Annotated in this window: 63 protein-coding genes, 1 tRNA gene and 1 pseudogene (1 of these 65 running past the window's edge); 31 read left to right on the top strand and 34 right to left on the bottom strand. The window is 61.9% G+C overall.

The features are described from left to right. The 4 genes from ACI3KQ_RS06275 to ACI3KQ_RS06290 all read left to right on the top strand — a co-directional run. On the top strand, window positions 1-251 hold a 251-nt coding region (locus ACI3KQ_RS06275), incomplete at its 5' end, for an acetyl-CoA carboxylase biotin carboxyl carrier protein subunit (protein ID WP_404955851.1). Then, entirely contained in the window at window positions 251-703 is a 453-nt protein-coding gene (locus ACI3KQ_RS06280) for a MaoC family dehydratase (RefSeq protein ID WP_404955853.1), read from the top strand. The genes ACI3KQ_RS06275 and ACI3KQ_RS06280, both read left to right, overlap by 1 nt. Then, complete coding sequence (locus ACI3KQ_RS06285; protein WP_404955854.1) at window positions 700-1533, top strand: HpcH/HpaI aldolase/citrate lyase family protein; 834 nt, start codon at window positions 700-702, stop codon at window positions 1531-1533. Before ACI3KQ_RS06280 ends, ACI3KQ_RS06285 begins: the two co-directional genes overlap by 4 nt. A gap of 42 nt (window positions 1534-1575) precedes the next feature. Further along, window positions 1576-2340 (top strand): SDR family NAD(P)-dependent oxidoreductase, encoded by a 765-nt coding sequence (locus ACI3KQ_RS06290; RefSeq protein WP_404955856.1) that lies wholly within the window; start codon window positions 1576-1578, stop codon window positions 2338-2340. Window positions 2341-2346: 6 nt separating this feature from the next. Here ACI3KQ_RS06290 and ACI3KQ_RS06295 read toward each other — a convergent pair whose 3' ends face one another. Together ACI3KQ_RS06295 and ACI3KQ_RS06300 are read right to left on the bottom strand one after the other, a co-directional pair. Beyond that, window positions 2347-3648, bottom strand: a complete 1302-nt coding sequence (locus ACI3KQ_RS06295) for a replication-associated recombination protein A (RefSeq protein ID WP_404955858.1) — start codon at window positions 3646-3648, stop codon at window positions 2347-2349. Between the two features lie 83 nt (window positions 3649-3731). Continuing rightward, window positions 3732-4910: a glycosyltransferase family 4 protein gene (locus tag ACI3KQ_RS06300; RefSeq protein WP_404955860.1), complete on the bottom strand. Its 1179-nt coding sequence runs from the start codon at window positions 4908-4910 to the stop codon at window positions 3732-3734. Between the two features lie 124 nt (window positions 4911-5034). Here ACI3KQ_RS06300 and ACI3KQ_RS06305 point away from each other — a divergent pair, with 124 nt between their 5' ends. From ACI3KQ_RS06305 to rnr, 3 genes are all read left to right on the top strand, one after another. Then, window positions 5035-5253 carry a DUF2945 domain-containing protein gene (locus ACI3KQ_RS06305; protein ID WP_404955862.1) on the top strand — a complete coding sequence of 73 codons (219 nt, stop codon included), beginning with the start codon at window positions 5035-5037 and terminating at the stop codon, window positions 5251-5253. A gap of 45 nt (window positions 5254-5298) precedes the next feature. Then, window positions 5299-5949, top strand: a complete 651-nt coding sequence (locus ACI3KQ_RS06310; protein ID WP_404955864.1) for an MOSC domain-containing protein — start codon at window positions 5299-5301, stop codon at window positions 5947-5949. Between the two features lie 79 nt (window positions 5950-6028). Continuing rightward, a complete protein-coding gene (gene rnr, locus ACI3KQ_RS06315) occupies window positions 6029-8323 on the top strand; it encodes a ribonuclease R (protein ID WP_404955865.1) in 2295 nt (764 codons plus the stop codon). 18 nt (window positions 8324-8341) lie between these two features. Here rnr and ACI3KQ_RS06320 read toward each other — a convergent pair whose 3' ends face one another. Then, window positions 8342-8797, bottom strand: coding sequence for a universal stress protein (locus ACI3KQ_RS06320; protein ID WP_404955867.1), 456 nt, complete (start codon window positions 8795-8797; stop codon window positions 8342-8344). Between the two features lie 202 nt (window positions 8798-8999). Here ACI3KQ_RS06320 and ACI3KQ_RS06325 point away from each other — a divergent pair, with 202 nt between their 5' ends. The 4 genes and pseudogenes from ACI3KQ_RS06325 to ACI3KQ_RS06340 all read left to right on the top strand — a co-directional run. Continuing rightward, the gene (locus ACI3KQ_RS06325) at window positions 9000-10289 is read left to right on the top strand and encodes a pyruvate dehydrogenase complex dihydrolipoamide acetyltransferase (protein WP_404955869.1); all 1290 of its coding nucleotides are present in this window, start codon (window positions 9000-9002) and stop codon (window positions 10287-10289) included. Then, entirely contained in the window at window positions 10289-10699 is a 411-nt protein-coding gene (locus ACI3KQ_RS06330; RefSeq protein WP_404955871.1) for an acyl-CoA thioesterase, read from the top strand. The genes ACI3KQ_RS06325 and ACI3KQ_RS06330 overlap by 1 nt, the downstream gene beginning before the upstream one ends. A 27-nt stretch (window positions 10700-10726) precedes the next feature. After that, window positions 10727-12124, top strand: a complete 1398-nt coding sequence (lpdA, locus tag ACI3KQ_RS06335) for a dihydrolipoyl dehydrogenase (protein WP_404955873.1) — start codon at window positions 10727-10729, stop codon at window positions 12122-12124. 286 nt (window positions 12125-12410) lie between these two features. Next, window positions 12411-12668 (top strand): annotated as a pseudogene (locus tag ACI3KQ_RS06340) (phosphatase PAP2 family protein); the annotation flags it as partial. Between the two features lie 45 nt (window positions 12669-12713). Here ACI3KQ_RS06340 and ACI3KQ_RS06345 read toward each other — a convergent pair. Beyond that, a complete protein-coding gene (locus tag ACI3KQ_RS06345) occupies window positions 12714-14201 on the bottom strand; it encodes a DUF2142 domain-containing protein (RefSeq protein ID WP_404955874.1) in 1488 nt (495 codons plus the stop codon). A gap of 89 nt (window positions 14202-14290) precedes the next feature. After that, window positions 14291-15022: a YgfZ/GcvT domain-containing protein gene (locus tag ACI3KQ_RS06350; protein WP_404955876.1), complete on the bottom strand. Its 732-nt coding sequence runs from the start codon at window positions 15020-15022 to the stop codon at window positions 14291-14293. A 49-nt stretch (window positions 15023-15071) separates the two neighbouring features. Between ACI3KQ_RS06350 and ACI3KQ_RS06355 the strand changes: the two genes are divergently transcribed. Next, complete coding sequence (locus tag ACI3KQ_RS06355) at window positions 15072-16403, top strand: dihydroorotase (RefSeq protein ID WP_404955878.1); 1332 nt, start codon at window positions 15072-15074, stop codon at window positions 16401-16403. Here ACI3KQ_RS06355 and rarD read toward each other — a convergent pair. Further along, window positions 16400-17269, bottom strand: a complete 870-nt coding sequence (gene rarD / locus ACI3KQ_RS06360) for an EamA family transporter RarD (RefSeq protein WP_404955879.1) — start codon at window positions 17267-17269, stop codon at window positions 16400-16402. The genes ACI3KQ_RS06355 and rarD overlap by 4 nt on opposite strands. 29 nt (window positions 17270-17298) lie before the next feature. After that, entirely contained in the window at window positions 17299-17520 is a 222-nt protein-coding gene (locus ACI3KQ_RS06365) for a hypothetical protein (RefSeq protein ID WP_404955881.1), read from the bottom strand. Window positions 17521-17674: 154 nt separating this feature from the next. Here ACI3KQ_RS06365 and ACI3KQ_RS06370 point away from each other — a divergent pair, with 154 nt between their 5' ends. The 6 genes from ACI3KQ_RS06370 to ACI3KQ_RS06395 all read left to right on the top strand — a co-directional run bounded on the left by ACI3KQ_RS06370 (window position 17675) and on the right by ACI3KQ_RS06395 (window position 21836). Next, window positions 17675-18421, top strand: a complete 747-nt coding sequence (locus tag ACI3KQ_RS06370) for a hypothetical protein (protein WP_404955882.1) — start codon at window positions 17675-17677, stop codon at window positions 18419-18421. 62 nt (window positions 18422-18483) lie between these two features. Then, entirely contained in the window at window positions 18484-18867 is a 384-nt protein-coding gene (gene crcB, locus ACI3KQ_RS06375) for a fluoride efflux transporter CrcB (RefSeq protein WP_404955884.1), read from the top strand. Continuing rightward, on the top strand, window positions 18864-20213 hold the full coding sequence (locus ACI3KQ_RS06380) for an RluA family pseudouridine synthase (RefSeq protein ID WP_404955885.1): 1350 nt from the start codon (window positions 18864-18866) through the stop codon (window positions 20211-20213). Before crcB ends, ACI3KQ_RS06380 begins: the two co-directional genes overlap by 4 nt. Beyond that, window positions 20210-20869 (top strand): HAD-IA family hydrolase, encoded by a 660-nt coding sequence (locus tag ACI3KQ_RS06385; protein WP_404955887.1) that lies wholly within the window; start codon window positions 20210-20212, stop codon window positions 20867-20869. The genes ACI3KQ_RS06380 and ACI3KQ_RS06385 overlap by 4 nt, the downstream gene beginning before the upstream one ends. Next, complete coding sequence (locus ACI3KQ_RS06390; RefSeq protein ID WP_404955888.1) at window positions 20866-21144, top strand: hypothetical protein; 279 nt, start codon at window positions 20866-20868, stop codon at window positions 21142-21144. The genes ACI3KQ_RS06385 and ACI3KQ_RS06390 overlap by 4 nt, the downstream gene beginning before the upstream one ends. Beyond that, the gene (locus ACI3KQ_RS06395) at window positions 21141-21836 is read left to right on the top strand and encodes an ATP12 family chaperone protein (protein WP_404955890.1); all 696 of its coding nucleotides are present in this window, start codon (window positions 21141-21143) and stop codon (window positions 21834-21836) included. Before ACI3KQ_RS06390 ends, ACI3KQ_RS06395 begins: the two co-directional genes overlap by 4 nt. A 66-nt stretch (window positions 21837-21902) precedes the next feature. On the opposite strand, the gene ACI3KQ_RS06400 is transcribed toward ACI3KQ_RS06395, so the two are convergent. The 9 genes from ACI3KQ_RS06400 to hisB form a co-directional block, all read right to left on the bottom strand. Continuing rightward, a complete protein-coding gene (locus tag ACI3KQ_RS06400) occupies window positions 21903-22580 on the bottom strand; it encodes a murein L,D-transpeptidase catalytic domain-containing protein (RefSeq protein ID WP_404955892.1) in 678 nt (225 codons plus the stop codon). Between the two features lie 89 nt (window positions 22581-22669). Beyond that, window positions 22670-22960, bottom strand: coding sequence for a hypothetical protein (locus ACI3KQ_RS06405; protein WP_404955893.1), 291 nt, complete (start codon window positions 22958-22960; stop codon window positions 22670-22672). Window positions 22961-22966: 6 nt separating this feature from the next. Further along, a complete protein-coding gene (locus ACI3KQ_RS06410; protein ID WP_404955895.1) occupies window positions 22967-24418 on the bottom strand; it encodes a L,D-transpeptidase family protein in 1452 nt (483 codons plus the stop codon). 111 nt (window positions 24419-24529) lie between these two features. Further along, window positions 24530-25102, bottom strand: coding sequence for a hypothetical protein (locus ACI3KQ_RS06415; RefSeq protein WP_404955897.1), 573 nt, complete (start codon window positions 25100-25102; stop codon window positions 24530-24532). Window positions 25103-25175: 73 nt separating this feature from the next. Continuing rightward, complete coding sequence (locus ACI3KQ_RS06420; RefSeq protein WP_404955899.1) at window positions 25176-25496, bottom strand: phosphoribosyl-ATP diphosphatase; 321 nt, start codon at window positions 25494-25496, stop codon at window positions 25176-25178. A 48-nt stretch (window positions 25497-25544) separates the two neighbouring features. Further along, entirely contained in the window at window positions 25545-26309 is a 765-nt protein-coding gene (gene hisF, locus ACI3KQ_RS06425; RefSeq protein WP_404955900.1) for an imidazole glycerol phosphate synthase subunit HisF, read from the bottom strand. 13 nt (window positions 26310-26322) lie between these two features. Then, window positions 26323-27060 carry a 1-(5-phosphoribosyl)-5-[(5-phosphoribosylamino)methylideneamino]imidazole-4-carboxamide isomerase gene (gene hisA / locus ACI3KQ_RS06430; RefSeq protein WP_404955902.1) on the bottom strand — a complete coding sequence of 246 codons (738 nt, stop codon included), beginning with the start codon at window positions 27058-27060 and terminating at the stop codon, window positions 26323-26325. A 145-nt stretch (window positions 27061-27205) separates the two neighbouring features. Beyond that, window positions 27206-27823, bottom strand: a complete 618-nt coding sequence (gene hisH / locus ACI3KQ_RS06435) for an imidazole glycerol phosphate synthase subunit HisH (RefSeq protein ID WP_404955904.1) — start codon at window positions 27821-27823, stop codon at window positions 27206-27208. Then, window positions 27820-28407, bottom strand: a complete 588-nt coding sequence (gene hisB, locus ACI3KQ_RS06440) for an imidazoleglycerol-phosphate dehydratase HisB (RefSeq protein WP_167303351.1) — start codon at window positions 28405-28407, stop codon at window positions 27820-27822. The genes hisH and hisB overlap by 4 nt, the downstream gene beginning before the upstream one ends. Window positions 28408-28492: 85 nt before the next feature. On the opposite strand from hisB, the gene ACI3KQ_RS06445 reads away from it, so the two are divergent. The 3 genes from ACI3KQ_RS06445 to ACI3KQ_RS06455 all read left to right on the top strand — a co-directional run bounded on the left by ACI3KQ_RS06445 (window position 28493) and on the right by ACI3KQ_RS06455 (window position 30809). After that, window positions 28493-28969, top strand: a complete 477-nt coding sequence (locus ACI3KQ_RS06445) for an SspB family protein (RefSeq protein ID WP_404955906.1) — start codon at window positions 28493-28495, stop codon at window positions 28967-28969. Between the two features lie 66 nt (window positions 28970-29035). Beyond that, window positions 29036-30421: a class II fumarate hydratase gene (gene fumC, locus ACI3KQ_RS06450; protein ID WP_404955908.1), complete on the top strand. Its 1386-nt coding sequence runs from the start codon at window positions 29036-29038 to the stop codon at window positions 30419-30421. A gap of 40 nt (window positions 30422-30461) precedes the next feature. Then, entirely contained in the window at window positions 30462-30809 is a 348-nt protein-coding gene (locus ACI3KQ_RS06455; RefSeq protein ID WP_404955909.1) for a hypothetical protein, read from the top strand. Here ACI3KQ_RS06455 and ACI3KQ_RS06460 read toward each other — a convergent pair. Next, a complete protein-coding gene (locus ACI3KQ_RS06460; RefSeq protein ID WP_404955911.1) occupies window positions 30806-31378 on the bottom strand; it encodes a DUF2585 domain-containing protein in 573 nt (190 codons plus the stop codon). The genes ACI3KQ_RS06455 and ACI3KQ_RS06460 overlap by 4 nt on opposite strands. Before the next feature lie 55 nt (window positions 31379-31433). Here ACI3KQ_RS06460 and gmk point away from each other — a divergent pair, with 55 nt between their 5' ends. Continuing rightward, the gene (gmk, locus tag ACI3KQ_RS06465) at window positions 31434-32099 is read left to right on the top strand and encodes a guanylate kinase (protein ID WP_404955912.1); all 666 of its coding nucleotides are present in this window, start codon (window positions 31434-31436) and stop codon (window positions 32097-32099) included. 28 nt (window positions 32100-32127) lie between these two features. Here gmk and ACI3KQ_RS06470 read toward each other — a convergent pair whose 3' ends face one another. The 11 genes from ACI3KQ_RS06470 to ACI3KQ_RS06520 form a co-directional block, all read right to left on the bottom strand. Further along, on the bottom strand, window positions 32128-33183 hold the full coding sequence (locus ACI3KQ_RS06470; RefSeq protein WP_404955914.1) for a class I SAM-dependent methyltransferase: 1056 nt from the start codon (window positions 33181-33183) through the stop codon (window positions 32128-32130). Between the two features lie 4 nt (window positions 33184-33187). Then, window positions 33188-34054: a prolipoprotein diacylglyceryl transferase gene (lgt, locus tag ACI3KQ_RS06475; protein ID WP_404955916.1), complete on the bottom strand. Its 867-nt coding sequence runs from the start codon at window positions 34052-34054 to the stop codon at window positions 33188-33190. A 183-nt stretch (window positions 34055-34237) separates the two neighbouring features. Beyond that, entirely contained in the window at window positions 34238-34648 is a 411-nt protein-coding gene (locus ACI3KQ_RS06480; protein WP_404955918.1) for a hypothetical protein, read from the bottom strand. Window positions 34649-34992: 344 nt separating this feature from the next. Next, window positions 34993-35589, bottom strand: a complete 597-nt coding sequence (rplI, locus tag ACI3KQ_RS06485) for a 50S ribosomal protein L9 (RefSeq protein ID WP_404955919.1) — start codon at window positions 35587-35589, stop codon at window positions 34993-34995. 13 nt (window positions 35590-35602) lie between these two features. After that, window positions 35603-35827, bottom strand: a complete 225-nt coding sequence (gene rpsR / locus ACI3KQ_RS06490; protein WP_167303342.1) for a 30S ribosomal protein S18 — start codon at window positions 35825-35827, stop codon at window positions 35603-35605. Between the two features lie 13 nt (window positions 35828-35840). Then, entirely contained in the window at window positions 35841-36278 is a 438-nt protein-coding gene (gene rpsF / locus ACI3KQ_RS06495; protein WP_404955921.1) for a 30S ribosomal protein S6, read from the bottom strand. 260 nt (window positions 36279-36538) lie between these two features. Beyond that, a complete protein-coding gene (locus ACI3KQ_RS06500) occupies window positions 36539-36916 on the bottom strand; it encodes an RcnB family protein (RefSeq protein ID WP_404955923.1) in 378 nt (125 codons plus the stop codon). Between the two features lie 118 nt (window positions 36917-37034). Then, window positions 37035-38240, bottom strand: a complete 1206-nt coding sequence (locus tag ACI3KQ_RS06505) for an ABC transporter permease (RefSeq protein WP_404955925.1) — start codon at window positions 38238-38240, stop codon at window positions 37035-37037. Window positions 38241-38289: 49 nt separating this feature from the next. After that, the gene (locus tag ACI3KQ_RS06510) at window positions 38290-38991 is read right to left on the bottom strand and encodes an ABC transporter ATP-binding protein (RefSeq protein ID WP_404955927.1); all 702 of its coding nucleotides are present in this window, start codon (window positions 38989-38991) and stop codon (window positions 38290-38292) included. Between the two features lie 3 nt (window positions 38992-38994). Then, the gene (locus ACI3KQ_RS06515; protein ID WP_404955929.1) at window positions 38995-40521 is read right to left on the bottom strand and encodes an efflux RND transporter periplasmic adaptor subunit; all 1527 of its coding nucleotides are present in this window, start codon (window positions 40519-40521) and stop codon (window positions 38995-38997) included. After that, window positions 40518-41963: an efflux transporter outer membrane subunit gene (locus ACI3KQ_RS06520; RefSeq protein WP_404955930.1), complete on the bottom strand. Its 1446-nt coding sequence runs from the start codon at window positions 41961-41963 to the stop codon at window positions 40518-40520. The genes ACI3KQ_RS06515 and ACI3KQ_RS06520 overlap by 4 nt, the downstream gene beginning before the upstream one ends. A 177-nt stretch (window positions 41964-42140) precedes the next feature. Between ACI3KQ_RS06520 and fabD the strand changes: the two genes are divergently transcribed. The 5 genes from fabD to mltG all read left to right on the top strand — a co-directional run bounded on the left by fabD (window position 42141) and on the right by mltG (window position 46698). Continuing rightward, entirely contained in the window at window positions 42141-43076 is a 936-nt protein-coding gene (fabD, locus tag ACI3KQ_RS06525; RefSeq protein WP_404955932.1) for an ACP S-malonyltransferase, read from the top strand. A gap of 22 nt (window positions 43077-43098) precedes the next feature. Further along, window positions 43099-43839, top strand: a complete 741-nt coding sequence (gene fabG, locus ACI3KQ_RS06530) for a 3-oxoacyl-[acyl-carrier-protein] reductase (RefSeq protein WP_404955934.1) — start codon at window positions 43099-43101, stop codon at window positions 43837-43839. A 208-nt stretch (window positions 43840-44047) separates the two neighbouring features. Then, window positions 44048-44281 (top strand): acyl carrier protein, encoded by a 234-nt coding sequence (locus ACI3KQ_RS06535; RefSeq protein WP_007689016.1) that lies wholly within the window; start codon window positions 44048-44050, stop codon window positions 44279-44281. Between the two features lie 175 nt (window positions 44282-44456). Beyond that, a complete protein-coding gene (gene fabF, locus ACI3KQ_RS06540; protein ID WP_404955937.1) occupies window positions 44457-45716 on the top strand; it encodes a beta-ketoacyl-ACP synthase II in 1260 nt (419 codons plus the stop codon). A gap of 10 nt (window positions 45717-45726) precedes the next feature. Beyond that, window positions 45727-46698, top strand: a complete 972-nt coding sequence (mltG, locus tag ACI3KQ_RS06545; protein WP_404955939.1) for an endolytic transglycosylase MltG — start codon at window positions 45727-45729, stop codon at window positions 46696-46698. Between the two features lie 53 nt (window positions 46699-46751). Here the strand turns inward: mltG and ACI3KQ_RS06550 are convergent, their stop codons facing one another. Genes ACI3KQ_RS06550 through ACI3KQ_RS06560 form a run of 3 tightly spaced genes read right to left on the bottom strand, consistent with a single transcriptional unit; the run spans window position 46752 to window position 47385 of the window. Then, the gene (locus ACI3KQ_RS06550) at window positions 46752-46931 is read right to left on the bottom strand and encodes a hypothetical protein (RefSeq protein WP_404955941.1); all 180 of its coding nucleotides are present in this window, start codon (window positions 46929-46931) and stop codon (window positions 46752-46754) included. Next, window positions 46931-47173 carry a hypothetical protein gene (locus ACI3KQ_RS06555; RefSeq protein ID WP_404955943.1) on the bottom strand — a complete coding sequence of 81 codons (243 nt, stop codon included), beginning with the start codon at window positions 47171-47173 and terminating at the stop codon, window positions 46931-46933. The genes ACI3KQ_RS06550 and ACI3KQ_RS06555 overlap by 1 nt, the downstream gene beginning before the upstream one ends. Then, window positions 47170-47385: a hypothetical protein gene (locus ACI3KQ_RS06560; RefSeq protein ID WP_404955945.1), complete on the bottom strand. Its 216-nt coding sequence runs from the start codon at window positions 47383-47385 to the stop codon at window positions 47170-47172. Before ACI3KQ_RS06560 ends, ACI3KQ_RS06555 begins: the two co-directional genes overlap by 4 nt. A gap of 225 nt (window positions 47386-47610) precedes the next feature. On the opposite strand from ACI3KQ_RS06560, the gene ACI3KQ_RS06565 reads away from it, so the two are divergent. Both ACI3KQ_RS06565 and ACI3KQ_RS06570 read left to right on the top strand, forming a co-directional pair. After that, the gene (locus ACI3KQ_RS06565; RefSeq protein ID WP_404956181.1) at window positions 47611-48150 is read left to right on the top strand and encodes a peroxiredoxin; all 540 of its coding nucleotides are present in this window, start codon (window positions 47611-47613) and stop codon (window positions 48148-48150) included. 37 nt (window positions 48151-48187) lie between these two features. Then, window positions 48188-48661, top strand: a complete 474-nt coding sequence (locus ACI3KQ_RS06570) for a 2'-5' RNA ligase family protein (protein WP_404956183.1) — start codon at window positions 48188-48190, stop codon at window positions 48659-48661. 24 nt (window positions 48662-48685) lie between these two features. Here the strand turns inward: ACI3KQ_RS06570 and ACI3KQ_RS06575 are convergent, their stop codons facing one another. Continuing rightward, window positions 48686-49912, bottom strand: coding sequence for an NAD(P)/FAD-dependent oxidoreductase (locus ACI3KQ_RS06575; RefSeq protein ID WP_404956184.1), 1227 nt, complete (start codon window positions 49910-49912; stop codon window positions 48686-48688). A 167-nt stretch (window positions 49913-50079) separates the two neighbouring features. On the opposite strand from ACI3KQ_RS06575, the gene ACI3KQ_RS06580 reads away from it, so the two are divergent. Beyond that, a complete protein-coding gene (locus ACI3KQ_RS06580; protein WP_404955946.1) occupies window positions 50080-51978 on the top strand; it encodes a potassium transporter Kup in 1899 nt (632 codons plus the stop codon). A 150-nt stretch (window positions 51979-52128) separates the two neighbouring features. After that, the gene (locus tag ACI3KQ_RS06585; RefSeq protein WP_404955948.1) at window positions 52129-52332 is read left to right on the top strand and encodes a hypothetical protein; all 204 of its coding nucleotides are present in this window, start codon (window positions 52129-52131) and stop codon (window positions 52330-52332) included. Window positions 52333-52495: 163 nt separating this feature from the next. Here the strand turns inward: ACI3KQ_RS06585 and ACI3KQ_RS06590 are convergent, their stop codons facing one another. Together ACI3KQ_RS06590 and ACI3KQ_RS06595 are read right to left on the bottom strand one after the other, a co-directional pair. Next, a complete protein-coding gene (locus ACI3KQ_RS06590) occupies window positions 52496-52828 on the bottom strand; it encodes a lysozyme inhibitor LprI family protein (RefSeq protein WP_404955950.1) in 333 nt (110 codons plus the stop codon). An 822-nt stretch (window positions 52829-53650) separates the two neighbouring features. Then, a tRNA-Met gene (locus ACI3KQ_RS06595) sits at window positions 53651-53654 on the bottom strand (it continues 73 nt past the right edge of the window).

Consider the following 53654-nt stretch of genomic DNA (forward strand, 5'->3'; position numbering starts at 1 on the left):
GGCTGGGCGGGGGTGAGGCGTCGGATGGCGCGATCCTCTCGCCGATGCCGGGGCGGATCATTTCCGTTTCGGTGGCTGTGGGAGACAAGGTGGCGAAGGGGCAGAAGCTGGTGACGCTGGAGGCCATGAAGATGGAACATAGCCTGGTTGCGCCTTTCGATGGCGTGGTCGCTGAACTAAACGGTGCCGAAGGCGGGCAGGTGAGCGAAGGCGCGCTGCTGGTGCAGGTCAAGAAGGCGGAGGACAGTTGATGGGGGGCAGGTTTTTCGATCAGTGGGCGGTTGGCCAGACGATCGTCCATGAAATTCGGCGCACGGTGACGGAGACGGACAATCTTCTTTTTTCCACGATGACGCATAATCCGCAGCCGCTGCATATCGATGCGGAAGCTGCGAAGGCGAGCGAATTTGGCCAGATACTGGTCAACGGCACCTTCACCTTTGCATTGATGATTGGCCTGTCCGTTGGCGATACGACGCTGGGAACGCTGATCGCCAATCTGGGATATGACAAGCTGGTCATGCCAAAGCCCGTATTCCTGGGCGACACTTTGCGCACGGAGACCGAGGTGGTGGAATTGCGGGCCAGCAAATCACGACCGGGCGCGGGCATCGTCACATTTTCGCACCGTATGTTCAATCAACGCGATGAGATTGTGTGCCAATGCTTGCGCATGACATTGATCAAAGGCAGCGGTGCATGAGGCTGCGGTCGCTGCTGTTCGTACCGGGCGACAGGCGCGACCGCTTTGCGAAGGCCGAAGCGAGTGGTGCGGACGCGATCATTCTGGACCTTGAGGATTCAGTTTCTACTCAGGCGAAGGAGCGCGCGAGAGAGGCTGTTGCAAGCCATCTGGCGAACACTGCCCCTGTGCACAGGTTGGTGAGGATCAACCCAGTCGATGGCCCCGATTGGCAGCAGGACCTGGCCTGCGCCGTGCGGGCCGACGGGATCGTCTTGCCGAAGGCACAGGGGGCGGCGACGGTGGAAATGCTGATTGCGCATATGGCGCCGCATCTGCGTGTGTTGCCCATAGCGACCGAAACGCCGCAAGCGATTTTCGAACTGGGAAGCTATGGCAGGGTTGCAGAGCGGTTATGTGGTCTCAGTTGGGGCGCGGAAGACTTGCCAGCGGCAGTCGGTGCGGTTTCCAGCCGCCACCCTGACGGGTCCTTCACTGCCCCCTATGAGAAGGTGCGTTCGCTCACCCTGTTCGGCGCTCATGCAGCGGGCGTCGCGGCGATCGAGACGGTGTATCCGGCGATTGACGATATGGAGGGGCTGAAAAGCTACGCCCTGCGCGGGGCCTATGATGGATTTACCGGCATGCTGGCCATTCATCCGGCGCAGGTGCCGGTGATAAATGCAGCCTTTACGCCCAGCGAGGCGCAAGTCGAGGCCGCGCGCCGCATCGTGGACGCCTTTGCAGCCGCGCCGGATGCAGGTGTTTTGAGGATCGACGGAAAAATGGTCGATGCACCGCACCTTGCCCAGGCGCGGAAGATATTGAGGCGCGTGGAGCAGGATGGTTGAGGCAGCGCCCGGCCTCCTTTCAAAACTTCAAGAGGATGAGTGATGAACATCGATAATGTCGTGGCGGCTATCGTCACGGGCGGGGCATCGGGCCTGGGACTGGCGACGGCGCGCAAGCTGGCTGGGGAAGGCGCCAAAGTTGCGATTTTTGACCTAAATGAAGAAGCTGGTCGGCAGGTGGCTGAGGACATTGGCGGCATTTTCGTGAGGGTCGATGTGGCGGATGACGCCAGCGTGGATGCCGGATTGGAGGCCGCTGAAAAACAGCATGGCGTGGCCCGCATCCTGGTCAACTGCGCGGGCGTCGCACCGGCGGTCAAGACGGTGGGCAAGGGTGACATGGCGCACCCGCTCGACATTTTTGCCCGGACGATATCAGTCAACCTGATCGGCACGTTCAACATGATATCGAAATTCGCGGCTCGGCTGGCCGCTGCTGACGAGATGGGTGGCGAGCGCGGGATCATAGTCAACACAGCGTCAATCGCGGCCTATGACGGGCAGATCGGGCAGGCGGCCTATAGCGCGTCAAAAGGGGGCGTGGTTGGCATGACCCTGCCCATCGCTCGCGATCTGGCCCAGCACAAGATCCGCGTGATGACCATTGCACCGGGCCTTTTCCTCACGCCGATGCTCGAATCCTTTCCACAGTCGGTGCAGGATGCCTTGGGAGCTACGGTGCCGCACCCGGCCCGGCTGGGGAAGCCCGCGGAATATGCGCAGCTCGTTGAAGCGATCGTACGCAATCCCATGCTGAATGGTGAGGTTATCCGGCTTGACGGTGCGCTGCGCATGGCTCCGCGCTAACGATGACTAGCGGCCCGATTTCCGCTTGCCCGACCAATAGGCCAGACGCTTCCTAATATCCCGTTCAAAGCCCCGTTCATTGGGGGCGTAGAGGGGGTCGGGATGAGAAGCGGCGATCTGGTCAGGGTAGAATTCCTGGCCTGAAAAAGCATCGGGCTGATCATGATCATATTGGTAGCCGACATGGTAGCCCAGTTCCTTCATCAGGGCGGTCGGCGCGTTCAATATGTGCTTGGGCGGTGGCAGCGATCCTGTCTGGCGCGCCAATGCCATTGCGCGGTCGAGCGCCTGATAGGAGGCATTTGATTTGGGAGCGGTCGCGACATAATTGATGGCCTGCGCCAGAAACAGCCTGCCTTCGGGAAGGCCGACCCGTTCGAACGCCTGCCATGCGGTGATGACTTGCACCATCGCCTGCGGATCGGCCATGCCAACATCTTCCGATGCAGCGCAGGACAGCCGCCTGAAGATGACCGCTGGATCTTCGCCGCCCACCAGCATTCGCGCAGCCCAGTATAGGGCCGCGTCCACGTCGCTGCCGCGCAGGCTTTTGTGGAAGCAACTGAGCAGGTTGAAATGCTCTTCCTTGCCCTTGTCGTAAAGTGGCGCGCGGGATTGGATGATCGATGCGAGCTGGTCGGTATCGAGCGGCGCGTCGGCCGTCAGGGTCATCAATTCCTCGCACAGGCCCAGCAGATAGCGGGCGTCACCATCGGCCATGGCGATGAGCGCATCCCGCGCGCCGGGGATGAGTGGCAGGGGCCTGGCGGAGTGCCGCTCCGCGCGCTCGATCACCCTGGACAGATCATCCGTTCCCAGGCGATTGAGCGTGAAGACTTTCGCTCTGGACAGCAGAGCCGATACCAGGCTGAAGCTGGGGTTTTCGGTGGTGGCGCCGATCAGGACAAACGTGCCGTCTTCGATCGCCGGGAGCATGGCATCCTGCACCGGGCGGGAAAAGCGATGAAGTTCATCGATGAACACGGCGGTGGGGCGTCCGCCGCTGTCGCGCAGCGCTGATGCAGCGGCGATAGCCTTGCGAAGGTCAGCGATGCCGGTGGATACCGCCGATAGCTGGGTGAATTCATATCCTGCCTCCGCCGCGATCAGCCGGGCGATGGTGGTTTTGCCAACGCCGGGCGGGCCCCACAGGACGAAGGACGACAGTCGCTTGTTCGTCAGCATCCGGCCTAAAGGACCGTCGGGAGACAGGAGATGTTCCTGCCCGATGACCTCAGCTATCGACGACGGGCGCAGGGTTTCGGCGAGCGGCTTCGACGCGCTATGGGTGAACAAAGTGCCGGTCATCGGCGCGCCGTGGCCTTTATCGGCGCTTTGACGAGATGAATGAAAAGGTCAGCCATCATGCCGATATAGGATAGCATGGTCGGTCATGGAACCGGGCTGGATCGTGGCGGCGCGCCCTGACTGCGTTGGCGGATTACGCGGAGGTAGGTGTCCACCAGTGCCTGATTCACTTGGTCCCAGCCATAATGTTCCGCCTCCGCAATGGCGGCGGCTCCTGCTTTTTCGCGGCTGTCGGCGTCGTTGCAATAGGTTGCGAGCGCGTCGGCAAAGGCGCCGATCGCGCCCGGACGTATGAGGCGGCCCGTCCTGCCTTCGCTGACCAGGCTTTCGCTGCCGGTGGCGCGGGCGGCAACGGTTGGTAGGCCGCAAGCCATCGCTTCCAGCGTCACATTGCCGAAGGTTTCGGTGATCGAAGGATTGAACAGCATGTCCATGCTGGCAACGGCTCGCCCAAGGTCCGCGCCCTGCTGAAACCCGGTGAAGATCGCATTGGGAAGCCGGTTCTGGAACCATTCGCGCGCGGGGCCGTCGCCCACGACCAGCACCTTGTGCCGGACCTGACGCTGCGCGAGCTGATCAATGGTGTCGGAAAAGACGTCCAGCCCCTTTTCCATCACCAGCCGCCCAATGAAGCCGATGGCGGGTTCGTCGTCGGCAATCCCCAGTGAATGCCGCCAGTCAGGATCGCGGCGAGCGGGGTGGAAAATGTCCCGGTCTATCCCGCGCGTCCAGATGCCGACGTCATAGCTCATCCGCTGTTCGCGTAGCAGTTGCGCCATGGATTCCGATGGCGCGACAATCGCGTCGCAGCGCCTGTAGAAGCGGCGAAGCATGGATTCGATCGTCGATTCCAGAAATGCGAGGCCATAATAGCGTGGGTAGGTTTCGAAACGGGTATGCACCGATGCGATAGCGGGCAGTCCTGCGTTTCGGGCCCAGCTGACAGCGCGATGTCCCAACGGGTCGGGGCTGGAAACGTGAACAAGATTTGGGCGGAATGACCGCAGGTCCCGGCGGACGTGGCGGGACATGCGATAGGACACGCGATATTCCCGCCGACCCGGCACGGGAAAGGATGGCGCGCTGACCAGTTCACCGGTCGGTTCGAAAGCCGGCGTATCCGTCGTGGGCGAATAGATGCGCACCGCAGCGCCCTGACGCAGCAGATATTCCACGAAGCGATTGAGCGCCTGGTTCGCGCCGTCCCGCACATAATTATAATTGCCGCTGAACAGCGCGACGCGAAGGCCGGTTACATCCATCTGTCGCCCCTTAACCCAGCCGAATGCAAAACCCAAGGGAACCCCGTGCGCGATTGGGATTTTTGCAGCCATCAATGGAGATTTGAGCGGACGGCGCGGCTGCGCCGCGAAGGAGAGAATGGGAATGACCGGAGGTTTTCGAAAAGGCATGCGGGTCAGGTGGAATTGGGGACAGGGCGTTGGTTGGGGACATGTGGCTGAACGGTTCGACCGGCCAGTTGAAAGGACGATCGAAGGGGCGCTCATCCGGCGCAACGGTTCAGCCAGGAACCCCGCCTATCTCGTCAGCACCGACAATGACGGCGAAGTGCTGAAACTGGGGTCGGAGCTTAGCCGCGCCTGATCCTTGGCCATCGCCAATCGATCAGGCGCATGCCATAGGGCCGCTATGGCGGATTTCCTGACGATCGAGGCGCTGTTGACTGGTGCGCCGGTTCCATTTCGCGATGGGGACTATAGTGCCATTGCCAAGCAGCCTGTCACCGGCCCCGTTCGGATCGGCTGGATGGGATTGGACGGGGACAATGTTGCTGACCTGATCCACCATGGCGGGTGGGACAAGGCCATACATCTTTATCCGCAGGACCATTATAGCTGGTGGCAGGATCGCAAGCCGGGCCACCCTCTGCTGAACGCGCCCGGCGCCTTTGGCGAGAATATAGCCTCACGCGGTATGACGGAGGAGGAAATCTGCCTGGGCGATCGATTTTCGCTAGGGAGCGCTATCGTTGAAGTGAGCCACGGGCGTCAGCCATGCTGGAAGTTGGATCATCGCTTTGGCGAACGCAATGTGATGGCTGCGATGGTGAAGACGGCACGTTCCGGCCTGTATTTTCGGGTTCTGCGCGAAGGGGAGGCGGAAGCCGGGACCCGGATGCAGCTGTTGGATCGGGTGCTGCCGGAATGGCCCATCGCGCGCGTCTTTCGATTGCTGATCGGCGGTGGGCATAAGGCAGAGCCTGCGGCGGTGCGCGCGCTGGCGGGCATGACTGTCCTCGCCGAAGTATGGCGGGAGCGTGCCCGCAAACTGTCGGGGTAGGACGCCAAAGCGGATATCTGCCTGCGTCCCGACATACTGGCATCTGGTAAGGGACGAAGCGGCTCCCTATAGCTGCGTCATGGCATCAACCGAAAAGAAGAAATCAATCAAGGTGCGGCGCACAGGCCTGCCGACCCGCGATCAAGTGATGGAGTTCATTGCTTCGTCCGACCAGCCTGCGGGCAAGCGGGAGATTGCGAAGGCCTTTGGCCTTCACGCGCAGGACAAGATTGCGCTGAAGGCGCTCCTTAAGGACATGGCGGATGAGGGGCTGATCGACGTTGGGCCTGCGCGCGCCTTTCACAAAATGGGCGGATTGCCGAAGGTGACGGTGCTTCGCATCGTGGATGTCGATGGCGCAACTTTGATCGGCACGCCGGAACGGTGGGAAGCCGAAGGTCAGCCCGCGCCACGGCTGCGCGTGGTGGAGCGCGGCAAGCGCGGTGCGTTGACCATCGGCGATCGTATCCTGGCCCGGACGGAAGAGGCGGGACGCGGCTTCGTCGCTCACCCGATGAAGAAGCTGGCCAAGGCCAGCGAGGAATTGCTGGGCGTGGTGGAAGAAGGCGATGGCGGGAAATTGTGGCTGCGCCCGGTCGACAAGCGCATTCGCAAGGACACGCCTATCAGCGATGTCGGCAGCGCCAAGCCCGGCGACCTCGTGCTGGCCGAGCCGGTCGGCAGGCCACCGCGGATCAGCGCCCGCATCACTGACATATTGGGCGATCCCTTCGCTCCGCGCAGTTTCAGCCTGATCGCTATCCACAAACACGGCATTCCCCATGTCTTCCCCGAACGGGCGGAGGAAGAAGCGGTCGTTGCGTCTGACCTGCCGCTTCATGAGGACAAGCGCGAGGACCTGCGTCACTTGCCTATCGTCGCGATCGACCCGGCCGACGCGCGCGATCATGACGATGCGGTCTGGGCCGCGCCCGATGATGATCCAGCCAATCCGGGGGGCTATCGCGCGATCGTCGCCATCGCCGACGTCAGCTATTATGTCCGGCCCGGCAGCGCACTCGACAAGGAAGCCCGCAAGCGGGGGAACAGCGTTTATTTTCCTGACCTGGTGGTTCCGATGCTGCCGCATCAGCTGTCGTCGGACATGTGTTCGCTGCGGGCGGAGAAAGACAGGGCGGCCATGGCCTGCCATCTGGTCGTCAATGCTTCGGGCAATGTCACCAGTTGGCGCTTTTCACGGGCGGTCATCCGCGTCGCCGCGGTCATGGCCTATGAGGATGCGCAGGCGGCGATCGACGGCGGGCAGGATAATGCACTGCTCGAACCCGCGCTGAAGCCCTTGTGGGAATGCTGGAAACTGCTGCGCAAGGCGCGGGACAAGCGCGAGCCGCTGGCGCTGGATTTGCCCGAAAGGCGCGTGGTGCTGGACGACAATGGAAAGATCGTCAGCGTCGCGGTGCGCGAACGGCTCGACGCTCACATGCTGATCGAAGATTATATGATCGCCGCCAACGTCGCGGCGGCCAAGGCGCTGGAGGCGAAGAAAGCACCGGTCATGTACCGGGTGCATGAGCCGCCCAGCCGCGAGAAGCTGGTTGCGCTCAAGGATTTTCTGGCAACATTCGACATGGAATTTGCGCTGGGCCAGGTCATCAAGCCCGCCACCTTCAATCGGTTGATCGACCGGGTGAAGGACACGGAAGAAAAGCCGCAGATCATGGAACAGATACTGCGCAGCCAGACGCAGGCCTATTACAGCCCGCAGAATATGGGGCATTTTGGCCTGTCTCTGGGATCATACGGCCATTTCACGTCCCCCATCAGGCGTTATGCGGACTTGCTGGTTCATCGCGCGTTGGTCGGTGCTTATGGGTTGGAACTGCCCGCTCCCAAGGGCAGCGTCATTCCAGAGAGGACGGCGCTTAGCGGCGAAGATTTCGAGAATATGGGCCGCATTGGCGAGATGATCAGCCAATATGAGCGGCGCGCGATGGAGGCGGAGCGTGAGACCATCGACCGCTATGTCGCCGCATTCCTGGCCGCCCATGTAGGCGAGGTGGTGGACGCGCGCATCACCGGCGTCCAGAGCTTCGGCTTTTTCGCCACGGTCGAAGGGCTGGGCGGCGATGGGCTGGTGCCGGTGTCGACGTTGGGAGACGAGCGCTTTTTCTATGATGAAGCCGCCCGCGCGCTGGAGGGAGTGGAAAGCGGCGATCGTTACACGTCGGGGCAGCGGCTGCCGCTCCGGCTGGTGGAAGCCGACCCGATCAACGCAGTGTTGCGCTTTGAACTGCCGGACGCGCCGCCGCAGCGGCCGAGTTTCAAGAGGGACAGGATGCGTCCGGGGATCAAGCGGGGCCGTCCGGCCAACATCCGGCATGCAGGGTCAAAGCGGGGCAAGCATCGGCGGTAGCCGTGGGGCGCGTGCCTTTCAGCTCAGGCGGTCGATGGCTTCAGCATCCAGGCCGCCGGGGATGATCATGATTGGGCAGGGCAGCTTGCCTGCATCCGCGCCGGCAAAGTGCGATACGAGCGCACCGGGCGGGCCGCTGGCCGCTGCGCCCAGGACCAGCGCGGCGACATCGGTCATTTCATTCAGCGTTTCCCGCACGATGGCGACCGGTTCGCCTTGCCGCACGGTGATGCTGGGGCGGATGCCCGATTCCTCGGTCAGGGTGCCAGCCGCGCTCGTCACCAGCGCTTCGGCGCGTTGGACCGCTTCATCCTCCATCGTGGCCTGCACGCCGCCCCACTGGACGAACTCAGCGGGCGGGATCAGCGCGAGGATGCGAATGGCGCCCGCCGTCTTGGCCGCGCGACGGGCGGCGAAGCGCAACGCAGTCTCCGCTTCGGGTGATTCGTCTACGACGACCAGATAAGTCCGCATGGAATGAAACCCCGGATCGGGAGCAGGCCGACCAGCGCCGCTCTTGCTTCTTGAACCGATTTGGAAAATCTTGAACCGGTCTGGTGAGATGTGACTCATTATCGCCCGCTATGCAAGGCATGGCCTTGACCGTTCCGGCCAAAGGGTGAAAACGGCTGACAACGCCGCCCCACGGTTCGGAAAAGAAGAGAGGCCATCGCTCATGAGCAAAAAAGTCCAGATGCCCGCCCTGTCGCCCACGATGGAAGAAGGAACGTTGGCGAAGTGGCTGGTGAAGGAGGGCGACACCGTTTCATCGGGCGACCTGCTGGCGGAGATTGAGACCGACAAGGCGACGATGGAATTCGAAGCCGTGGATGAAGGCAAGATCGCCAAGATTCTGATCAGCGAAGGATCTGAAGGTGTGAAGGTGGGAACGGTCATCGCGATCATCGCCGAGGAAGGTGAGGATCTGGCGGAGGCAGCGCAGAATGATGCAGCCGCGCCCAAGGCGGATGCCAAGCCCAAGGCCGAAGCGGCTGCGTCTGCAGCGCCTGCTGCTGATCCGGCTCCCGCTGCCAAGGCGGATGCCGCGCCTGCACAGCAGGACGGAAAGCGTGTCAAGGCAAGCCCGCTGGCGCGTCGGATCGCGGAGCGGTCGGGCATCGACCTTGCCAGCCTTAAAGGCAGCGGACCTAATGGACGCGTTGTGAAGGCCGATCTGGAAGGGGCGGAGAAGGGCGCGCCGAGGGCTGCCCAGGCTACTGCGCCTGCTGCCGCTGCGCCCACCCCCGTCGCTCCGGCGACAGCTCAGGACTTTGGCATTCCGCATGAGGTCGTGAAGTTGAGCGGCATGCGCAAGACGATTGCGCGGCGGCTGACGGAATCGAAGCAGCAGGTGCCCCACATCTACCTGACCGTGGACGTTCAGCTCGACAAGCTGCTGAAGCTCCGGTCGGAACTCAATGCCGGACTGGCGGGCCGTGGCGTCAAGCTGTCGGTCAATGATCTGTTGATCAAGGCGCTGGGCGTCGCGCTGGTGCAGGTGCCCGAATGCAATGTGCAGTTCGCGGGCGACCAGATGCTGCAGTTCAAGCGCGCGGACATTTCCGTCGCGGTGTCCATTCCCGGCGGCCTGATCACGCCAATCGTCACCGAGGCCGACAGCAAGAGCGTGTCGGCAATCTCAACCGCCATGAAGGACCTGGCCAGCCGGGCCAAGGACGGCAAGCTGGCGCCGCAGGAATATCAGGGGGGCACCGCGTCCCTGTCCAACATGGGCATGTTCGGCATCAAGCAGTTCGAAGCCGTCATCAACCCGCCACAGGGCATGATCATGGCAATCGGCGCGGGCGAGAAACGGCCCTTCGTCGTGGATGACGCGCTTCAGATCGCAACGGTCATGTCGGCTACCGGCAGCTTCGACCACCGCGCCATCGACGGAGCGGACGGTGCCCGCCTGATGCAGGCATTCCGCGAACTGGTTGAAAACCCGCTCGGTATGCTGGCCTGATGGCGCGGCCGGACGAAACGCCGCCTGACCAAAGTCCGGCGGTGCGAGTAATAGCCATGCCCGCCGACACCAATCCTTATGGGGATATTTTCGGCGGCTGGTTGATGAGCCTGATGGATTCCGCCGCTGGATCGGTGGCGGCCAGGCACAGTCATGGGCGCGCCGTCACCATCGCGGTGGAGGGCATGGCCTTCCTGCGTCCGGTGGTGGTTGGCGATGAAGTTTCTGTGTTTGCCGCGCTGAAGTCCGTTGGGCGCACGTCGATGAAGATCGACGTCGAAGCGTGGCGTCGCACGCGCCATGACGACCGGTCCTACCGGGTCACCCAGGCGACCTTCACATTTGTGGCGATCGGTGAGGATCGCCAACCCCGTTCCGTGCCGCCTTTGACGCCATCGGCGGCGGCTTGATCTTCCTGCGCAAAAGGAAAGTTTACCATGGCTGAGAATTACGATCTCATCGTTTTGGGTTCCGGCCCCGGCGGCTATGTAGCCGCGATCCGCGCTGCCCAGCTGGGGTTGAAGACCGCCATCGTGGAGCGCGAAAATCTGGGCGGCATCTGCCTCAACTGGGGCTGCATCCCGACCAAGGCGCTGCTGCGTTCGGCTGAAATCTATCATTATATGCAGCATGCCGGGGACTATGGACTGGCGGCTGAAAAGATCAGCGCTGACATCGAGGCCGTGGTGAAGCGGTCGCGTGGTGTCGCCAAGCAGCTTAATCAGGGCGTCACGCACCTGATGAAGAAGAACAAGATCACCGTTCACATGGGTGAGGGCAAGCTGACCGGCAAGGGCAAGCTGTCCGTGACCAGGGACGGAAAGACCGAAGAGCTGACGGCGAAGAATATCATCGTCGCTACCGGCGCGCGGGCGCGCGACCTGCCCGGCACGCCTGCCGACGGCAAGCGGGTGTGGACCTATCGCCATGCCATGACCCCGCCGGAAATGCCGACCAAGCTGCTGGTCATCGGTTCCGGCGCGATCGGGATCGAATTCGCCAGCTTCTATAACGACATGGGCGCGGACGTGACCGTGGTCGAGATGATGGATCGGGTCGTGCCGGTGGAAGATGCGGACGTGTCTGCCTTCCTGGAAAAGGCGCTTAAGAAGCAGGGCATGACCATCCTGACCGGCGCTGGCGTCAGCGACATTCAGGTCGGTGCGAATGGGATCAAGGCGAAGCTGAAGGACAAGGCTGGCAAGGAAAGCGCCGCCGAATTCAGCCATATGATCGTCGCTATCGGCATCGTTCCGAACACTGCCGACATCGGCCTTAAGGAACTGGGCGTCGCCATGGACGATCGCGGATTTTTGAAAACCGACGAGATGTGCCGGACCAATGTCGACGGGCTGTGGGCGATTGGCGACATCACCGCGCCGCCATGGCTGGCACATAAGGCGAGCCATGAAGGCGTGATCGCCGCCGAAGCCATTGCCGGGAAGCATCCCCATGCGATGGATGTGCGCAACATTCCGGGCTGCACCTATTGCCACCCGCAGATTGCCAGCGTCGGCCTGACCGAAGCCAAGGCCAAGGAGGCAGGGTATGAGGTCAAGGTCGGCATGTTCCCGTTCATTGGCAATGGCAAGGCAATCGCGCTGGGCGAGTCGGAAGGCTTTACGAAGACGGTCTTCGACGCCAAGACCGGCGAGCTGCTGGGCGCGCACATGGTCGGGGCGGAAGTGACGGAGATGATCCAGGGCTTCACCGTCGGCAAGACGCTGGAAACGACCGAGGCCGATCTGATGCACACGGTCTTTCCGCACCCCACCATTTCGGAATCGATGCATGAAAGCGTGCTCGCAGCCTATGGCAGAGCTCTCCATATCTGATCGATGCGCATGGCGAAGGGGGGGGATGGCTTTCGCCGTTTCACTCCTTTGCGTTTTCCTGATCGCGCTGCTCCAGCAATCGGGCGCGACCGATGCGCTCAACCTTGCCGGGATGGGTGCAGCTGGAGCGGCGCGGGATACGCAAGTTGGCGTGGTCGTGACGATAGTGATGCAGGCCGCGTCGATGGCGGGGGGAAGCGGAGGCCGCCTGCTATTGTTCAACGTCGCCCTTGCCGGATTGCTGTGGCAGGGCAGGCGGATCGCCGCGCTATGGCTGACCTTCACCATGGCAGGCGGCACCTTGCTGAATCTGGGCCTGAAACAGATTTTCGCCGCGCCACGCCCCGATTTGCTGCCCCATCTGGACATCGTTAACAGCTACAGTTTCCCCAGCGGGCATGCGGCGGGAAACATGATCCTGTTCGGCGCGATCGCGTTACTGATCAGCCGACCGATGGCCTACATGGTGAGCGGCATGATCATTCTGCTGATCGGAGTCAGCCGCATTTGGCTGGGCGTCCATTGGCCCACCGACGTTCTGGCGGGCTGGGTCGTCGGGTTGGGCTGGCTCGCTTTCTGCCGGTGCTGGCTACCAGCGCGGGGAAGGGAGCAGCAGCGCGTCGCTCAGGCGGTCAAAGGGGGGCATGCCGTCGGCGGTGACGAAACCGTGTACCCAGAAGCTGTCGAAGGCGCTGGCCATCGCCACGGCGAGCAGCAGTAGCGCCGCGCCCGCAAATATCGGGCGCGCACCCCGCACGGCGGTTTCGGGCATGATCGCCAATAATAGGAGCGGCAGGATGGGCAGGAAATAACGACCCTGCGTTCCCTGGATATAGTCAGCGCCGAGCGGGGTTCCCGTCAGGTACATCGCCGTTTCGATGAGCAGCGCGCTGCCCGCCGCCACCGCGATCCACCAGAGGCGCTGCCCGATACCGATCTGCACACCCGATCCGCTAAGCACCCCGGCACCGATCATCAGTGCGGCAAGAGGATAGGCGGCGAGCGGCAGCAATATGGCGTTCCAGCCGAAACGACCGACGATCTGAAGCGCGTAAACGGGCGCACGGTCGACCACGCTGGAACAGAGGATACGCACATAGGCGACCGGGTCTGCCAGGATCACGCCAAGCTGATCGGCCAGCGGCGCGGTCATGGCATGTTCGCCGGTTTTGCGCGAAGCGATATGGTATAGCGCCTGGCTTCCGCCCGACATTTTCATCCATGCGATGAATGCAATTGCGCCAACCGCCATCGCCGCGACCAGCAACCAGGGACGCAGGTCGCGCCGCATTTCAGGGCGGGTCAAACCGGCGGCCATCAGCGGCAGATAGACACCCTTTGCAAGCGCCAGCAGCGGGGCCGCAGCCAACAGGCCGATGGATCGTGCCGGGGTGACACCCATGAATGCGATGCGCAGCGCAAGGGCGAGGCCCAGGAAGCCCATGCCATTGATTACCGCATCGGGTGATAAAGACCCTGTTTGGTAGCTGAACATCGGCAGCAATGCCGTTGCGAGCATCGCGCTCCGTCCGAAGGGCAATAGGGAAAGCGCCAAAGTCAGGAGGCCCAGTCCGGCCAACGCATTCACGATACGTCCGGTATAAAAGCTGCCCAGTCGGGGCAGGCCCGCCGCGTCCCCCAGCATCAGCCCGACTGCGCCCGGCGCATACAGGCTGGGCGCATAGCTGGCGACGTTGGGGAAGTCGGCGAAATCCGTTCCTGGCCGCGCGTCATCTGCGGCCCACGCTTTTGCCAGCATGTCGGGGTCGAAGCGGCGGAGCGTCGCAGGCACATCTGTCGCAAAATCTGCGCCATGCAGGTCCACTGCCGCACGGGGCAGTTCCGCGCCGATCATCGTCCCCCGCGTCTGCGTGAAAACGCGCCCTTCGGCGAGGAGGAGCGCTTTCATATAATGCTGGTTTTCGTCGGGAGCCTGAAAAGGTGGCGTGATCAGGGCGAAGAACAGGGTCGAAAGGCAAATGGCGGCCAAGAGCCATTGCTGCACAGGCGTGGCGGGCGCTGAAACAGGTAGATATGCGCGGCGCGTTTCAGCCGTCGATAATCGTTCGTTCCGCAAGGATTGCGCCCCCCTGATCGCATGCCGGACCGGGATGTTAACGCCCAGACCTTAATATTTCCGTCGCGTTGCTTGTGGCGGGCAAAAGATTACAGGGTCGAAGCAATTTCCTTGGCAAGCCAGGTTGGCAGGGTGGCGGGATCGATGGTTTCGACGCGCCGAAGCTCGATGGAAATACCCATGTCGGGAAGGGCGGCCCGTTGCCGCTTTTCATCGGCCTCAGCTATCGGAACAGCGACGAGCCGCCGGTTGATCTTGCTGCGATAATGCATCCGCGCAGTGTTTTCCTGCCCCACATAGCAACCCTTGTCATAGTCGACACCGCCCAGTTCTTCGGCGTTGGTTTCCAGCCAGAGCAGCTGATCCTGCCCAAGTTCGCCGACGCCTTCGAAAATGCCGAGCGACAGGCGGTGCGCGCGGAATGCGGCGGCGGCGTCGCCCGGACTTGCCGGAGCGAGCCAGCGATGGCCGAGCGCAGGGAGGCGTGGGTCGAGGGGCTTTTCGCTTTGGTCGAGGGACCAATGAACGGCCAGATTCTCTTCGCGAGCGACCATGACTTTGCGGCGCAGGCGGTAGAGGGTCAGGCGCCGCGTGAGCGCGCCCGCCTGCGCAGCTTCGCAATCTATCAGCACGTCATCGCCATCGGCCCAAAGGATGAAGTCGAAAAGCGCCTTGCCCTGCGGCGTCAGCAGCCCGCCCCAGCGCGGCGCGTCCGCTGTCAGGGTAAGGACATCGCGCGTCAGAAGTCCCTGGAGGAAGCTTTTTGCCTCTTCACCCGAAATTCTGAGGAGGGCGCGGTCGGTTAAGGTGGTGCCGGTCATCGGCTTTAGGTAGGACAGGCAATCAACTTATCCAAGCGGCGAGCATCCCATGTCCGAGACTTTCGACCTGATCCTGAAGAACGGCACCGTCCACACCCCCGGCGGCGCGGACAATGCGGACATAGGCGTCCGCGCGGGCAAGATCGTGGCGATCGGGACCAGCCTGGGCGATGCGGGCGAGGTGATCGACTGTTCGGGCCTCGACGTGCTGCCGGGGTGCATCGACAGTCAGGTGCATTTCCGTGAGCCTGGGCTGGAGCACAAGGAAGACCTGGAATCAGGCAGCCGGGCGGCTGTGCTGGGCGGGATCACCGCGGTCTTTGAAATGCCCAACACCAACCCCAACACCGACAGTGCAGAGCGGGTGAGGGAAAAGCTGGATCGCGCGCATCATCGCATGTGGTGCGACCATGCCTTTTATGTCGGTGCGACGGCGGACAATGCCGAGGCGCTGAAGGAACTGGAGCGCATACCCGGCACGGCGGGGGTCAAGATATTCATGGGCGCGTCGACAGGCAGCCTGCTGGTGGACGATGACGACGCGCTGTCGCGGGTCTTGGCCAGCGGGACGCGCCGCGTCGCCATCCATGCCGAGGATGAGGCGCGGATGAATGCGCGCAAGGACCTCCGGGTCGAGGGGGATTCGTCTTCGCACCCGATCTGGCGCGACGATGAAAGCGCCATGATCGCGACGAAGCGGATCATCGGCCTTGCCCGGAAAGCGCGGCGGCGAATCCATATCCTGCATGTGACCACCCCTGCGGAACTGGCGTATATTGCCGGGCACAAGGATATCGCGACATGCGAAGTGACGCCGCAGCACCTGACGCTGGCGGCGGAGGACGCCTATCCACGGCTGGGCAGCTATGCGCAGATGAATCCCCCGATCCGGTCCGCTGCGCATCGGGACGGCCTGTGGCATTGGTTGGCGCAGGGCGTGCCGGATGTCCTGGGCAGCGACCATGCCCCGCATACGATAGAGGAAAAGGCAAAGCCCTATCCCGCCAGCCCCAGCGGCATGCCCGGCGTGCAGACGCTGGTGCCGTTGCTGCTCAACCATGTGGCGGAAGGCAGGCTGTCGCTGCGTCGTTTTATCGAGCTTACGTCTTCGGGGCCGCAGCGGGTGTTCGGGCTGGTGGGCAAGGGGCGCATCGCTCTGGGCTATGATGCCGACTTCACCGTGGTCGACCTTAAGAAGCGGTGGACCGTGGGCAGCGAATGGCTGGCTTCACGCTGTAACTGGTCGCCCTTTGAAGGGATGGACCTTACCGGAAAGGCCGTTGGCACCATCGTGCGCGGCCATCGGGTGATGTGGGAAGACACGCTGGCTAATGAGGCGGTCGGTGAGCCGGTCCGGTTTGAAGCGACCGAATTTTACTAAGCGGGGGAAAGTCTGTTCCGGCGGGCGACGGTCACGCTGTCGCCCGCGAAGAGAATGAGGCCAAGCCATATCAGCGCGAAGCTGGCCATCTGACCGTGCGACAGTTTTTCACCGTAGAGGAAGACGCCGCACAGGAATTGCAGCGACGGCGCCAGATATTGCATCAGGCCCAGCGTGGCCATCGGCAAACGATGTGCCGCCATGGCGAAAAGAACCAGCGGTATGGTGGTCAGCGCGCCCGAAGCGATCAGCAACCATGTGACATAGGCATTGGTGCCCAGGCTGATCCCGCCATGCGCGGATAGCCACAGCAGATAGGCCAGCGCGAAAGGCGTCAGGATCAATGTTTCCACGCCCAGACCGGCCATCGGCGGCACCGGCGTCATCTTGCGAATCAATCCGTAGAAGGCAAAGCTCAGCGCCAGGAGAACGCTGATCCAAAGGGTGGTGAGTGCTGCGGCGGCCATGATGGCGACGCCCAGCGTTGCGATGGCGATTGCCAGCACCTGTGCACGTCGCAGCTTTTCCTTGAGCACCAGGACGCCCAGCGCGACATTCACCAGTGGATTGAGGAAATAGCCAAGGCTGGCGGCGATCACATGATCGTTGTTGACCGACCAGACATAGGTCACCCAGTTAATGCCGATGAACAGCGCGGATCCCGCCAGCGGCAACAGCAGTTTCGAGTCCCGAAAGGCGCTTAATAGCGGGCCGAGGCCGCGCCGTGCCGTCAGTACGCCAAGGATCAGCAGCAGCGACCAGATGACACGTTGGGACACGACTTCGACCGGGGCCACTTCGTGAAGCAGCTTGAAGAAAATGGGGAGCAGTCCCCAAAGCCCATAGGCACCCAGAGCCGCGAGCATACCTGCCCGCAGTTCAGGATTATGTTCGTTCAGAAAATCCCTCCCCCGGCGAACAGCCGCAGCGCGCCAAAGGCCGCGACGATCAGGCAGAAGTTGCGTCCGCCATTCCGGCTGGACGCCATGCCGATCAGCGCACCGACCAGGGCAAGCGGCACGAGCAGCCAGTTGAGGATCGCCACGAACGGCAGGATCGCGGGGATCATCAGGACAAGGGCGACAAGTCCGATCAGGACTGAAACTATATTAAGCATTATCAACACATGGCCATTCCGGCGCCGAAGGGCAAGGTGGCGATAATGCCGACATGCAAAGAATGGCATGGCGGAAATATTTGGCGATTCACCAAAAAGCCTAACGGAAAATTAACCTGCGCTCTTCATCTCCTGTTTACGAAGGAGTGAAGCTATGGTGCGTTTCCCGACTGCCTGCGTGGCGGCGTTTTTGTTGATCCTGCCTTTGGGAGGGTGCGGCAAGGATGACAAGGATGCCGATCTCAACGCCTTGGACGCCCAGCTCACCAATGACGCCGTCGATCCCGCTCTTAAAGGCGCGCTTGCCGGTCAGATCGTTGTCGATCCCAATCTGACCAGCCAGTCGAACCGCAATGCCGTTCGTCCAGCTGACCGTCCCGCCAATGCCGCGCTGCCCGTATTGAAGGGTGATGCCGCCCAGGCGCTGGCCCAGTCGGTGAAGCTGGCTGGCGGCAAACTGCTTGCTACGCCTGCTCCTGCAAAGGGTGAGGCGATGGAATCGACTACGACTCTGGCGGCGCTGGCCCGTGAACAGTCGCAGCCCGGCGGCAACGTCTATTGCCGCAAGAATCTGGTCTACGGAATGCAGTGGGCCAGCCGCTTGCCCGACCCGTTTACTGTGTATCCCGGCGCGCAATTGATGGAAGCTGCCGGCGCGGATAAGGATGGCTGCACGCTGCGCGCTGCGACCTTTGTGACGCCAGTGCCGCGCCAGAGCGTCATGGATTTCTATTATACGCAGGCGCGCAGATCAGGCTTTGAGGCCGAGCACCGGATATTGGGCGGCGACCATGTGCTGGGCGGCACGCGCAAGGATGATGGTGGCGCGTTCATGTTGCTGTTCACCGACGCGCCGGGCGGTAAGACCAGTGTTGATATCATCGCCGACAACGGGCGCTGATAACGCCGATAGCTGAAGATCGCCCCATTTCCTTTGTCGCGATTTCCCTCTAGGGCGGCGGCATGAATAATATCCTCCTCGTCATGGGTGGCGGCGCTGTGGGCGCGCTCGGGCGCTATCAGCTTGGCCGCTTGTCGGGCCATTTGTTTCCCACTGCCCTCTGGCCATGGGGAACCTTTGCGGTCAACCTGCTGGGCGGGTTCGCGATGGGGATAGTCGTCGGATGGCTCGCACGGTTTCACGCCGCACCCGGCGAATCCCTTCGCCTGTTGCTGGCAGTGGGGCTGCTGGGCGGTTTCACGACCTTTTCTTCCTTCAGTCTGGAAATGGTGCTGATGATCGAACGGGGCCAGTTCGGCATGGCTATTGGCTATGCGACCTTTTCCGTCGTCGGCGCGGTCGCCGCGCTGTTCGGCGGGCTTAGCCTGATGAGGACTATCGCATGAAGGGGCGTCCGCCAGGCAAACCGCAGGGACCCGCGCGTGGCGGGCGGAAACCGGGTGGCGGAGGTGCTCCTGACAGGGCGCGGGGTGGAGCCAAGGCCGCACGGGCGCGAAAATCCGAAACGCCCAGATCCAGCTCGAAGCCGCCAGCCAAGTCCTTGGGCACAAAGGTGGCGGCAGTGAAGGCTCCCGCGGCGAAGGCTCCGGTTGCGAAATCCTCTGCCGCAAAGGGCGTGTCGCTGGATGTCCGCCAGTTTCGCGTGGGCGTGGACGATGACGGCATCCGCCTCGATCGCTGGTTCCAGCGGCACTTGCCGGACATCGGCTTCAACACCGTGTCACGTTGGGCGCGTACGGGGCAGTTGCGGGTCGATGGCGCGCGCGCGGCGCCGGGTGACCGGGTTGCTGCCGGGCAGAGCATACGTGTTCCTCCTGCAGAACCCAAGGCCGCCGAGACCGCCAAACCAAAGCGTGCAAAGCCAGAACTGAGCGAGGATCAGGCCATGTTCGCGCAGAACATGGTGATCCACCGCGACGCGCAGGCAATTGTCCTCAACAAGCCGCCAGGCCTTGCTACCCAAGGTGGGACCAAGACCGACGAGCATGTCGACGGACTGCTCGACGCGTTGGAGTTCGAGCTGGAACAGCGGCCCAAATTGGTCCACCGACTGGACAAGGATACGTCCGGCGCGCTTCTGGTCGCTCGGACGGCGCGGTCGGCGGCCTATTTTGCCAAGGCTTTTTCCAGCCGCACGGCACGAAAGGTTTATTGGGCAATCGTGATCGGCGTGCCGTCGATCAATGACGGCATGATAGAATTGCCCATCGCCAAGCAGCCCGGCACCGGCGGGGAAAAAATGCATGTGGATGAGGAGGAGGGGCTTCCTTCCCGCACCCGTTATCGCGTGATCGAACGGGCGGGCAACCGCGCCGCCTGGGTCGAACTGCAACCCCATACCGGTCGCACCCATCAGCTGCGCGTCCATATGGCGGCCATTGGTCATCCGATTGTGGGCGACGGCAAATATGGGGGCAAGGAATCTTTCCTGTCCGGCTCGATCAGCCGCAAGATGCACCTTCATGCCAGGCGTATTCGGGTCGATCATCCCGATGGCGGGCGAGTTGATGTGAGGGCGGAATTGCCTGAACATTTCGCGGCCAGCCTTGTCTCCCTGGGCTTCGACCTGTCGGCGGGCGACCTGCCGCTGGACGAGGAAATCGAGCGTAAGCCCACGCGCGAGGATGAAAAGAAGCTGGCCCGCGCCCATGCCAAGCAGGTCCGCAAGGGCCGTCGCGGCGAACGTCGCTCGCGTGGACCGGGCGAGGGGCGGGATTTGCGCAAGAAATGACCAATCGCCTGGCCGTTTTCGATTGCGACGGCACTTTGGTGGACAGCCAGCACAGTATTTGCGCCGCGATGACCCGCGCCTTTGAAGGCGAAAAGCTGACCGCGCCTGATCGCGTGAAAATCCTGTCAGTGGTGGGGCTGTCCCTGCCGCTCGCCATCGCGCGGCTGCTACCCGAAGCGGAGCCGGATTATCATGATCATCTGTCGGAACGTTATAAAAGCGCGTTCCAGCAACTGCGCCGCGAATGCGCGGTATCAGAACCGCTCTATCCCGGCATGGCGGAATTGATCCGCGATCTGGATGCCGCCGGTTGGCTGTTGGGAGTTGCGACGGGAAAGTCGGATCGCGGGCTTGCCCTGTGTCTGGAGCATCATGGCATAAATGCCCATTTCGTGACGCTGCAAACCGCAGACCGGCACCCGTCAAAGCCGCACCCTTCCATGCTGCTGACCGCCATGGCCGAAGTGGGCGCATCGCCCGAAACCACGGTGATGATTGGGGATACGAGTTTCGACATCGATATGGGCATTGCCGCCGGAACGCGAACGCTGGGCGTGGGATGGGGCTATCATGATCCTGCGGAGCTTGTGGCGGCGGGCGCTAATGGCGTGGCCATGGACAGCAGTGAATTGCATCGCCATATCGTCGGCCAATGAGCGATATTACTCCTCCGCCGCCCGTTGATCCTGAAAAACTGGCTCGCCAGCGCTATTTCGCGCTTGGCCTGTTTCGCCTTTCCGGTGCGGTCATTGTCATGTTCGGGTTCCTCATCCTGATGCAGCGATTCAGCTGGGTCCAGGGCGGGAAAGCCAAGGCGATGGGCGCGATCTTCGTTATGGTCGGTCTGTTCCAGTTCGTGATCGTGCCTCGCCTGCTGTTGGCTTTGTTCAAGAAGCCCGCGGCGCATCAGGTCGAGGATGAGCATCAGTGAAGCGGTTTTACAAGCAAGCCGCCATTGCCGAATGCGAAACGGGTTTTGGCATTCACCTTGATGGCCGCCCGGTGCATACGCCCGCGCGCGCGCCGCTGATCCTGCCCAGGGCGAAGCTGGCTGAGGCGATTGCCAGCGAGTGGCGGCGGCAGGGGGACAGTATCGATCCACGCACCATGCCGTTCACGGGTCTGGCCAACGGTGCGATTGACCAGATCGCCACCAATCGTGAAAACTTTGCTGCCGGGATCGCGCGCTACGGCGAAAGCGATCTTCTATGTTACCGGGCGGAGGGGCCAAGCGAACTGATTGCTCGCGAAGCGGCTGCGTGGGACCCGCTGCTGGAATGGGCACAGCGGCGCTATGACGTCACTTTGCGAGTGACCAAGGGCATCGTTCCGGTGGAACAGCCGGTTGAGACGCTGGGCCGATTGAGCGCGGCGGTTATGGCTTTCGATCCGTTCACCCTGGCGGGACTATCGACGTTGGTCACGCTGTCCGGGTCGTTGATATGCGGGCTGGCCATCGTGGATGGCGGCCATGACACGGACGTGATTTGGTCAGCGTCCGAAATTGATGAGGTCTGGGAGGTTGAGCAGTGGGGCGAGGACGCGGACGCCGCTGCCCGGTCCGCGCGGCGCCGGGCTGAGTTCGGAATGGCGCGCACCTTTTGCGATCTGGCGCGCGGCTGACGGTCGATTTCCGAGCGGGACGCCTTGCCGCCGGTCGTCCGCATATCTCAGGGGCGGGAGCCTGCTTCAGGCAGCGTTTGACGTCAGCTTGTTCGCGTAAAGCAGTCGTCCTTGGCCCAACAGGCCCAGCAACTGCGGCAGCATGTGCCGCGCAACGGCGAAGCAGCCTTCGCTGCGGCCAATCTTTCCCCAGCTGGCGATGTGATTTTCGCTCACATAATCGGCGCCATGGATGACGATCGCCCGCATTTCGGCGTTATTGTTCAGTGGGTCGAGTCCCGCCAGCCGCATCGCCTGGCCATGTTGCCCATCGTAAATCATACCGGTTTTATACGCTCCGGCGCTACTAGCGAGGGAGTTTGGTTCATTGGAAAAGCTTTGCAGCCAGCCCGAATGCTCCGGGTCGGACCCTCTGCCATGGGACACGAGGTAGGAACTGGCATGGCCGCCCACCAGATCGACGATATGGAAACGCAGTTCCCGCGACGGCGCGTTGAAATCCGCCAGCGCTACACGGTCTCGTAGTTCGAACATATGCTGATGCTGATCCAGCGCCGCCTTGGCGCGCGCCAGCAGTTCGGCATAGGGTTGGTTGGCCAAAGGTCCGCCAGCCTTTGGCCGGGGGCCAGGGGTCAGTGGTCTGGGCGGCAACGGAGTTACCGGCGTCGCGCGTCCGACGCTGTCGGCAAGAAATGAAAGAGCAAATCCGCTTAAGGCAAGCTTCGTAAAACTGCGACGATCCATGGCATCCAATATAGCAATTTTGAAGCGCCGCTCCAAGAGCAGGGATTAACGGCTGGCCGCCCGCATATGGCAGACGACCAGCCTTTGCTTCAATTCATGGCGTTGTTGGCGTCTTCAGTGCTGCTGTCCAGCCGCGCGGTCATGCCAGTGGCCGCGGCGTCGTCCTGAATCTGCTGCAGTTCCGAAATGGTTGGGGGCGGTGCCGGTTCGGGTGCGGTCATGTTGTTGCTGGGTGGGGGCAGCGGCGCTTCAGGCTCTTCGATGATCACATTTTCAACCGGCGGTTCGACCATATTGTTGACGACGGGCGCTTCTTCCTTCTCGCCACAGGCGGAGAGGATCAGGGCGCCAGCGAGTGCGGTCAGGGCGATAATGCGCATGATGGGTCAGTCCTTTGCTGCAATGGTGTTCGATGGCGCGGCGGTGGGATCAAGCCGACTGCTCGACGCTTCGATCTTTTGGGCGAGCAGCTTGTCCCAGCCATAGGGATCGGAACGGAAATGCATCGTGCCGTTACCGCTGGCGAAAGCCGTCCAGTAAAGCAGATAGACCGCCACCTCCTGGGGCAATTGCACCCGCTGCGTCTTGCCGGTGTCGATCATGGTCTGGACCTTGCCGACAAGGTCGGGATTGCCTGCGACCATCAATTCGGCGAGCGACACAGGCTTTTCCAGCCGGATGCAGCCATGGCTGGCGAGCCGGTCATAGCTGGCGAATTTGGCGCGGGCAGGCGTGTCGTGCAGGTAGACGGCGAAGGGGTTGTTGAAATCGAACTTCAGGCGACCGAGCGCGCTGTTCGGCCCGGCGGGCTGGACGATCCGTTCCCCTGTTTCCGGCGTGCCGACGATTTTATAGCCCTGCCGCTTCAACGCTGCGCGTCCCTTGGGCCACAATTCTTTCTTCGCAATCGATGCAGGCACGTTCCAGGGCGGATTGACGACGATCGAATGGATGCTGGATGTCAGCATGGGTGTTGCGTTATCGGGGGAGCCGGTGACCGCACGCATCGACGTGATGGGCTGATCGCCTTCAAACATGGTCAGCACGGCGGCGGCGATGTTGACCTGCACACGGTTGACCGGCAGCTGGCGAGGCATCCAGCGCCACCGTTCCATATTGGCCATGATGGCGGCGATACGGTCATCCACAGGCACGTTCAGTTCGCGCAGCGTGCGCGTGTCCAGAACGCCAGTCGGGTTGAGGCCATAGCGGCGCTGGGCGCGCTGAATCACGTCAACCAGCTTTTCACCGGGTTTAACGCTCATATCCTCTATGGCGATACGCTGGCGGACAGTGTCAGGCGATGATTTGGCCGTCAGCGCGGGCCAGCCACCTTTGTCGCGGATGGCTTCATAAGTGACAAGACCACGGCGCAGGCCGTCATAGCCCGAATAGGGAGGCGTTAAACCGGCGACCCACTGCGGCACGCGATCTTCGGCCACCGCGCGGGCAAGTCCGGGGCGCGGGTCGAACGGCGCCGGGCGCAACGCCCAGACTTCCAGAAAGTCGGCGGTGTTGACCCGCCCGGTGCTCAATGCCTTCGCCCGATCCAGGACGGCAGCGATCAAGGCCTCGCCGCTCAATCGCTTGCTGGGCCTGCTGCGGGCCATCAGGCCTTCTTTGGTGCCGCCCTTCAACCAGTCGTTCAGCCAATCTTCCTGAGCAGAGGACAGCGGCGGAATTGGAACTGCTGGCGCGACCGGGACAGGTGGCGGGACCACCGGCTGAGCGACGGGAGGCAGGGTTGGCGCCACTGCTGGAGGTTGCGCAAACAGAGGCGCACCCGACAGGCCCAGAAGGGAAGCGGCGGATAAGCGGATCAAATCGAGACGGTTCATGCTGGACCAGATAGCGCAAAGCCCCTGTGGTTCAAACTCGCCTTTTTCTAAAAATATGATCCGCTCCATCGCCATGCGACCTTGTTCCACGCCAGAACGGGCCGGATATCTTCAATGCGCCGTCGGCAAAGGCGCGATTACGTCCCGCCCAGGGCTCATCACTTTCGCTGCGATCAGCCCGGCCGCACCCAAGGCGATGAAGTCACTAAACGTGAGGTAAAGCATATATCCCCAGGGCGCATGATTGAATACCGACTGCCCAATATGAACCCAAAGCACGGCGGCGGTGGTAAAGAGGATCGCCGTTCGGGCGCGGCTGCCAAAATCGGCGGCGACGAAACGGAGCGCGATGGCGATCAAGATGCCGACGACCAGCGCCAGGATAAATCCGCCGATCAGGGCGGCGCTGTCGGTGACCGGAAAGCCGCTGCTATTGTAGAAGACGGTCGCAATCGGGCCTTTTCCATAGAGGATCGTGCCTTGCGCGGTGGCTGGATCAGGAATGATGTAAACCCCGGTCCCGTTCACAGTGAGCGCCTGAGCCATGGCCGCCTGCAGGTTTGCGCTCGCCTGTTCATCGGCGCGATGAAAGGCCAGGGCGCTGAGCGGTGTGCCCCAGAATATGAAATAGATGATGAACATGGCGATGCCGCCTACGACGCCGCTTGCGATCGTTCTGACCATATATGCTCCTGTCCCTACCGCCTTGAAGATGACAGCAGAACGCGGGGAGGGGCATATCTTTCCAGCGGGGCGGTCAGGCGGGTTTGCGCGCTGCCTTTTCCGCAATGCCGGACATGCCCTCACGCCGGTCAAGCTCATCCAGGACGGCGTCCAGCGGAATGCCGAGATCGCCAAGCAGGATCAACAGGTGGAACAGCAGGTCCGCACTTTCGCCGACCAGGTTGTCCCGGTCGTCTGCCATGGCAGCGATGACGGCTTCCACCGCTTCTTCGCCGACCTTCTGTGCGATCTTGGCGCGGCCACGACCCGTGAGTTTCGCGACATAGGATAAGGCGGGATCGGCGGTCCGCCGCTCATTTATGGTTTTTTCGAGGTCGAAGAGGGTTGAGCGCATGATATCCATCAAGCCTTAGGTGGCGGGGGCGTCAACTAAAAGTTGATGTCAGCCCTTGCGGACCTGAACACCGGCAGCTGCCAGCGCCTGATGCGCTTCCGCTACCGTATGCTGGCCGAAATGGAAGATCGAGGCGGCAAGGACCGCGCTGGCATGGCCTTCGATCACGCCTTCGACCAGGTGCTGAAGCGTGCCCACACCGCCGCTGGCAATGACGGGGATCGACACGGCATCGGCGATGGTGCGGGTGAGGGCGAGGTCATAGCCCGCCTTCGTGCCGTCGCTGTCCATCGACGTGACCAGCAGTTCGCCCGCGCCCAGTTTTGCCAGGCGGATGGCATGTTCAACCGCGTCGATGCCTGTCGGCTTACGGCCACCATGGGTGAAGATTTCCCAGCGGCCACTATCCACACGCCGGGCATCTACCGATCCTACGACGCACTGGCTGCCAAAACGGTCGGCGATGTCGGCGACCACTTCTGGTCGAGTGACGGCGGCGCTGTTTACCGCGACCTTGTCCGCTCCTGCGAGCAGCAGGGCCCGCGCGTCGTCCGGGCTGCGGACGCCGCCGCCCACGGTCACGGGCATGAAGCAGACTTCCGCCGTGCGACGAACGACATCCAATATGGTCCCGCGCGCTTCATGCGTGGCCGTAATGTCGAGGAAGCATAGCTCGTCGGCCCCGGCGGCGTCGTAGACGCGCGCTTGTTCGACAGGGTCGCCTGCATCCCGCAGGTCGACAAAGTTGACGCCTTTGACGACGCGACCATTTGCGACGTCCAGGCATGGAATGACGCGCGTGCGGACGGTCATGGCATAAAGCCCATCACGCTGCCGCCCTCGCAATGGCCAGCGCCGCCTTCAAGTCCAGCCGCCCGTCATAAAGAGCACGGCCCGTGATCACGCCTTCAATCCCGGCTTCCGTGTGCAGGCTGAGCACGCGAATGTCGGCGATGCCCGCCACCCCGCCGCTGGCGATGACGGGAATATCGGTGGCGCGGGCGAGGTCGAGCGTCGCATCGATATTGCATCCCTTCAGCAGGCCGTCGCGACCGACGTCGGTGAAAAGCAGGCTCGCAACGCCCGCATCTTCAAAGCGGCGGGCAAGGTCAGCAACCGGCATGTCGGACTTTTCCGCCCAGCCGTCCGTCGCGACGAAGCCGTCGCGCGCATCGACGGCCACGACGATGCCGCCGGGAAAGTCGCGGGCTGCAGCCTTCACGAATTCGGGGTCCTTCAACGCGGCGGTGCCGATGACGATGCGCGACACGCCCAGGTCGAACCAGCGTTCCACCGCTTCGCGATTGCGGATGCCGCCGCCCAGTTGAACATGGCCGGGAAATGCCTGGACAATGTTCTCTACGGCATCGGCGTTGATGGCGCGGCCAGCAAAGCTGCCGTCGAGGTCGACGACATGCAGATGTTGCGCGCCCGCGTCGGCAAAGAGCCGTGCCTGCGCCGCGGGATCATCGCCATAGACGGTGGCGCGGTCCATGTCGCCTTCGGCGAGGCGCACGACCTGTCCGGCCTTTAGATCAATGGCGGGGAAAACGATCAGAGACATGGATTCTACCGATTGATTGTGCCGAACGCGCGCCTGCGATGGCGGGTGCGCGGATCGGGCGCTGATACTAAAGCGTCGCTGGGGAAAGTGGACCCCAAGCCCCTTCCTTGGGAGGAGCGCGGCATTTCATTCGCTCCGTCGAGGGTCATGGACGCCACTCCAGGAACCGGGACAGGAATGACAGGCCGTAGCTCTGGCTCTTTTCCGGGTGGAACTGACAACCGATGATCGTATCGCGGGCGACTGCGGCAACCAGTGGGCCGCCATGCACCGTGATCGCCGCGACGTGCGCAGGATCAGCTGCTTCGAAATGGTAGCTGTGCAGGAAATAGGCTTCGCCGCCGACCAATAGGGGGGGCATTCCTTGAAGGATCACGTCGTTCCAGCCCATATGCGGCACCTTGACCGCCGGATCGGTCGGTTCGATCAACCGCACGGTGCCGGGAATCCAGCCCAGCCCTTCATGCCGCCCGAACTCTTCGCCTGCATCGGCCAGCAGCTGCATGCCCACGCACACGCCCAGGAATGGCGCGGCGCGCTGATGAACCGCGTCGTTCATCGCATCGACCATGCCGGGGACCGCGACCAGCGCATCGCGGCAAGCACGAAATGCGCCGACGCCTGGCAAAACGATGCGATCCGCCTTGGCCACGACATCGGGGTCGGCGGTGATGACCAGATCGTCCGCACCGGCCTTTCGCAGGGCGTTATAGACCGAATGAAGGTTGCCTGCGCCGTAATCGATCAGGGCGAGCGCGCTCACAGCATCCCCTTGGTAGAGGGAATGGCGTCCGCCTTGCGCGGGTCGATTTCCACCGCCTGTCGCAATGCGCGGGCAAGCCCCTTGAAGCAGCTTTCGACGATATGGTGATTATTGCTGCCGTACAGATTTTCGACGTGCAACGTTACGCCCGCTGCCTGCGCGAAGCTGTGGAACCAGTGTTCGATCATCTCGGTATCCCATTCACCGAGTCGCTGGACCGTGAAGGGCGCCTTGAACACCAGCCAGGGTCGGCCCGAAATGTCGAGTGAGACGCGTGTTAGCGTTTCATCCATCGGCGCGTAGGCGGTCCCATAGCGGGAAATGCCGCGCTTGTCGCCCAACGCCTTGGCCACTGCCTCGCCAATCGCGATCGCTGTGTCTTCCGTCGTGTGATGCTGGTCGACATGCAGGTCACCCAACGTCTTCACATCCATGTCGATAAGGGAGTGCCGTGACAGCTGCTCGATCATATGGTCGAGAAAGCCTATCCCGGTGGACACGGCATAAATGCCCGTGCCATCCAGGTTGACAGTTACGTCAATCTGCGTTTCCGCAGTGTTGCGGTGAATTTCGGCCGTGCGCATGCTGCGCCCTATACCCAAGTGGGCGTGCTATGCAATGTGCCCCGCGCACTTGACCCGCCGCGCCGCGCCGTTAGGACATTGCCCCATGAGCGAAGACCTGCCTGACAGCCTGATTCCCTATGATGAAATCGTCCAAGAGGCGCTGCGGGCCGTGGTTGGCCGCGTCCTGGGCGAGGTTGAACGGTCCGGCGGCCTGCCGGGCAGTCATCATTTTTACATCACTTTCAAGACGCAAGCCGTGGGGGTCGACATCCCCAAGCATCTGGCTGAACGTTTTCCCGATGAAATGACGATCGTGCTACAGAATAAATTCTGGGACCTGAAAGTCGGGGACGATGCTTTCGGTGTTAGCCTGACCTTCAACCAGATCGCGTCGCATCTATATATTCCCTTTGCCGCGATCACCGCTTTCGTCGATCCGGCGGTCAACTTCGCGCTTCAGTTCCAGGCGCAGGCGGACGAAATGCCCGAACCCCATGAGGAAGCGGAGAACGACATGCCTCAGGTCACGGCCGAGGACGGGTCCAATGTCGTCACGGTTGATTTCGGCAAGAAGAAATAAAGGCTGGCGGAGCGGCAACCCGCTCCCCAGATTGGCAGCATCCCGGCTGAAACAGGGGAGCGCGCCTTGAACGACATTCGCATCGAAACCGACAGCATCGGCCCGATCGACGTGCTAGCCAGCGCCTATTGGGGCGCCCAGACACAGCGCAGTATCGAGAATTTCCCGTTCGGGCCTGATGAGCGCATGCCTGTCGGCGTCATCCATGCATTGGCCATCGTTAAGCAAGCTGCCGCCCGCGTCAACCGGCTGCATGGGTTGGACCCGGCTACTGCCGATGCAATTGAGACGGCGGCGCAGGCCATTGTTCAGGGCCAGCATGACGACCAGTTCCCGCTGGTTATCTGGCAAACGGGCAGCGGCACTCAGTCGAACATGAACGTCAATGAAGTGATCGCCGGTATCGCCAATGAGGCGATGACAGGAAAGCGCGGCGGCAAGGTTCCGGTCCATCCCAACGACCATGTGAACATGAGCCAGTCGTCTAACGACAGTTTTCCGACGGCGCTCCACATAGCGGCGGCGCGGGCGGTCACGGGCGCGTTATTTCCGGCGCTGGACCGGCTTCACCAATCGCTGGACGACAAGGCGAAGGCTTGGGCGGGCATTGTGAAGATTGGCCGCACGCACCTGCAGGACGCCACGCCCATGACGTTGGGGCAGGAATTTTCGGGCTATGCCTACCAGCTTTACCGATGCCGCAACCGGATTGAACCGGCCGTACTCCACGGCATGATGGCGCTGGCCCAGGGCGGGACGGCGGTGGGCACCGGGCTGAACGCACCTGATGCATTTGACGTGGATGTCGCTCGCGAAATTGCGGCGATAACCGGACTGCCGTTCCGAACAGCCGACAACAAGTTCGAAGCGCTCGCGTCCAACGATCCGCTGGTGCATTTATCCGCCACGCTCGCGACGCTGGCGGTTGCGCTTACGAAGATCGCGAATGACATCAGGCTTTTGGGCAGCGGCCCGCGATCGGGCCTGGGTGAATTGGATCTGCCCGCCAATGAACCGGGCAGTTCGATCATGCCGGGAAAGGTCAATCCAACCCAGTGCGAGATGCTGACCATGGTCGCCGCGCAGGTCATCGGCAATCATCAGGCCGTGACGGTGGGAGGGCTGCAGGGCCATCTTGAACTAAACGTATTCAAGCCGATGATCGGGGCGGCGGTGCTGCGTTCCATCCATTTGTTAAGCGTTGGAATGGACAGTTTCGCCCAACGATGTGTCGAAGGGGTGACGCCGAACGAAGCGCGTATCGCCGAACTGGTCGATCGGTCCCTTATGCTGGTCACCGCCCTCGCGCCGGAGATCGGTTATGACAACGCCGCAAAGATCGCCAAACATGCTCATACCAACGGGCTGACGCTGAAGCAGGCGGGCCTGGCTCTGGGCCTTATCGACGAACAAAGTTTTGACCGGCTGGTGCGACCGGAAAATATGGTGTGACCATGGCGGAACCCCGCAAGGTTCGATACATTGACGCTGTATGAAGAAAATCTCCACCGCTCAGCCGCTTGTCACCGTCCGTCCGCCGCGCAAGGCGGGTCTTTTGCGAAAGGTGGCCCGGTTGGGAGCGACTGTGGTCGCCGCTCGCGTTGCGGCCGCCACCGGCAAGAAAGGCGTGGTGGGTATCGTTGCAGGCGTTGGAGCCAAGCGCGTGATCATGCGTCATCCACTGGGTGCCCTGTTCGTGACCGGCGCCTATCTCGCAGGCAAGGCCTATGAGGCGAAGCGTGAGGTGGATCGCAAGCGGTCGGTGCGCGCCTTGCCGGACATGAGCGGTGAACCGGTCCTCATTGAAGCGCCGGTCAAGGAACGGCAGGGCAAGGCCTAAAGCGCTGATTGCCAGGTCTTTATCGCTTCTATTGGCCAGCCAAGCATCAAGATGTTGAGCGTCAGATTGTCACGAATGACGTAGAGAGCCGCCAGTTCCATCACCATGGTGGCCAGCACGGTTACGGCAGTTGGTGCGCGCGCGGCAAACAGAAATCCGATCGTCATCATGCCTATGTCGCTCATGGAATTGAGGATGGTGTCGCCCCTATAGCCCAGGGCGATGGTAGCGGTGCGGTAACGGTCGATGATGATCGGCGAATTTTCCAGGATCTCCCACACCGATTCGATGGCTACGGCCAATGCCAGGCGCGGCCCCATCGGCTGGCGGCGCATCAATAGACAGGCAGCGGCGTAGAACAGGAAGCCGTGAATGACGTGGCTGAGGCTGTACCAGTCGGCAATGTGCTGGCTGTTGCCGCTGTCGAGCGCCCCGTGCCACAATTCGACCCGGCCGCAGGTGCAAATGAGCGGGCGCGCCATCAGATAGAGCAGCACGCCTGCGACAATTGCGATGACTGCGGCGATCAGAAATCCACGCCGGTTGCGGGCCTGTTTGCTTCTGGACAATGTCTTCCCCTTTTCCGCCTCTTGCCAAATCGCGCTCGCGGCGTCACTAGCGGCCATGGCCGACAGCATCCCCACCGAAGCGCCCGATTTCAAGCGGCGCGGCGTGCTCTTCGTACTTTCGTCGCCGTCTGGCGCGGGCAAGTCCACGATCGCGCGCAAATTGCTTGCCGCTGAGCCTGACTTGGCCATGTCCGTTTCCGCCACCACGCGTCCGATGCGACCGGGGGAGGTTGAGGGACGGGATTATCATTTCGTCGACCTGGAAGAATTCCGGCGGATGACGAACGACCATGAGTTTCTGGAATGGGCGCATGTGTTCGGGCAGCGCTATGGCACGCCCCGCGCGCCGGTCGAAGAGATGCTGAAGAGCGGGCGCGACGTCCTGTTCGACATCGATTGGCAGGGCGCGCAGCAGCTGCACCAGATCGCCGGTGGCGATGTTGTGCGCGTGTTCATCCTCCCCCCATCAATGCAGGAATTGGAACGGCGCCTTCGCGGGCGTGCGACTGACAGTGAGGAAGTCATCGAAGGCCGGATGTCCCGCGCCGCTAATGAGATCGCGCACTGGGACGGATATGACTATGTGCTGTGCAACGTCGACGCGGATGACTGTTTCCAGCGGGTCCAGACCATCCTGCACGCCGAACGCATGAAGCGCAGTCGGCAGACCGGCCTGATCGGGTTTATCCGCAAGCTCAGCCGCTACCACCAGGAAGATTGACGGGACAGGTCGAACCGGGCGCTCTGCGTCAAACGTCGAACCCGGCAGGGTCCACCCAATCCGGGTGGACGAAGGCCATGACCTTGAACAATGTTCCCATGGCGTCATCTGCTGTCAGCCGGTGACGGGCGGCCTCCACCTCCGCAGCGCGTTGGGGTGCGGTGCGGGCCAACTGATCCGCGCGCCCGTCGATTCCCAGCAGACGTAAAAAGCTGCCTTGGCTGACGGGACCGAGCACGCGCAAGCCCGCCTGTCGCGCCATGTTGCCGATCATCGTGAAATCGACATGGGTGGTAAGGTCGCTTTCACCCGGATCGACAAAGGGATCGACGAAGCCGTGGCCACGCACGGCCTGCAATGTGTCGCCAATCGCGGGGCCTTCATAGCCATAGTCGATGATGATCGCCGCCCCCCCTTGCCGCGCGATCCGGGACGCGAGTTCCAGGGCAATTGCCGCTCCCGCCATCGGCAGTTCGAAGATGGAGCCTTCGGGCGCGTCGGCAGCCATCAATGGAATGCCCGATTCCACCCGGCGATAGCCCGGCATCGGCAGGAAATGAGTGGCGTCATCTGTGGTTGAGTGGATCACCACGCGTTCCCGCCAATCATCGCCCGCCCGCACGATCTGGCGCACGGGGAGGGCGTCGAAAAATTCATTGGCGACGACCAGCAAAGGGGCATCGCTGGGCAGGCCCGCGACATCGTCACAATGTCTGACATTCGGGACGAGGATGCGCTGGCGCTCGCGCAGGGTAGGGCTGGTTTCCACGAAGCGGACTTCGGGAGTGAAGTCTACACTGGCCATGGCGCGCAGCGCGTCGGACGCGAGCGTGCCGCGTCCCGGACCCAGTTCAGCATAGATAGCGTTGGGACGGCTGCCCGAACGCATCCAGATGTCGGCTAGGCAAAGACCCACAAGCTCCCCGAACATCTGGCTGATTTCGGGGGCGGTCGTGAAGTCGCCCGCGACGCCGAGCGGATCGCGAGTGCCATAATAATGCTGATTGGCTTCCGCCATATAATGCGCGATCGAGATTGGCCCGCCGGAGTCGATCTGCCGCGCGAGCCGATCGGCGAGTTTCATCGCGTCAGCTGACACTCGCGGTGCCCGCAATGGGTTCCACGCGAACGCGACGGCCTTTCGCCGTGATGATCAGATAGAGGCCACCCAGGATCATCGGGACACACAGCCACTGGCCCATGTGAAGGCCGGTGCGGGCGGCGAACTCCATGAGCTGGGCGTCAGCCTCACGATAAAATTCGACGACGAAGCGGAAGACGCCGTAGCCGAGCAGGAAAATGCCCACGAGCAGGCCGGGCTTATAACGCGCACGCGTTTTCCAGAAGGCGAATGCCAGGATCAGGAACAGCAGCAGGCCTTCGAGGACGGCTTCGTAAAGCTGGCTTGGATGGCGGGGGAAGGGGCCGCCGGTCGGGAAGATGATCCCCCAGGCGACGTCGGTTTCCTTGCCCCACAATTCGCCATTCACGAAATTGGCGAGGCGACCGAAGAACAGCCCGAAGGGAACGCAGCAGGCCACATAATCATGGATGCGCAGCCAGCTCAGCTTTTCCTTGCGCGCCATGTAGAGCACGGCAAGCGACACGCCAATGACGCCACCATGGAATGACATGCCACCGTTCCACAATTTTAAGATGTCGAGCGGATTGCGAAGGATATCCGGCTGATAAAAGAGGACATAAGCCAGCCGCCCGCCGATGATAATGCCCAGCGTCGCATAGAAGATCATGTCGTCGGCATGTCGCCGCGCCATTGGCGATCCGGGCTGTGCCACCAATTTCAGGAGATACCAGTAGCCGACGAGAATGCCCGCCAGATAAGCCAGGCTGTACCACTTCAGCGTGAAAAAGCCGAGGTCGAGCGCGACGGGGCTAAGCCCCAACTGGTCGAAATGGATGGCGGTGGAAGCTGCGGCGGCAATGTCTAGGATCAAGTCGGCGTACCCCGTGGCAAATATTACCCTGCCATAGATCAGGTTGGGGGCTGGAGGAAAGGGGCAAAGCCATGGAATCGCGGGTGAGGGACCGCACCCTAAAGCGCCTGAAAAGCGCTACTTCATTATCGTTTTTGCTCTCGCATCTTAATGGGCATAATGGTCGGGGAGAGGAATTACGGCTCAGGACTGGGATGATGCGGATGAGAGAGCGCTTCTTTCGTTGGTTTCGTCCTCTCCCGCGAGCCACTGTCTCGCGTCGGCTTCATCGCGGAACACCTTGATCAAAGGATTGGGCATCACGCGCTCGGCTTGAAGCTTGTTGAGCATCTGGGAGACCAGGACGGCTACGCGACCCACTGGTTGCATGATCGGCGCATCGGACATTTCCGCAAAGGCGCGCATGACTTCGGCTGATTGGGTTGGTTGGCCGCGACTGTCTTGCAATATGGTGAAAGGCCTTCCGTCTGCCTTCAGCCGGGTCAGAACGGCCGTCAGCTCGCGCTCATAGCGCGCAACTTCCTCTACATCCCAGAAGCCGCCACTCCGCTGGGTCAGCACACGCGATTTTTCATCAAATTCGATTGTGTACACGATTTTCGCCTCTGCCTGTTCTCGCTCTGACTTGGATGCAGAGCTTATGTTCATGTCACCTCAGGGCACGACCGTTGACGCTGGTCGATCTACGCCCTGTTCGCATTATTCGTCGCATTTCCAAAGTCAGCATATCAACCATCACTTCGAAAAAGCTTAAGATCGCGAACAGAACGTCGATATGCCTCAAATGTTTCGTCCAGAAAGTCCTGATATAGCCATGGTTTTTGAGGGATGACTGGAACCATCTGTGATTTTTCTTTCCAGCCATGCACGAAGCAGGCGGATAACAAAAAAGCCGCCCGGTGAGGGGCGGCTTTTCTGTTTGATCGCGAAAAGAAAGATCAGGCTTCTTCAGCCGGGGCTTCTTCAGCTTCCACGGCGATTTCGCCGGGTTCCGCGTTCGGGTCATAGTCTTCGGTGAAGCCAGCCTCGTCCTTTTCGAACAGGTCAGCCATCACGTTCACGCCCTGCGCCTGCAGTTCGGCTTCTTCCGGCGAGCGTGCGACGTTCACCGTGATGGTGACGGCAACTTCCGGGTGAAGCGCGACCTTGACGTCGAACACGCCCAGTGTCTTGATCGGGCGTTCCAGCACGACCATCGCCTTGGACACGTTGGTCACGCCATCGGCGTGCAGCGCTTCCACAACGTCACGGACGGCGACCGAGCCGTACAGATGGCCGGCATTCGACGACTGGCGGATCAGGACGATCTGCTTGCCGTTGACGCCTTCGGCAGCCTGTTCGGCGTCCGAGCGACGAGCGGCGTTGTCGGCTTCGATCTTCGCGCGGTTGGCTTCGAAGACCCTCTTGTTGGCGTTGTTGGAGCGCAGCGCCTTCTTGTTGGGCAGCAGGAAGTTACGTGCGTAACCGTCCTTCACGGTGACGATGTCACCGATGGCGCCCAGCTTCTCGATCCGTTCGAGGAGAATGATTTCCATGAGTCTTACTCCCTCACTTCACGATGTAGGGCAGCAGGCCCAGGTGACGGGCGCGCTTGATGGCCTGGGCCAGCTCACGCTGCTTCTTGGCGGACACCGCAGTGATGCGGCTGGGGACGATCTTGCCGCGTTCGGACACGAAGCCCTGCAGCAGACGAACGTCCTTGAAATCGATCTTCGGCGCATCCTTTGCGGCGAAGGGGCAGCTTTTGCGGCGGCGGAAAAACGGGCGTGCCATGTTTCAGATCTCCTTATTCGCCAGCGGGGGCTTCTTCGCGATCGCGGCGCGGGCCACGATCTTCGCGCGAACCACCTTCACGGGGACCACGGTCGCCACGCGGGCCGCGATCACCACGTTCGGAACGCTCCTGCTTGCGCATCATGACCGACGGGCCAGCTTCCAGCTCATCGACCTTGATGGTCATGTAGCGGATGATGTCTTCGTTGATCTGAGTCTGGCGTTCCAGCTCGGCAACAACGCCGGCGGGGGCGTCGATGTTCAGCATGACATAGTGCGCCTTGCGGTTCTTCGCGATCTTGTACGCGAGCGAACGCAGGCCCCAGGTTTCGACCTTGGTCACTTTGCCCTGCATATCTTCGACGATCTTGGTGGCGGTTTCCGCCAGTGCGTCCACCTGCGCCTGTGCCAGATCCTGGCGCGCAAGGAACACATGCTCGTAAAGAGCCATGGGTATTGCCTCATCTGTTGGCCGATCGCTGACGCGCGCCCCATGCGCAACGCCCCTCCGGCTGTCGTCTCAAGCATTCTATCACATCGTTTCGAGTCACCCCGGCCCGTGCGAAGCGGCGCCTATGGCGGAAACGCGGCAAGTTGGCAAGGAGGAGTTGGGCTTTGTTCAACTGTCCGCAAAATGCCTTGGCCCAATAAGAACGCCTCCGGGGGAGGAGAACCCCGGAGGCGTCCGCCGCCCGCTGGCAAGGGGTGGCGTTAGCGAATGACGTTGCCGATGATGGCGCCGATGATGCCGCTGGTGATAGCGATCAGCACAGCGTCATTGCCTGACCGGACCCACTGATATCCGCGCGGCGGTGCGTTCAGGCGATAGTCGCGATAATTGTTCACGACGCGATAGTTGCGCGCGTCGCGGCGATCGAAGCGCTGGCCCTTGGCCCAGCGGCGATTGTCGTTCTTGCGCACCGACTGCTGCTTGTAGACCGTCTTTTGCTTGTAGGATGCGCGACCGTGCGGACCGTGCTTCACCACGCGGGTGACTTCGCGATGGGGGGCGGCCTGGGCCTGGGTGGCCAGCAGGGGGCTGGCGACCATGGTGGTGGCGGCCAGGCTCATCAGCAGTTTCTTGATCATCTCACTTGCTCCTTGTCTTGGTCCTGTGCGCCTGTGTTGCGGCGTTGAAGACAGATTTAGGAGGAAGTTGTCGCGAGAATGTGCCGGATGACGCCGCTATTGTCTTGAAGTGTAACCGTCATTCATGGCGAAGGGCGTCGATGGGATTGAGCGCCGCCGCCCGGCGCGCCGGGAAATAGCCGAAAACCACGCCAATCGCCGCCGAGAAGAGAAAGGCGATGACGTTGACGCGAACGTCGAAGATGAAGGGCACCTGCATCAATGGCGCGATGACCACCGACGCTGCGAGCGCGAGGAGCAGCCCGATAAGGCCGCCGAGACAGGACAGCACGATCGCTTCGACCAGGAATTGCATCAGCACTTCGCGCGCTACCGCCCCGATGGCAAGGCGGATGCCGATTTCGCGCGTCCGTTCCGTCACCGAAACCAGCATGATGTTCATGATACCTATCCCGCCGACCAGCAGGGAAATGGCCGCCACCGCCGCGACGATCTGGGTCAGGATGGTGGTGGTGCCGGTGAGCGTGTCGCTGATCTGTTTGGTGTCGAAGACGTTGAAATTATCCTCTGCCCCCGGCTTCACCTTGCGCCGGTCGCGCATCAATTCCTCCAGGCTGGCCTGGACGGTGGAGGTGTCATAGGCATCGTCGACCGCGACCAATATCTGGCTGATGTCGCGGTCGCCGGTGAAGCGGCGCTGGACGAACTTGATCGGCATGACGACGACATCGTCCTGATCGCCAAAGCCGCCCTGGCCGCGCGTCGCCAGCGCGCCGATCACCTGGCAGGATACGCCTTTTATACGCAGCCGCTTGCCGACCGGGTCGCTGCCTTGGAAAAGATTGGTGCGCACCGTATTGCCGATGATGCAGACGGGCTTTCCGGCCTCCTCCTCCTCCGGCATAAAGAGCCGACCCGTGTCCGATTTCCAGCTTTGCACTTCGAAATAGGATGCGGTGGTGCCGTAGACGGTGGTGGACCAGTTGCTGCCTTCGTAGATGGCGGTGCCGCTGGACTGGACCAGGGGTGCGACGGCGCGCACGCCGGTCAGCTGATTTTCGATGGCCGTGAGGTCGGCGGGCTTGAAGTCAGGTGGGCGGGGACCGCCGCCGCCACGGCCAAAGCCCTGTCCGGGCCGAAGCTGAAGGACATTTGCGCCAAGCGAGCTGATCTGTTCCCGCACGGCGGCGGTCGCGCCATTGCCCAGCGTCACCATTGTGACGACCGCCGCCACGCCGATGATGATGCCCAGCGTCGTCAGAAAGCTGCGCAGCTTATGCCGGTTGATCGCGCGGAAGGCGAGGATGACGGTAGTGCCTAGCATCCTGATACCTCGCAAAAGGTGCGGGACGCGGAGTGGAGCGGAAAGATGTTCATGCGCTCACACCTTCTTCAATCCGCTCCACATGCCCATCCTTGAAATGGATAAGCGTGCGCGCATAGGCGGCCATGTCGGGTTCGTGCGTGACCATGATGACCGTGATGCCAACGTCGCGGTTCAGGCTGGTCAGCAATTCCATGATTTCCAGCGATCGTTCCGAATCGAGATTGCCGGTCGGTTCGTCGGCCAGCAACACGGCGGGCTGCGTCACGAGGGCGCGGGCGATGGCGACGCGTTGCTGCTGGCCGCCGGACAGTTCCGCAGGCGTGTGGTCCCACCAGTCCTTCAGCCCGACCTTGTCGAGCGCCGCCATGCCCGCTTCATAGCGGGCCTTCCGGTCTTCACCACGATACAGCAGGGGCAGTTCCACATTTTCAAGCGCGGTGGTGCGGGACAGCAGATTAAAACCCTGGAATACGAAGCCGAGATAACGGCGGCGCAGCAGGGCGCGCTGGTCGCGGTCCAGCGTTTCGACATGGCGACCCTTGAACAAAAATTCCCCGTCCGATGGCACGTCCAGGCATCCCAGGATGTTCATCGTGGTCGATTTGCCCGAACCCGATGGCCCCATGACGGCGACGAAATCGCCTTCGCGGATGTCAAGGTCGATCCCTTTGAGCGCCTGAAAAGCGGTGGGGCCAGAACCATAGACCTTCGTCACGCCGCGCAGGGATATGATGGGGTCGGCGGCCACCAGTTAATTTCCGGCCTGGCGGTTGGCCGCGCGCGGCTCGCCTGCCGAAGGAGCGACAGGGGCGGTTTCGGGTGGAGAGTCACCGGAATTGCCTAGCTTCCCGACGGTTGCGGGGCTGCCGTCCGACGCGCGGTTGCGGGGCTGGGCAGGTGCGCCCTGACGATCGTCCCGGCCATTTTTATCTTCAGCCGGCGCTTCCTGACCGGCGGCGAGCTGGCCGGTGATGACGCGCATCCCCGGTTTCAGGTCGCCGCCAGTGATCACGGTCCGAACCCCGTCGCTGGCGCCGACCGTGACCTGCACCGCCTTGGGCTTGCCGTCGTCTGCGACCACATAGACGGTCTGGCTGCTACCCGCGCCGAAGCTGACCTGTCGGTTGTTGTTGCCCCGGCGGAAACGGCGGCTGGGCACGATCTGGCTGGTGATGCCGCCACCCTGTCCGGCATTGGCGTTGGGCTTGAAACGCAGCGCGGCGTTGGGGACCAGCAGGACATCCCGCAACTGCTGGGTCACGATGTCGGCCGTGGCGGTCATGCCGGGGCGCAGGATCTGATCCTTGTTATCCACTGCCAGAACGGCGGTGTAGGCGACCACCGTCCCCGCCGTGCTGCTGGCGGAACTCGTGCCGCTGGAGGAGGTTGAGGACGCGCTGCCCGATGCGTTCGATCCGACATTGATCCGCGTTACCTGCGCGGGGAAGCTGCGGCCGGGGAAAGCGTCAACGTTGAAGGTGGCCGCCTGTCCGTCCTTTACCTGCCCGACATCGGCTTCATCGACCGACACTTCGACTTCCATCTGCGTCAGATCTTCCGCGATGGTGAAAAGGACGGGGGCGTTGAGCGACGCCGCGACGGTCTGGCCCGGTTCAATATCGCGGGACAGGACGACGCCGGTGACCGGTGAGACGATCTGCGCGATCGACAGGTTGGTCTGCGCCGTCGAAAGTTGCGCGCGCGACACGTCGACCTGGGCCTGCGCGGCGCGAAGGGAACCAAGCGCGGATTGATAATCGGCGCGGGCAGCGTCAATCTCCGTCTTCGCCGGGACCCGTCCACCCGAAAGGCGATAGACGTTGAGTTGCCGGTCCAATGTCGCCTTGGAAAGGGCGACCTGGGCCTGCGCCTGCGCGACGCTGGCCTGGGCGGCAGTGACCTGCGCCCGGTTCTGCGTCACGCTGTCGACCAGACGGCGCGTGTCCAGTTCCGCCAGTTTCTGGCCCTTCGTCACGCGGTCATTCACGTCGACATAGACGGCGGTGATCTTGCCGGACTGTTCAGAGCCTACATCGACCTGATTGATCGGCTTAAGGTTGCCGGTCGCGGACACGGTGACGGTCAGGTCCCCACGGCGCACTTCCCGCGTGGCGTAGTTGGGCTGATCGTCGCCGGAAAAGCATCGCGCCACGAGCAGGACAAGGACCAGCAGCGCAAGGCCGATGCCGCCCCGCACCACCCACTTGCGCCAGGGCTTTGCAGGCTTTGCTCCCAGGAAATCGTCAAGGTCCTGATCTTTGGTCACATCGTTGCTCATGCGGGCGAGTTTTCCATATTCTGCCAGCCGCCGCCCAACGCACTGTAAAGCTGGGCGATGGCGAGCGCTTCGTCACCTTGTGCGGCGGCGAGGCTGTTGCGCGCGTTCAAAAGAGTGGATTCGCTGGTCGAAAGCGTCTGGAAGTCGATAAGACCGGCTTCATACTGGCTGCGCGCCAGGATCGCGGCATTGTTGGACGCTTCGAATGCCGTGCCGAACTGCGCCTTGCGAGCGCGGGCGCTGTTCAGGGCAGCAACGGCGTTTTCGACATCCTCCAGAGCGATCAGCACATTCTGCTTATAGGCGGCGAACGCGCCTTCTGCGGCTGCGCGCTGGGATCGCACCTGCGACGCCAGGCGCCCCCCATCAAAGATCACCTGGGCGACATTGGCGAATATGCCGCCGGTGATGATGTCGAACAGGCTTTTGAAGGAGGCCGCGCTGGTGCCGATATTCCCACTGATGCCCAAGGCCGGGTAAAGCTGGGCCTGAGCGACGCCGATCCGCGCGGTGGCTGCGGCGAGGGCGCGCTCTGCCGACCGCACATCGGGACGCTGGCGCAGCGTGTCGGCGGGAATACCCGTGACGATAGCGATGGACGCGGCGGGAATGGGGCCGGGGCTTTCCAGCATCCGGGTCGCTTCGCCGGGCGCCTGGCCGGTCAGGACTGCGATGCGGTTCAGGCTGCCGCGCAGGCCGGCTTCAAGCTGTGGGATGGCCGCCCGTGTCTGCGCTAGCTGTGCGCGGGCCTGTTGTTCGTCGAGCGACGACACCAGCCCCGCCTGCAACCGCCATCCGGCGATGTCGAAATTGTCCTTTTGAATAGTCTCTGTCTCGCGGGCGATGCGCAATTGTTCCTGCGCCAGCCGGGCCTGGACATAGTTGGTGACCAGTTCGGCGATGATCGTCACGCGCACATTGGCAAGGTCATAGCCGGATGCGGCGAGGTCGGCGCGCGCGGCTTGCGAAGAGCGGGCGAGTTCGCCGAACAGATCGATCTGCCAGCTGGCGTTGGCGCCCAGCGTATAGCTGCTGCTCCAGCTGTCGGTGCCCCCGGAAATAACATTGCCATTGTCATCGACCCGCGTGCCGCCGCCACGGTTGGAATAGTTGCGGCCCGCATTGCCGGACGCGTTCACCTGCGGCAGGAAAGCGGCGTTTGTCTGACGCAGGGATTCCCGCGCCTGACGGAGACGAACCTGCGCCTGCACGATGTCCAGGTTGCTGGCGACCGCCCGGTCGATCAGCAGGTCGAGCGCGGGGTCGCCAAGCCGGGTCCACCAGTTCGCAAGAGCGGCTTCATCGATGAGTGCGTTATTCCCCTGAATATAGGTCGCTGGCACGCCCAGCGACGCGGGCCGGGGCGGCTTATAGTCGGGACCTGCCGCGCAGGCCGACAGCGTCAGCGCCGCTGTGGCAGTCCAGGCAAAGCGATATCGCACCTTTTCCTAGCACTCCGTCGTCGTTAAAGGGACCCGCAGACATTTGCGGGGGCAATGAGATCACGCATTCGGTAAGTGCCGAAATCGGCGTGACGCCTCAATGCCAATAATGTCGTAAAGTGTAACGGTCTTGAAAAGTGGCGCTTTTGTGGGCGTCCTTTGGTCAAAGGGTGGATGATGAGGGCATTTGTTTTTCCGGGGCAGGGCAGCCAGTCGGTGGGCATGGGCAAGGCGCTGGCCGAAGCGAGCCCAGCTGCGAAAGAACTGTTTCAAGAGGTCGATGACGCGCTGAACCAGCATTTGTTCCGCATCATGGTGGAAGGGCCGGACAGCGACCTGACGCTGACGGAGAACGCTCAGCCCGCGATCATGGCCAATGCACTGGCGACGTTGCGCGTGATGCAGAAGGAAGGCGGCTTTTCCCTTGGCGAGAAGGGCGATTTCGTCGCTGGCCACAGCCTTGGCGAATATAGCGCGCTATGTGGTGTCGAGGCGTTCGACATTGCGACGACGTCCAGGCTGCTGAAGCTGCGCGGGCAAGCGATGCAGGCCGCTGTTCCAGTGGGCGACGGGGCTATGGCGGCTCTGCTGGGCGCGGATATCGAAAAGGCGCAGGCGCTGGCCGACGCCGCCGCTCAAGGGGAAATATGCACCGTCGCCAACGACAATGATCCAAGCCAGGTCGTTATCTCCGGTCATCGCGGCGCCATCGAGCGCGCGGTCGCCCTGGTCAAGGATCATGGCATCAAGCGCGGCGTGCTGTTGCCGGTGTCCGCACCGTTCCACTGCCCGCTGATGCAGCCCGCCGCCGATGCGATGGCGCAGGCGCTCGCTGATGCAAAGATCAACACGCCGCTGCTGCCGGTTTACGCCAATGTGCTGGCCAGCGCGATTGCTGACCCGGACCAGATCCGCCTGCGGCTGGTGGAGCAGGTCACCGGCCGGGTGCGGTGGCGTGAATCGGTCGCCGCGATGTGGGACGCGGGCGTCACCGACTTTGTGGAGCTGGGGGGCAAGGTGCTGGGGCCGATGATCAAGCGCATTGCCCCGGACGCCAACGTGCGCAGCGTCGTGAGCATGGATGATGTCGAAGCCGCGCTGGCAGCTTTCTGAAGATATAAAAAGGATAATAGCTATGTTCGACCTGAAAGGCATGACCGCGCTGGTGACGGGCGCTTCGGGCGGGATTGGGTCCGCCATTGCAAAGGCGCTGGCGGCGCAGGGCGCCACGCTGGCGCTGTCGGGTAGCAATGAGGGCAAGCTCAAGGCCTTTGCCGCGGAACTGGGTGGCGATCACAAGACATTGGTCTGCAACCTTTCCGATCCCGCGTCGGTGGACGCGCTGATCGGGCAAGCGGTCGAGGCGCTGGGCGGCAAGATCGACATCCTTGTCAACAATGCCGGGATCACGCGCGATAATCTGATCCTGCGAATGAAGGACGATGAGTGGTCCGACGTGATCTCCGTCAATCTGGAAGCAGCGTTCCGCCTGATGCGCGCCGCCGCCAAGCCGATGATGAAGGCGCGCTTTGGCCGGATGATCTCCATCACGTCGGTCGTCGGTGTCACCGGCAATCCGGGCCAGGCCAATTATGCGGCGTCAAAGGCGGGCATTATCGGCATGTCGAAATCGCTGGGTCAGGAACTGGCGAGCCGGGGCATCACCGTGAACTGCGTCGCGCCCGGCTTCATCCGATCGGCCATGACCGACGAACTGAACGACACGCAGAAGGGCGCGATTCTGCAGAAAATACCCGCAGGCGACCTCGGTAATGGCGAAGATATCGGCGCTGCGGTCGTGTATCTTGCCAGCCGTGAAGCAGGCTATGTCACCGGCCAGACGCTGCATGTGAATGGCGGCATGGCGATGGTGTGACGGCATCGGGCGCGCGCGGTCGGTAACATGGCAGGGCGCGCTTGGCTATTTGCATCAACGCTTCATTGTGCCATCGGGATGATTGACAGGGGGCGGAAATCATCCTTTTCGATCATCTGTTGCCTCTTGCCTCGCACGGGGCTTGGCTCTAGGGCATGCCTTAACAATTATTCATAACCTCAACGATACCCAGTAAAAAGGACCACTCATGAGTGAGACCGCGGATCGCGTTAAGAAAATCGTCGTCGAACATCTGGGCGTCGAAGCCGAAAAGGTAACCGAGGACGCAAGCTTCATCGACGACCTGGGCGCAGACAGCCTGGACATCGTTGAACTGGTCATGGCGTTCGAGGAAGAGTTCGGCGTCGAGATTCCTGACGATGCGGCCGAAAAGATCGCCACCGTCAAGGATGCGATCGATTATATCGACAGCAAGCAGTAAGAGCGTTCAGCGGCTGGCCCCGACAGGTTCCGGCCGCAGCGTTTAAGAAAATGGCTCCCTCCTGTCCGGGAAACCGGACCTTGGGGAGCCTTTTTGTATCTGGACCGCCGTTCACAAGCGCTTCGCAAGCCGCTAAGGAACGGCGCAAGTTCATGTAGTTTTTCGGAGCAGATATATGCGTCGCGTCGTCGTAACCGGCCTTGGCATGGTGACCCCTCTGGGTGGAGATGTCGAAACCACGTGGAAGAACATCATCGCGTCCAAATCCGGCGCGGCGAGGATCGAGCGGTTCGACCCCACTGAATATAAGTGCCGCATCGCCTGCGAGGTGAAGCCCGCGGGGCACGAATATGGCTATGATCCGTCGCTGGACGTTGATCACAAGATCCAGCGGCAGGTCGATCCCTTCATCGTCTACGGCATCTCCGCCGCCAGCCAGGCGCTGCGCGACGCGGGTCTGGACAATATGAGCGAGGAAGAACGACTGCGCGCCGGTTGTTCGATCGGGTCGGGTATCGGCGGCCTGCCGGGCATCGAAAGCGAATCGCTGGTGCTCGCCAACAAGGGGCCAAGCCGGGTCAGCCCGCACTTTGTCCATGGCCGCCTGATCAACCTGATTTCGGGCCAGGTTTCGATCAAATATGGCCTGATGGGGCCGAATCACGCGGTCGTTACCGCCTGTTCGACCGGCGCGCATTCGATCGGCGACGCCGCGCGGATGATCGCGATGGACGATGCCGACGTGATGTTGGCGGGCGGCGCGGAAAGCGCAATCTGTCCCATCGGCATCGCTGGTTTCGCGCAGGCCCGTGCCCTGTCGACCGCCTTCAACGACACGCCGGAAAAGGCGAGTCGCCCATATGACGTCAATCGCGATGGCTTTGTCATGGGCGAAGGCGCGGGCGTCGTCGTTCTGGAAGAATATGAGCATGCCAAGAAGCGCGGCGCGAAAATCTATGCCGAAGTGATCGGCTATGGCCTGTCGGGCGATGCCTATCATGTCACGGCGCCGCATCCCGAAGGCAGCGGCGGTTATCGTTCGATGGAAATGGCGCTCAGGAAATCGGGCCTCAGCCTGTCCGACATCGACTATGTGAACGCGCATGGCACATCGACTCCGCTGGGCGACGAATTGGAACTGGGCGCGGTCAAGCGGCTGTTCGGGGACAATTTGTCGACCATGTCGATGAGCAGCACCAAGTCCGCGATCGGCCACTTGCTGGGCGGCGCTGGCGCTGTGGAAAGCATTTTCTGCATCCTGGCGATGCGTGACCAGATCGTCCCACCGACGCTGAACCTGGACGAGCCAAGCGAAAGCTGCGCGAATGTCGACCTGGTTCCTCATGTCGCCAAGGAGCGGAAGGTGCGCGCGGTGCTGAACAACAGCTTCGGCTTTGGCGGCACTAACGCATCCCTCATCATGAAGGCGATCTGAGGCCATTTTCATGCGGCGGCTTGGCTTTAGCATCTTGCTGGTCGGCCTGGCCGTCGCTGCCTTTGTCGCGTTCCGGTTCGTCTATGGCTGGACCGAAGCAGGCCCGGCGGCGGGCGACATCCATGTCGTCGTGCCCGAAGGAGCGTCGATCGCGGATGCGGCGGTGCTGCTGAAGCAGAATGGGGCGGTGCGCTCCGCCGACGCTTTCCTGACGCGAACCAAGGTTTTTGGGCGGGGCAAGTCGATCAAGGCGGGCGAGTTCCTGATTCCGAAGGGCGCGAGCAATTCGGATATTTTCTCGATTCTGCAAGGCGGCAAGACGCTGACCCGGCTCGTCACCATCCCGGAAGGCATGCCTTCGATCCTGGTTTATGAGCGGTTGATGGCCAATGAGCAGCTGACCGGGACGATCAAGGTGCCTGTCGAAGGAAGCGTGCTGCCCGACAGCTATGCTTTCGACAAGGGGGAGAGCAGGGCGGCAGTCCTGAAACGCATGCAGGACGCGATGAAGCGGACGCTGGCGAAGCTGTGGGCCGAACGCGCGCCGGACGCCGTGGTGAAGACCCCGCAAGAAGCCATCATCCTGGCCAGCATTGTCGAAAAGGAAACCGCCATAGCGAAGGAACGACCCACCGTCGCGGGCGTCTATGGCAACCGGTTGAAGGTAGGCATGATGCTGCAGGCCGACCCGACGATCATCTACCCGATCACCAAGGGAAAACCGCTAGGGCGTCGCATCAACAAGTCGGAAATTACCGCCGTCAACGATTACAACACCTATGCCATGACCGGCCTGCCCAAAGGGCCGATCGCCAATCCAGGCAAGCTGTCGATCCTCGCAGTTTTGCAACCTGCGGAAACCAAGGCGCTCTATTTCGTCGCGGACGGACAGGGCGGCCACATCTTCGCCGAGACGCTGGAGCAGCATAATCGGAATGTCCGAAAATGGTTCGACATCCGACGCGCGCGCGGGGAATTATAGGGCGTCGGTGGGCGCATCACGACCACTATATAAACGCCTGCTTCGAACAACTCCTAGCTTCTCACGCCTCGCCGGGATGCCGCTTTGGAGCGATCGCGTTCTACGACGCTGATGATCTTGCCATAGGCGCGGGCCAGGTTTTCGTGGTGCTGCCTTGTCAGGTCGCACGTCGCGCCTGCGGCGCTGAACTGTTCCATTCGCTGCTGAATCTGGAGATCCGTGATTTCGGGCATCAATATTTCCTGGGGGTAGCAGGAGGATGGCGAGAGACATGGGCTGCGGAGCGCTTGACCTCACCGGTGATGATTTTGTTGCTCAACAGCTTGCGGACCTTATCGGCTTCCCTGCCATCCAACAGCACCACGCGCGAACCACCGGATGCCAGGGGTTCGATTGTCGAAATGCGGAAATTGTGCGTGGCGCATAGCTTTTCGATCTCACCCACGCTGACGGACATGTTGATCGCCCTGCTCATGATGCGCGGCCCTCTCCGCCGAACGGATAAGGGGCGAATGCCGAACCGCCCTGTACAGAACCAGATCGATAGGGATGGCCATGCTCCCGAATCCGACGGGCATAGATGCCTGCGCGATAGCGGTGCGTGGCCCGCGTCGCGGTGCATGACGACGTCTGCTCCTTCAGCAGTTCGATCTGTTCATTTTTCAGCAGGTGGTTGAGATCTTCCATGGGCATACTCCAGCGGCAAGCGGGAGCGCGATGGTCTCTCTGTCAATGCGAAGGCTTGCGGGCTGGTTTCGCTCGATGAGACATGCTTAGCATGATCCCCTCAGCCTGTCGTAACAAATCGCAATGTGTTTCCTTGCCCGACGGTTGCTTGTCGCCTGACGGTCAGTGCATCATATATGCGCCTGGCCAAGCGGGAAAGCAGCGCCACTAGAAGGAGATTTCATGATGCTGGGACGTGCCGTACCTGATGTGACGCTGAAAACGCGCGTGCGGGATGAAAGTGTCGGTGGCCCCAATCCATTCCGCTGGCAGGACATCCAGACCGGAGAGCTGTTCAAGGGCAAGCGCGCCGTCGTCTTCTCCCTTCCCGGAGCATTCACCCCGACCTGCTCGACCGAACAATGCCCGGCCTTTGAGCGCTATTATGACGATTTCAAGGCGCTGGGCGTCGATGACGTCTACTGCATATCGGTCAACGATGCGTTCGTAATGTACCAGTGGGGCAAGCATCTGGGGATCACGAACGTCAAGCTGCTACCGGACGGGTCGGGCGATTTCACGCGCCGGATGGGCATGTTGATCAAGAAGAACCATCTGGGCTTTGGCGATCGCAGCTGGCGTTACGCGATGGTGGTCGACGATGGAAAAATCGTCGCCTGGTTCGAAGAGCCAGGGATTAACGATGTCGGTGAGGATGACGACCCATACGGCATGAGCAGCCCTGAACCGGTGCTGGAGTGGGTGAAGGCGCATCGGGCTGACTGAACGTCCGGCATCTGCGCCCATCATCGTGACGGCATTGATGGGCGCGCAGGATTTTGCTTGGGCAGACGGGCTTCGGCGGGCGCATTTTCCGCCCGATCGCAATGTCGTGCCCGCGCACATAACCTTGTTTCACCATCTGCCGCCGTCGATTCTACCGGAGCTGGCTGTACGGATCAGGGGGCTGTGCGCAGGTCCGGCTCCGGCCGCGACGCTGGCCAAAGTCATGCTGCTGGGACGGGGTGTCGCCTACCAGGTGGAAAGCGCCGATTTGCTCAGCATGCGCGACGAACTGGCGCAGGCTTTTGCAGGCTTGCTGACACCGCAGGACCTGGCACGGCCCCAACTGCACCTGACCGTGCAGAACAAGGTCGCGCCGGACGAAGCGCGCAAACTCGCGGCTGAATTGAGCGCCGGGTTTCGGCCGCGAAGCTTGCAGATCAGCGGGCTTGCGGCATGGCATTATCGCGGCGGACCGTGGGAACTGGCCATGAAGGCGAGTTTCCGGGGGTAGGCCGCGACGATACTTCTCAACTTCTCAGGCGAGGCCCACTTCCTTCAGCGGAACCGACGCGTCGGCAAGCTGGTCCTGATCGAGCAGCGCGCCTGACAGGACATGCGCGCGGCCCTGGACATAATCCTTCACCGCGTTGACGCAATCGAGCGCGATCACCTTGCCCGCTTTCAGATACAGCACGGAAAAGCTGCGGTTGGCAGGGTCGCCGCGCAGAATCGTGTGGTCATGGCCGATGGACAGGCCGACGGTCTGAAGCTTCAAGTCATATTGGTTCGACCAGAACCATGGCACGGCGTCATAGGCGTCTTCCTTGCCCATGATGTGGGCCACGGCGGTCTTTGCCTGGTCATTGGCGTTCTGCACCGATTCCAGCCGGATCTGAGCGCCGCGGGCAAAGCGGTTCGCGTGCGATGCGCAATCGCCCACGGCATAGATGTCGGGCAGGCTGGTGCGGCAATATTCGTCCACATCGACGCCGTTGCCGCCCGCTGCACCCGCCGCGATCAGCGGGCCGGTTTCGGGGATGATGCCGATGCCGACAATGACCATGTCGGTTTCGATCCGTTCACCATCCTGCATCAGCACGGCGGTAGCCTTGCCATCCGCCACTTCGATACAGTCCATCCGGGCGCCGGTGCGCAGGTCGACGCCATGGGCGCGATGTTCCGCTTCATAGAAACGCGACAGTTCTTCGCCCGCGACGCGAGCCAAAACGCGGTCCAACGCTTCCAGCAGCACGACCTTCTTGCCCAATTTGGTCAGGACGGCGGCAGCTTCCAGGCCGATATAGCCCCCGCCGATGACGGTCACATGTTCGATCTGGTCGAGTTTCGCCATCATCGCGTCGACATCGTCGCGGCGACGGACGGCGTGAACGTTGGATGCGTCGGCGCCATTGCAGGTCAGCATGCGCGGGCTGCCGCCGGTGCACCAGATCAGCTTGCCATAGCTGATCTGCTCGCCGCCAGCCGTCAGGGTGTGGGCCTGGGCATCGACGGTCTTGACCCGGTGGCCCAGCAGCATGTCGATGTTACGTTCGGGCCAGAAGCTCGCGGGACGGATCAGGATGCGGTCGAAACTCTTGTCGCCCGCAAAATATTCCTTCGACAAAGGAGGCCGTTCGTAAGGCGGGTCCTTTTCATCGCCGATCATCGCGACCGACCCTTCAAAGCCCAGCTGGCGAAGGGATATTGCCGCCTGTGCGCCGGCATGACCGGCACCCACGATCACAACATCATAATGGTTCATCGGCCCCCGATCCTCTCCAAGCGTGTCCCGCGCCGTCATTGGCGCGCTTTGCCGGGGCTGGCAAGGGCTGGCGGCGAAGATTGCCGCGTTGCCCCACGCTTCGCTGGTGGCGCGGCGCTGGCCAGATGTGGCATAGGGCGCGTCATAAAATAGGGGGACTCGCACACATGCCCACGCAGCAGGAATTGAGCGGACACAGCGCCGATGCTTCGCATGGGTCGCTTCCATCACTTGCGCTGGGGGCATTGGGCGTCGTGTTCGGCGACATCGGCACGTCGCCCCTCTATGCGCTGAAGGAAAGTTTTGTCGGGCATCATCCACTCGCGGTTGACCCGGCGCATATCTATGGTGTGCTGTCGCTGATCTTCTGGACCATGATGTCGGTCGTCACGGTCAAATATGTCTTCATCATCCTGCGGGCGGACAATGATGGCGAAGGCGGCAGCATGGCGTTGCTGGCGATGATCGGCCGCAGGTTGGGAGACACGCGCTGGACGCCCGCCATCATGGTTCTGGGGGTGCTGGCGACGTCATTATTCTATGGCGACGCCATCATCACCCCGGCCATTTCGGTGCTGTCCGCGGTTGAGGGGCTGACCGTGGTCGAAGCGGGGCTGACCCCGCTGGTGCTGCCGATCGCCATCGTTATCCTGATCGGGCTGTTCGTTATCCAGGGTTTCGGAACGGCCAGGGTCGGCGCGCTGTTCGGACCGGTCATGGCGGTATATTTCGTGACATTGGCCGTGTTGGGGATCGCCAATATCCTGCGTCACCCGGAAATTTTCCAGATCGTGAACCCGGCCTGGGCGCTGTATTTCTTTCAGATCGATCCAAAGCTGGCCTTTCTGGCGCTGGGCTCGGTCGTGCTGGCGGTCACGGGGGCAGAGGCGCTCTACGCCGATATGGGGCATTTCGGCCGTAAAGCGATCAGCATCGCCTGGCTTTACGCGGCATTGCCCTGCCTGATGCTCAACTATCTGGGGCAGGGGGCATTGCTGTTGGATAATCCGGCGGCGGCGCAGAACCCCTTCTTCCTGCTCGCCCCCGAATGGGCGCGCCTGCCGCTGGTCATATTGGCCACGATGGCGACCGTAATCGCGAGCCAGGCGGTCATTTCGGGTGCTTTTTCCGTGACGCGTCAAGCGGTTCAACTGGGCTTCCTGCCCCGGCTCCGCATCCTGCACACCAGCGCTTCGACGGCAGGGCAGATATATATTCCGCTGATCAACTGGGCGCTGCTGGCCTGCGTCATCATGCTGGTGCTGGGCTTTGGCAGTTCGAGCGACCTTGCGGCGGCCTATGGCATCGCGGTGACGGGCACGATGGTCATCACAACATGCATGCTGGGCGTGCTGACATTCAGCGTGTGGCGCTGGAATCCGCTGATCGCAGGAGCCGTGACCGGGCTGTTCCTGATCATCGACGGCGCCTATTTCCTGTCCAACGCGACGAAGATACCGGACGGCGGCTGGTTCCCGCTGATGGTCGCTGCGATATCGTTCCTGGTGCTGACGACATGGGCCACCGGGCGGCGGATCATGCGTAATTCCCTGCGCGAAGACGCCATGGACCTGGACCTGTTCATTCGGTCGGCGGGGTCATCGCTCAAGCGTGTGCCGGGCACGGCGATCTTTCTGTCCGCGTCGGGCGAAGGCGTGCCGCCCGCCATGCTCCACAATGTAAAGCACAACCGCATCCTGCATGAACGCAACATCATCCTGACCGTGCGCACCGAAGAGGTCCCACACCTGCCGTTCGACGGACGGACCGAAGCGCAGGATTACGGCCAGGGCTTCTTCCGCCTGGTGCTGCGTCATGGCTTCATGGAAAATGTCGATGTGCCCGCCGCCATGAAAACGGTGCGCGATTGTGGAGGACCGATCGGCGTCGCGGACACCAGTTATTTTCTGAGCCGCGAGACTTTGGTGCCTTCATCCCGACCCGGCATGGCGATCTGGCGCGAGCGACTGTTCGCATGGATGGTACGCAATGCGGAAAGCCCGATGGCATTTTTCAAGCTGCCGACCAACAGGGTGGTTGAGCTGGGATCGCAACTGGAAATCTGATCGGGAACGCCATCGCCTCGGCAGTGGCGCTTTCAGCCTCGGTGCGGGGAACGCGGGGTGGCTGGCTTCCTGCTGCTGATACTCCCAGGGTAGGAACGAAACCGGCTCCGGCCGATTGTTTCTCTTGCAAATGGATTTGGAGGCAAAGTCATGTCTTGGGTAGGCCTTACGACGCTCATCGTGCTTCTTGCAGCGGCACTGTTTGGTGCGGTGCTTTACGCTGGGCATAGAGGGAAACTGGACCGCCGCGCCACATTGATCCTTGGGTTGGTCATATTGGCAGGGGCGTCGGTCGTCCTGCTATACCCATCCGTCCTGACGCTGACCCACGAGGAAAGCGCACAGCCGCGCTGAAGCAAGCGCGCTAATAAACCCGGAGAGAAAGGCGTGCCTTTGATGGCCCGGTGATCCGCCTCGGGTCCATCCCAACAACGCTTACGCCGATACATTTGACCAGGCAGCCTTCAAATGCAGAGCGTTGCCGATTGATCACGTCAGATCGTTCTGAGCGAGAACCTTAGTTGTTTCCTAAATCTTTCAGTTCCCGCGACCTGTCGGCGGTCATTGACCGCAGGCACTCAGCGGCCTGGATCTGGCGCAGCGATCCCTCGCGCATGCCATAGAAGCGGCAATTGGCATCGCGGTACTGAATCCACAGCCGCTGCGCCTGACGGAGCGGATCGCGCTGTTGGAGATCGACCTGCCGCAATGCGGCTGAATAGTTGGCATTCAGGCTGGCATCCCACGCGGCGGTCTTGCGGGTGAGACATTCCACGGTGGCAATCGAACTGTCACCAGCGCAGCCCCGATATTCCGCGTCGTACATTTCAGCGCTCGCAGACCGTGGCATCGCCAGGCAACCCAGGATTACAAGGAAGGCAAGTGTTGGCCGGTGTTCCATCAACGCTGCGCTCGCGCCCTTGCCCGCTCCTGGGCGGATGCGTTCATGGGCGCGCTTCTCGTCGGTTTCGACACTGCGGTCGGAGCAGCGGTTGAAGGTTTCGAACTGATTCTGCCCGCCGGAGCGCCCGCCACCGCTCCGGCTACAGCAGCACTTCCTTTTTGGGTTGCTGAAGGTCTCGATGAGGCGTTCGAACGATTGACGATGCTGGATGGTGGGTTCAGCGAGGTTGGCCGCTGCCCATCTCTGACGCGGGCGCGCGGCGTGTCTCCGCGAGTATGTGCTGGGTAGCTGCGCGCGTCGGATCTCTCGTTGCGTCCGGCCACCCCGGACATCAACGATTCAATGCCAAGGCATGACCCAGGCTCGATCGGATTTGGAATGCAGTCTCCTGATAGCTGCCCTGAGGCAGCGGAGGCATTGCCCATCAACAGTCCAATAGCGCAAACGGCAGAAGCGCGGGCAGAGATTGGAAAGAACATTTCCTATCCTCTCAGCTTTAGGTGACGCACCGGCGGTGGGTAAAACCATCGATCTCTCCGGCTGAGAAATCATAGCCCTAATCCCCTGTTAAAACGAGTGGCAATAATGGGCTGTTCGCTTGCGGCGGGAATATTTGCGAGAGCTTAAGGCACCGGCGACGTCGCCAAAGGACAGCGCGGGCATGGTGGGCGCCATGATAAGGTGCTGAAAAATCCAGTTGTATCTTGCGTCCGGCGAGCACGTTATGCCCCCTCGAAATGCAAATTTCTGGATAGATATCCTACCGTATGGT

The sequence above is a fragment of the Sphingobium sp. ZW T5_29 genome (assembly GCF_044987515.1).
GTDB lineage: Bacteria > Pseudomonadota > Alphaproteobacteria > Sphingomonadales > Sphingomonadaceae > Sphingobium.

Bases quoted from the DNA above. Each gene is read 5' to 3' on its own strand.
- ACI3KQ_RS06280 (WP_404955853.1), top strand. From the start codon at position 251: ATGGGGGGCAGGTTTTTCGATCAGTGGGCGGTTGGCCAGACGATCGTC.
- ACI3KQ_RS06470 (WP_404955914.1), bottom strand. From the start codon at position 33,183: ATGAAACTCGCCGATCGGCTCGCGCGGCAGATCGACTCCGGCGGGCCA.
- ACI3KQ_RS06570 (WP_404956183.1), top strand. From the start codon at position 48,188: ATGGGCGCGCAGGATTTTGCTTGGGCAGACGGGCTTCGGCGGGCGCAT.
- rpsF (WP_404955921.1), bottom strand. From the start codon at position 36,278: ATGGCTCTTTACGAGCATGTGTTCCTTGCGCGCCAGGATCTGGCACAG.
- gmk (WP_404955912.1), top strand. From the start codon at position 31,434: ATGGCCGACAGCATCCCCACCGAAGCGCCCGATTTCAAGCGGCGCGGC.
- fabF (WP_404955937.1), top strand. From the start codon at position 44,457: ATGCGTCGCGTCGTCGTAACCGGCCTTGGCATGGTGACCCCTCTGGGT.
- ACI3KQ_RS06560 (WP_404955945.1), bottom strand. From the start codon at position 47,385: ATGGAAGATCTCAACCACCTGCTGAAAAATGAACAGATCGAACTGCTG.
- ACI3KQ_RS06305 (WP_404955862.1), top strand. From the start codon at position 5,035: ATGACCGGAGGTTTTCGAAAAGGCATGCGGGTCAGGTGGAATTGGGGA.
- rplI (WP_404955919.1), bottom strand. From the start codon at position 35,589: ATGGAAATCATTCTCCTCGAACGGATCGAGAAGCTGGGCGCCATCGGT.
- ACI3KQ_RS06585 (WP_404955948.1), top strand. From the start codon at position 52,129: ATGTCTTGGGTAGGCCTTACGACGCTCATCGTGCTTCTTGCAGCGGCA.
- ACI3KQ_RS06500 (WP_404955923.1), bottom strand. From the start codon at position 36,916: ATGATCAAGAAACTGCTGATGAGCCTGGCCGCCACCACCATGGTCGCC.
- crcB (WP_404955884.1), top strand. From the start codon at position 18,484: ATGAATAATATCCTCCTCGTCATGGGTGGCGGCGCTGTGGGCGCGCTC.
- rarD (WP_404955879.1), bottom strand. From the start codon at position 17,269: ATGCTCGCGGCTCTGGGTGCCTATGGGCTTTGGGGACTGCTCCCCATT.
- ACI3KQ_RS06580 (WP_404955946.1), top strand. From the start codon at position 50,080: ATGCCCACGCAGCAGGAATTGAGCGGACACAGCGCCGATGCTTCGCAT.
- ACI3KQ_RS06325 (WP_404955869.1), top strand. From the start codon at position 9,000: ATGAGCAAAAAAGTCCAGATGCCCGCCCTGTCGCCCACGATGGAAGAA.
- ACI3KQ_RS06575 (WP_404956184.1), bottom strand. From the start codon at position 49,912: ATGAACCATTATGATGTTGTGATCGTGGGTGCCGGTCATGCCGGCGCA.
- ACI3KQ_RS06365 (WP_404955881.1), bottom strand. From the start codon at position 17,520: ATGCTTAATATAGTTTCAGTCCTGATCGGACTTGTCGCCCTTGTCCTG.
- ACI3KQ_RS06555 (WP_404955943.1), bottom strand. From the start codon at position 47,173: ATGAGCAGGGCGATCAACATGTCCGTCAGCGTGGGTGAGATCGAAAAG.
- ACI3KQ_RS06350 (WP_404955876.1), bottom strand. From the start codon at position 15,022: ATGACCGGCACCACCTTAACCGACCGCGCCCTCCTCAGAATTTCGGGT.
- ACI3KQ_RS06535 (WP_007689016.1), top strand. From the start codon at position 44,048: ATGAGTGAGACCGCGGATCGCGTTAAGAAAATCGTCGTCGAACATCTG.
- rpsR (WP_167303342.1), bottom strand. From the start codon at position 35,827: ATGGCACGCCCGTTTTTCCGCCGCCGCAAAAGCTGCCCCTTCGCCGCA.
- fabD (WP_404955932.1), top strand. From the start codon at position 42,141: ATGAGGGCATTTGTTTTTCCGGGGCAGGGCAGCCAGTCGGTGGGCATG.
- ACI3KQ_RS06385 (WP_404955887.1), top strand. From the start codon at position 20,210: ATGACCAATCGCCTGGCCGTTTTCGATTGCGACGGCACTTTGGTGGAC.
- hisF (WP_404955900.1), bottom strand. From the start codon at position 26,309: ATGACCGTCCGCACGCGCGTCATTCCATGCCTGGACGTCGCAAATGGT.
- ACI3KQ_RS06290 (WP_404955856.1), top strand. From the start codon at position 1,576: ATGAACATCGATAATGTCGTGGCGGCTATCGTCACGGGCGGGGCATCG.
- ACI3KQ_RS06415 (WP_404955897.1), bottom strand. From the start codon at position 25,102: ATGGTCAGAACGATCGCAAGCGGCGTCGTAGGCGGCATCGCCATGTTC.
- ACI3KQ_RS06320 (WP_404955867.1), bottom strand. From the start codon at position 8,797: ATGCGGACTTATCTGGTCGTCGTAGACGAATCACCCGAAGCGGAGACT.
- fabG (WP_404955934.1), top strand. From the start codon at position 43,099: ATGTTCGACCTGAAAGGCATGACCGCGCTGGTGACGGGCGCTTCGGGC.
- ACI3KQ_RS06285 (WP_404955854.1), top strand. From the start codon at position 700: ATGAGGCTGCGGTCGCTGCTGTTCGTACCGGGCGACAGGCGCGACCGC.
- ACI3KQ_RS06380 (WP_404955885.1), top strand. From the start codon at position 18,864: ATGAAGGGGCGTCCGCCAGGCAAACCGCAGGGACCCGCGCGTGGCGGG.
- ACI3KQ_RS06295 (WP_404955858.1), bottom strand. From the start codon at position 3,648: ATGACCGGCACTTTGTTCACCCATAGCGCGTCGAAGCCGCTCGCCGAA.
- ACI3KQ_RS06420 (WP_404955899.1), bottom strand. From the start codon at position 25,496: ATGCGCTCAACCCTCTTCGACCTCGAAAAAACCATAAATGAGCGGCGG.
- ACI3KQ_RS06390 (WP_404955888.1), top strand. From the start codon at position 20,866: ATGAGCGATATTACTCCTCCGCCGCCCGTTGATCCTGAAAAACTGGCT.
- mltG (WP_404955939.1), top strand. From the start codon at position 45,727: ATGCGGCGGCTTGGCTTTAGCATCTTGCTGGTCGGCCTGGCCGTCGCT.
- ACI3KQ_RS06405 (WP_404955893.1), bottom strand. From the start codon at position 22,960: ATGCGCATTATCGCCCTGACCGCACTCGCTGGCGCCCTGATCCTCTCC.
- ACI3KQ_RS06565 (WP_404956181.1), top strand. From the start codon at position 47,611: ATGCTGGGACGTGCCGTACCTGATGTGACGCTGAAAACGCGCGTGCGG.
- ACI3KQ_RS06355 (WP_404955878.1), top strand. From the start codon at position 15,072: ATGTCCGAGACTTTCGACCTGATCCTGAAGAACGGCACCGTCCACACC.
- ACI3KQ_RS06445 (WP_404955906.1), top strand. From the start codon at position 28,493: ATGAGCGAAGACCTGCCTGACAGCCTGATTCCCTATGATGAAATCGTC.
- ACI3KQ_RS06300 (WP_404955860.1), bottom strand. From the start codon at position 4,910: ATGGATGTAACCGGCCTTCGCGTCGCGCTGTTCAGCGGCAATTATAAT.
- ACI3KQ_RS06400 (WP_404955892.1), bottom strand. From the start codon at position 22,580: ATGGATCGTCGCAGTTTTACGAAGCTTGCCTTAAGCGGATTTGCTCTT.
- ACI3KQ_RS06505 (WP_404955925.1), bottom strand. From the start codon at position 38,240: ATGCTAGGCACTACCGTCATCCTCGCCTTCCGCGCGATCAACCGGCAT.
- ACI3KQ_RS06370 (WP_404955882.1), top strand. From the start codon at position 17,675: ATGGTGCGTTTCCCGACTGCCTGCGTGGCGGCGTTTTTGTTGATCCTG.
- ACI3KQ_RS06310 (WP_404955864.1), top strand. From the start codon at position 5,299: ATGGCGGATTTCCTGACGATCGAGGCGCTGTTGACTGGTGCGCCGGTT.
- ACI3KQ_RS06515 (WP_404955929.1), bottom strand. From the start codon at position 40,521: ATGAGCAACGATGTGACCAAAGATCAGGACCTTGACGATTTCCTGGGA.
- ACI3KQ_RS06455 (WP_404955909.1), top strand. From the start codon at position 30,462: ATGAAGAAAATCTCCACCGCTCAGCCGCTTGTCACCGTCCGTCCGCCG.
- lpdA (WP_404955873.1), top strand. From the start codon at position 10,727: ATGGCTGAGAATTACGATCTCATCGTTTTGGGTTCCGGCCCCGGCGGC.
- hisB (WP_167303351.1), bottom strand. From the start codon at position 28,407: ATGCGCACGGCCGAAATTCACCGCAACACTGCGGAAACGCAGATTGAC.
- rnr (WP_404955865.1), top strand. From the start codon at position 6,029: ATGGCATCAACCGAAAAGAAGAAATCAATCAAGGTGCGGCGCACAGGC.
- ACI3KQ_RS06410 (WP_404955895.1), bottom strand. From the start codon at position 24,418: ATGAACCGTCTCGATTTGATCCGCTTATCCGCCGCTTCCCTTCTGGGC.
- ACI3KQ_RS06330 (WP_404955871.1), top strand. From the start codon at position 10,289: ATGGCGCGGCCGGACGAAACGCCGCCTGACCAAAGTCCGGCGGTGCGA.
- ACI3KQ_RS06550 (WP_404955941.1), bottom strand. From the start codon at position 46,931: ATGCCCGAAATCACGGATCTCCAGATTCAGCAGCGAATGGAACAGTTC.
- ACI3KQ_RS06590 (WP_404955950.1), bottom strand. From the start codon at position 52,828: ATGCCACGGTCTGCGAGCGCTGAAATGTACGACGCGGAATATCGGGGC.
- hisA (WP_404955902.1), bottom strand. From the start codon at position 27,060: ATGTCTCTGATCGTTTTCCCCGCCATTGATCTAAAGGCCGGACAGGTC.